This is a genomic window from Enterobacter sp. WCHEn090032, from assembly GCF_003986875.1.
In the GTDB taxonomy this organism is placed as follows: domain Bacteria; phylum Pseudomonadota; class Gammaproteobacteria; order Enterobacterales; family Enterobacteriaceae; genus Enterobacter; species Enterobacter sichuanensis.
Window position 1 is genome coordinate 1 of the sequence record NZ_RXRN01000025.1, and the last position, 57671, is coordinate 57671.

At 54.8% G+C, this 57671-nt stretch carries 51 protein-coding genes and 1 tRNA gene (1 of these 52 running past the window's edge); 27 read left to right on the forward strand and 25 right to left on the reverse strand.

The annotated features are described in order from the left end of the window. Together EKN83_RS23420 and mgtE are read left to right on the forward strand one after the other, a co-directional pair. Window positions 1-264, forward strand: a 264-nt coding sequence (locus EKN83_RS23420; protein ID WP_221885393.1) for a hypothetical protein, incomplete at its 5' end; no start/stop codon positions are given. After that, on the forward strand, window positions 185-1621 hold the full coding sequence (gene mgtE, locus EKN83_RS18220) for a magnesium transporter (RefSeq protein WP_025756298.1): 1437 nt from the start codon (window positions 185-187) through the stop codon (window positions 1619-1621). The genes EKN83_RS23420 and mgtE, both read left to right, overlap by 80 nt. Here mgtE and EKN83_RS18225 read toward each other — a convergent pair. Next, window positions 1584-2873, reverse strand: a complete 1290-nt coding sequence (locus EKN83_RS18225; protein WP_126801414.1) for a SulP family inorganic anion transporter — start codon at window positions 2871-2873, stop codon at window positions 1584-1586. The genes mgtE and EKN83_RS18225 overlap by 38 nt on opposite strands. Before the next feature lie 187 nt (window positions 2874-3060). Here EKN83_RS18225 and mqo point away from each other — a divergent pair, with 187 nt between their 5' ends. After that, the gene (gene mqo / locus EKN83_RS18230; RefSeq protein WP_025756297.1) at window positions 3061-4713 is read left to right on the forward strand and encodes a malate dehydrogenase (quinone); all 1653 of its coding nucleotides are present in this window, start codon (window positions 3061-3063) and stop codon (window positions 4711-4713) included. Between the two features lie 103 nt (window positions 4714-4816). On the opposite strand, the gene eco is transcribed toward mqo, so the two are convergent. After that, window positions 4817-5320, reverse strand: coding sequence for a serine protease inhibitor ecotin (gene eco / locus EKN83_RS18235; RefSeq protein WP_025756296.1), 504 nt, complete (start codon window positions 5318-5320; stop codon window positions 4817-4819). Window positions 5321-5528: 208 nt separating this feature from the next. On the opposite strand from eco, the gene EKN83_RS18240 reads away from it, so the two are divergent. After that, window positions 5529-5789, forward strand: coding sequence for a DUF2534 family protein (locus tag EKN83_RS18240; RefSeq protein ID WP_126801415.1), 261 nt, complete (start codon window positions 5529-5531; stop codon window positions 5787-5789). Between the two features lie 125 nt (window positions 5790-5914). Then, the gene (locus EKN83_RS18245) at window positions 5915-7102 is read left to right on the forward strand and encodes an MFS transporter (protein ID WP_126801416.1); all 1188 of its coding nucleotides are present in this window, start codon (window positions 5915-5917) and stop codon (window positions 7100-7102) included. Between the two features lie 37 nt (window positions 7103-7139). On the opposite strand, the gene EKN83_RS18250 is transcribed toward EKN83_RS18245, so the two are convergent. The 3 genes from EKN83_RS18250 to EKN83_RS18260 form a co-directional block, all read right to left on the reverse strand. Beyond that, window positions 7140-7216, reverse strand: a tRNA-Pro gene (locus tag EKN83_RS18250). A gap of 72 nt (window positions 7217-7288) precedes the next feature. Then, entirely contained in the window at window positions 7289-9049 is a 1761-nt protein-coding gene (gene yejM, locus EKN83_RS18255; RefSeq protein ID WP_126801417.1) for an LPS biosynthesis-modulating metalloenzyme YejM, read from the reverse strand. A 19-nt stretch (window positions 9050-9068) separates the two neighbouring features. Beyond that, window positions 9069-9296 (reverse strand): YejL family protein, encoded by a 228-nt coding sequence (locus EKN83_RS18260; RefSeq protein WP_014884596.1) that lies wholly within the window; start codon window positions 9294-9296, stop codon window positions 9069-9071. A gap of 134 nt (window positions 9297-9430) precedes the next feature. Between EKN83_RS18260 and yejK the strand changes: the two genes are divergently transcribed. Further along, entirely contained in the window at window positions 9431-10438 is a 1008-nt protein-coding gene (gene yejK / locus EKN83_RS18265; RefSeq protein ID WP_126801418.1) for a nucleoid-associated protein YejK, read from the forward strand. 51 nt (window positions 10439-10489) lie between these two features. Here the strand turns inward: yejK and rplY are convergent, their stop codons facing one another. Together rplY and EKN83_RS18275 are read right to left on the reverse strand one after the other, a co-directional pair. Continuing rightward, a complete protein-coding gene (gene rplY / locus EKN83_RS18270; protein ID WP_025756288.1) occupies window positions 10490-10774 on the reverse strand; it encodes a 50S ribosomal protein L25 in 285 nt (94 codons plus the stop codon). A gap of 125 nt (window positions 10775-10899) precedes the next feature. Beyond that, on the reverse strand, window positions 10900-12660 hold the full coding sequence (locus tag EKN83_RS18275; protein ID WP_126801419.1) for a DEAD/DEAH box helicase: 1761 nt from the start codon (window positions 12658-12660) through the stop codon (window positions 10900-10902). 280 nt (window positions 12661-12940) lie between these two features. Here EKN83_RS18275 and rsuA point away from each other — a divergent pair, with 280 nt between their 5' ends. The 3 genes from rsuA to EKN83_RS18290 all read left to right on the forward strand — a co-directional run bounded on the left by rsuA (window position 12941) and on the right by EKN83_RS18290 (window position 15483). Continuing rightward, window positions 12941-13648 (forward strand): 16S rRNA pseudouridine(516) synthase RsuA, encoded by a 708-nt coding sequence (gene rsuA, locus EKN83_RS18280; protein ID WP_047959126.1) that lies wholly within the window; start codon window positions 12941-12943, stop codon window positions 13646-13648. 15 nt (window positions 13649-13663) lie between these two features. After that, window positions 13664-14860, forward strand: coding sequence for a Bcr/CflA family multidrug efflux MFS transporter (locus EKN83_RS18285; RefSeq protein ID WP_045285143.1), 1197 nt, complete (start codon window positions 13664-13666; stop codon window positions 14858-14860). Between the two features lie 278 nt (window positions 14861-15138). Then, window positions 15139-15483 carry a YejG family protein gene (locus tag EKN83_RS18290; RefSeq protein ID WP_008500952.1) on the forward strand — a complete coding sequence of 115 codons (345 nt, stop codon included), beginning with the start codon at window positions 15139-15141 and terminating at the stop codon, window positions 15481-15483. A gap of 3 nt (window positions 15484-15486) precedes the next feature. Here the strand turns inward: EKN83_RS18290 and yejF are convergent, their stop codons facing one another. The 9 genes from yejF to EKN83_RS18335 form a co-directional block, all read right to left on the reverse strand. Further along, on the reverse strand, window positions 15487-17076 hold the full coding sequence (yejF, locus tag EKN83_RS18295; RefSeq protein ID WP_126801420.1) for a microcin C ABC transporter ATP-binding protein YejF: 1590 nt from the start codon (window positions 17074-17076) through the stop codon (window positions 15487-15489). A 1-nt stretch (window position 17077) separates the two neighbouring features. Further along, window positions 17078-18103, reverse strand: coding sequence for an ABC transporter permease (locus EKN83_RS18300; protein WP_126801421.1), 1026 nt, complete (start codon window positions 18101-18103; stop codon window positions 17078-17080). Beyond that, the gene (locus EKN83_RS18305) at window positions 18103-19197 is read right to left on the reverse strand and encodes a microcin C ABC transporter permease YejB (RefSeq protein WP_059385226.1); all 1095 of its coding nucleotides are present in this window, start codon (window positions 19195-19197) and stop codon (window positions 18103-18105) included. The genes EKN83_RS18300 and EKN83_RS18305 overlap by 1 nt, the downstream gene beginning before the upstream one ends. 9 nt (window positions 19198-19206) lie before the next feature. Continuing rightward, window positions 19207-21012, reverse strand: a complete 1806-nt coding sequence (locus tag EKN83_RS18310; protein ID WP_126801422.1) for an extracellular solute-binding protein — start codon at window positions 21010-21012, stop codon at window positions 19207-19209. Window positions 21013-21086: 74 nt separating this feature from the next. Further along, on the reverse strand, window positions 21087-22643 hold the full coding sequence (locus EKN83_RS18315) for a cyclic di-GMP phosphodiesterase (protein WP_025756280.1): 1557 nt from the start codon (window positions 22641-22643) through the stop codon (window positions 21087-21089). A gap of 127 nt (window positions 22644-22770) precedes the next feature. Next, a complete protein-coding gene (gene mepS, locus EKN83_RS18320; RefSeq protein ID WP_008500946.1) occupies window positions 22771-23340 on the reverse strand; it encodes a bifunctional murein DD-endopeptidase/murein LD-carboxypeptidase in 570 nt (189 codons plus the stop codon). Window positions 23341-23767: 427 nt separating this feature from the next. Next, window positions 23768-24469 (reverse strand): phosphatase PAP2 family protein, encoded by a 702-nt coding sequence (locus EKN83_RS18325; RefSeq protein ID WP_164881271.1) that lies wholly within the window; start codon window positions 24467-24469, stop codon window positions 23768-23770. Window positions 24470-24502: 33 nt separating this feature from the next. Beyond that, window positions 24503-25489 (reverse strand): CobW family GTP-binding protein, encoded by a 987-nt coding sequence (locus EKN83_RS18330; protein ID WP_025756279.1) that lies wholly within the window; start codon window positions 25487-25489, stop codon window positions 24503-24505. 123 nt (window positions 25490-25612) lie between these two features. Beyond that, window positions 25613-27079 carry a mannitol dehydrogenase family protein gene (locus EKN83_RS18335; protein ID WP_126801423.1) on the reverse strand — a complete coding sequence of 489 codons (1467 nt, stop codon included), beginning with the start codon at window positions 27077-27079 and terminating at the stop codon, window positions 25613-25615. 204 nt (window positions 27080-27283) lie between these two features. Between EKN83_RS18335 and uxuA the strand changes: the two genes are divergently transcribed. Then, window positions 27284-28474 carry a mannonate dehydratase gene (uxuA, locus tag EKN83_RS18340; RefSeq protein WP_025756277.1) on the forward strand — a complete coding sequence of 397 codons (1191 nt, stop codon included), beginning with the start codon at window positions 27284-27286 and terminating at the stop codon, window positions 28472-28474. Between the two features lie 116 nt (window positions 28475-28590). On the opposite strand, the gene yeiP is transcribed toward uxuA, so the two are convergent. Further along, the gene (gene yeiP / locus EKN83_RS18345; RefSeq protein ID WP_008500940.1) at window positions 28591-29163 is read right to left on the reverse strand and encodes an elongation factor P-like protein YeiP; all 573 of its coding nucleotides are present in this window, start codon (window positions 29161-29163) and stop codon (window positions 28591-28593) included. Window positions 29164-29326: 163 nt separating this feature from the next. Here yeiP and EKN83_RS18350 point away from each other — a divergent pair, with 163 nt between their 5' ends. Then, complete coding sequence (locus tag EKN83_RS18350; RefSeq protein WP_025756276.1) at window positions 29327-29581, forward strand: YkgJ family cysteine cluster protein; 255 nt, start codon at window positions 29327-29329, stop codon at window positions 29579-29581. Here the strand turns inward: EKN83_RS18350 and setB are convergent. Beyond that, a complete protein-coding gene (gene setB / locus EKN83_RS18355; protein ID WP_045285152.1) occupies window positions 29578-30759 on the reverse strand; it encodes a sugar efflux transporter SetB in 1182 nt (393 codons plus the stop codon). The two genes, EKN83_RS18350 and setB, sit on opposite strands and share 4 nt — an antisense overlap. A gap of 362 nt (window positions 30760-31121) precedes the next feature. On the opposite strand from setB, the gene fruB reads away from it, so the two are divergent. The 6 genes from fruB to EKN83_RS18385 all read left to right on the forward strand — a co-directional run bounded on the left by fruB (window position 31122) and on the right by EKN83_RS18385 (window position 38378). After that, window positions 31122-32252, forward strand: coding sequence for a fused PTS fructose transporter subunit IIA/HPr protein (gene fruB / locus EKN83_RS18360; protein ID WP_126801424.1), 1131 nt, complete (start codon window positions 31122-31124; stop codon window positions 32250-32252). After that, entirely contained in the window at window positions 32252-33190 is a 939-nt protein-coding gene (gene fruK / locus EKN83_RS18365) for a 1-phosphofructokinase (protein ID WP_014170919.1), read from the forward strand. The genes fruB and fruK overlap by 1 nt, the downstream gene beginning before the upstream one ends. Before the next feature lie 16 nt (window positions 33191-33206). Next, window positions 33207-34892 (forward strand): PTS fructose transporter subunit IIBC, encoded by a 1686-nt coding sequence (gene fruA, locus EKN83_RS18370; RefSeq protein WP_045285155.1) that lies wholly within the window; start codon window positions 33207-33209, stop codon window positions 34890-34892. 277 nt (window positions 34893-35169) lie between these two features. Then, the gene (locus EKN83_RS18375; protein ID WP_126801425.1) at window positions 35170-36111 is read left to right on the forward strand and encodes a pseudouridine kinase; all 942 of its coding nucleotides are present in this window, start codon (window positions 35170-35172) and stop codon (window positions 36109-36111) included. After that, on the forward strand, window positions 36099-37037 hold the full coding sequence (locus EKN83_RS18380) for a pseudouridine-5'-phosphate glycosidase (protein ID WP_025756272.1): 939 nt from the start codon (window positions 36099-36101) through the stop codon (window positions 37035-37037). Before EKN83_RS18375 ends, EKN83_RS18380 begins: the two co-directional genes overlap by 13 nt. Before the next feature lie 93 nt (window positions 37038-37130). After that, window positions 37131-38378: a NupC/NupG family nucleoside CNT transporter gene (locus EKN83_RS18385; RefSeq protein WP_126801426.1), complete on the forward strand. Its 1248-nt coding sequence runs from the start codon at window positions 37131-37133 to the stop codon at window positions 38376-38378. A 15-nt stretch (window positions 38379-38393) separates the two neighbouring features. Here EKN83_RS18385 and EKN83_RS18390 read toward each other — a convergent pair whose 3' ends face one another. From EKN83_RS18390 to EKN83_RS18410, 5 genes are all read right to left on the reverse strand, one after another. Further along, window positions 38394-39488 carry a sugar kinase gene (locus EKN83_RS18390; protein WP_126801427.1) on the reverse strand — a complete coding sequence of 365 codons (1095 nt, stop codon included), beginning with the start codon at window positions 39486-39488 and terminating at the stop codon, window positions 38394-38396. Window positions 39489-39490: 2 nt separating this feature from the next. Next, the gene (nfo, locus tag EKN83_RS18395; RefSeq protein ID WP_126801428.1) at window positions 39491-40348 is read right to left on the reverse strand and encodes a deoxyribonuclease IV; all 858 of its coding nucleotides are present in this window, start codon (window positions 40346-40348) and stop codon (window positions 39491-39493) included. 65 nt (window positions 40349-40413) lie between these two features. Next, a complete protein-coding gene (locus EKN83_RS18400; RefSeq protein ID WP_126801429.1) occupies window positions 40414-40995 on the reverse strand; it encodes a hypothetical protein in 582 nt (193 codons plus the stop codon). Next, window positions 40985-41332: a hypothetical protein gene (locus EKN83_RS18405; protein WP_126801430.1), complete on the reverse strand. Its 348-nt coding sequence runs from the start codon at window positions 41330-41332 to the stop codon at window positions 40985-40987. The genes EKN83_RS18400 and EKN83_RS18405 overlap by 11 nt, the downstream gene beginning before the upstream one ends. Before the next feature lie 118 nt (window positions 41333-41450). Beyond that, entirely contained in the window at window positions 41451-42497 is a 1047-nt protein-coding gene (locus tag EKN83_RS18410) for a YeiH family protein (protein WP_047959108.1), read from the reverse strand. Between the two features lie 97 nt (window positions 42498-42594). On the opposite strand from EKN83_RS18410, the gene yieE reads away from it, so the two are divergent. The 3 genes from yieE (at window position 42595) to cirA (ending at window position 47281) form a co-directional block, all read left to right on the forward strand. Continuing rightward, entirely contained in the window at window positions 42595-43461 is an 867-nt protein-coding gene (yieE, locus tag EKN83_RS18415) for a DNA-binding transcriptional regulator YeiE (RefSeq protein WP_025756268.1), read from the forward strand. A 158-nt stretch (window positions 43462-43619) separates the two neighbouring features. Further along, window positions 43620-45089, forward strand: coding sequence for an amino acid permease (locus EKN83_RS18420; RefSeq protein WP_025756267.1), 1470 nt, complete (start codon window positions 43620-43622; stop codon window positions 45087-45089). A 221-nt stretch (window positions 45090-45310) separates the two neighbouring features. Further along, window positions 45311-47281 carry a catecholate siderophore receptor CirA gene (cirA, locus tag EKN83_RS18430; protein ID WP_126801431.1) on the forward strand — a complete coding sequence of 657 codons (1971 nt, stop codon included), beginning with the start codon at window positions 45311-45313 and terminating at the stop codon, window positions 47279-47281. A 103-nt stretch (window positions 47282-47384) separates the two neighbouring features. Here the strand turns inward: cirA and fghA are convergent, their stop codons facing one another. Beyond that, a complete protein-coding gene (gene fghA, locus EKN83_RS18435) occupies window positions 47385-48212 on the reverse strand; it encodes an S-formylglutathione hydrolase (protein WP_126801432.1) in 828 nt (275 codons plus the stop codon). 138 nt (window positions 48213-48350) lie between these two features. Here fghA and EKN83_RS18440 point away from each other — a divergent pair, with 138 nt between their 5' ends. The 7 genes from EKN83_RS18440 to mglC all read left to right on the forward strand — a co-directional run bounded on the left by EKN83_RS18440 (window position 48351) and on the right by mglC (window position 56545). Then, entirely contained in the window at window positions 48351-49499 is a 1149-nt protein-coding gene (locus EKN83_RS18440; RefSeq protein ID WP_126801433.1) for a YbfB/YjiJ family MFS transporter, read from the forward strand. Between the two features lie 102 nt (window positions 49500-49601). Further along, entirely contained in the window at window positions 49602-50270 is a 669-nt protein-coding gene (gene folE / locus EKN83_RS18445) for a GTP cyclohydrolase I FolE (protein ID WP_025756263.1), read from the forward strand. Window positions 50271-50289: 19 nt separating this feature from the next. Then, on the forward strand, window positions 50290-51447 hold the full coding sequence (yeiB, locus tag EKN83_RS18450; RefSeq protein ID WP_025756262.1) for a DUF418 domain-containing protein YeiB: 1158 nt from the start codon (window positions 50290-50292) through the stop codon (window positions 51445-51447). A 155-nt stretch (window positions 51448-51602) separates the two neighbouring features. Beyond that, window positions 51603-52625, forward strand: a complete 1023-nt coding sequence (gene galS, locus EKN83_RS18455; RefSeq protein WP_047959102.1) for an HTH-type transcriptional regulator GalS — start codon at window positions 51603-51605, stop codon at window positions 52623-52625. A gap of 295 nt (window positions 52626-52920) precedes the next feature. Then, window positions 52921-53919, forward strand: coding sequence for a galactose/glucose ABC transporter substrate-binding protein MglB (gene mglB / locus EKN83_RS18460; RefSeq protein WP_008500923.1), 999 nt, complete (start codon window positions 52921-52923; stop codon window positions 53917-53919). Between the two features lie 79 nt (window positions 53920-53998). Continuing rightward, on the forward strand, window positions 53999-55519 hold the full coding sequence (mglA, locus tag EKN83_RS18465; protein ID WP_025756261.1) for a galactose/methyl galactoside ABC transporter ATP-binding protein MglA: 1521 nt from the start codon (window positions 53999-54001) through the stop codon (window positions 55517-55519). Between the two features lie 15 nt (window positions 55520-55534). Continuing rightward, window positions 55535-56545 (forward strand): galactose/methyl galactoside ABC transporter permease MglC, encoded by a 1011-nt coding sequence (gene mglC / locus EKN83_RS18470; RefSeq protein ID WP_045285165.1) that lies wholly within the window; start codon window positions 55535-55537, stop codon window positions 56543-56545. A gap of 49 nt (window positions 56546-56594) precedes the next feature. Here mglC and EKN83_RS18475 read toward each other — a convergent pair whose 3' ends face one another. Beyond that, window positions 56595-57671 carry the 3' portion of a glutamine synthetase family protein gene (locus EKN83_RS18475; protein WP_126801436.1) on the reverse strand. 312 nt of this gene lie beyond the right edge of the window, so 1077 of the gene's 1389 nt are visible here — the last part of the coding sequence; its start codon lies off the right edge, out of view — the gene reads right to left on this strand; the stop codon is at window positions 56595-56597.

The window sequence follows — 57671 nt, forward strand, 5'->3', positions numbered from 1 at the left end:
ATTTTGCTGAAGCAACGTTCATCGCTTCAGGTAAAAAATTACTGGGGATCCCTCAGCCCACAGGGAGAGGGGATAGATCGTGGCCGTAATGCCGATTTTTTCTCCATCCCGACCCGTTGTTTATTCTTATTTACATATCCCCGCGCTATGCTTAATACCAACTTATTTCATGGATTTATGATTGATGTCGGTATTAAAGAAAAACAGCGCCAGACAGCGCGACCAGGAACGCGCGCGCCTTATCTGGCTTCTCACGACCGATAAAGCGGTCACGTCTACGTTATTAGGCAAACTCACCCTGGCTGAGCAATATGATGTCGGCACGTTAGCCGACGATATTGCTGAGGTAGGGGCGCTGGTTGCGCATTTACCCCCTCCTGACCTGGCGGATACCCTGGAAGCGCTTCCCTCGGAAGAGCGTCACGCTCTGTGGCGGCTGGTACAGGACCACGAGCGCGGGCAGGTGCTGCTTGAGGCCTCGGAAAACGTCTGGGATGACCTCATTGATGAAATGAGCGACCGGGACATCCTCGACGCCCTGCAAACGCTGGATATCGACGAGCAGATTTACCTGGTCCAACACCTGCCGCGAAACCTGACCGGTCGCCTGCTGGCTTCCCTGCCTGCCGATGAACGGGCGCGGGTGCGTCAGGTGATGCATTATGAGAAAAACAGCGTCGGCGCGATTATGGAGTTCGGGGTTATCACCGTTCGTCCTGACGTCACGCTCGGTACCGTCCAGCGCTACCTGCGTCGCCTGGGCAGGATGCCGGACAACACCGATAAACTGTTTGTCACCTCGCGGGATAAAACCCTGCTCGGCGAGCTGGAGCTGAAAACCATCCTGCTTAACAGCACCCAGCGGAAGGTGAGCGAGGTGATGGAAAACGAGCCGATGGTCTTCTCCCCGGAAGACGATGCGGAAAAAGCGGCGCGTACCTTCGAACGTGACGACCTCGTGAGCGCGGCGGTTGTCGACTCCGTCGGCAAACTGATGGGGCGTCTGACCATCGATGAGATCGTTGACGTCGTTTATGAAGAAACGGATAACGACCTGCGCGCCCTTGGGGGGATCAGCGCTGAAGACGATGTCCATGCCTCCGTCGGCAAGGCGGTCAAAACCCGCTGGGCCTGGCTTGCCATAAATTTATGTACCGCGTTCATCGCCTCCCGCGTGATTGATGGCTTTGAACATACCATTTCGCAACTGGTGGCTTTAGCCTCGCTGATGCCGATTGTGGCCGGGATTGGCGGTAACACCGGCAACCAGACCATTACCATGATCGTCCGCGCGCTGGCGCTGGAGAACATTCAGCCGGGTAACTTCGCCTTTCTGATTTTCAGAGAGATGGGCGTGGCGCTGATTAACGGCCTGGTATGGGGCGGCATTATGGGCGGCATCACCTGGTGGCTGTATGACGATATGGCGTTAGGTGGGGTCATGATGCTGGCGATGGTGTTGAATCTGCTGGTGGCATCGATGATGGGAGTTATTATTCCGTTAACGATGACCAAACTGGGGCGCGACCCCGCGGTGGGGTCGAGCGTGATGATCACCGCCATCACCGATACCGGCGGTTTCTTTATTTTTCTTGGCCTGGCGACGATTTTTCTGCTTTAGGCCGACGCTTAACGCGGGCGGGAAGCAGCGCCATGACGATGATCCCGCCCAGTACGCCAATCGCCAGGTTGCCCGTTGATACCGTGGCGGCCACGGTGACCAGCATGACCACCGTTTCCGCAATCGGGGCATTTTTTACGGTTGCAGGCTGGAGGCTGTGCCAGCTGAAGGTTTTAATGGCGACAATCGCCATGATCCCGGCCAGCACGGCCATCGGGATTTTGGCCATTACGTCACTGAGCGCCGTCACCAGAACCAGCAGCACGATGCCCGCCGCAAGGGTTGAAATGCGGCTTCGTCCTTTCCCCATCTCGACGTTGACGATGGTTTGTCCGATCATCGCGCAGCCCGCAATGCCACCGTAAAAACCGGACAGAATATTCCCCACGCCCAGCCCGATGCTCTCACGGCGCTTGCTCGACGGCGTTGCGGTCAGCTCATCCACCAGCTTTGCCGTAAGCAGGGATTCCAGCAGGCCGACGAAGGCGATACTCAGCGCGCACGGCCAGATAATGCTCAGCGTCTGTAAATTCAGCGGTACCCGCAGTTCGGTAAGCCCCGGTAAACCGCCGCTTATCGCGCCTTCATCACCCACGGTCGGCAGGATTTGACCGGTGCTCACGGTATACAGCGTCAACACCACAATGGCGATCAGCGGCGAGGGGACACTTTTGATGTAGCGTGGTACCCACAGCACAATCAGCACCGTCAGCACGAACAGGCCTACAATCAGCGGGCTTCGGCTCCAGAAGTGGGGAACCTGGGCGAAGAAAATCAATATACCGAGCGCGTTAACAAACCCGGTCATGACGGCCTGCGGGATAAAGCGCATCAGCCGCGCCATGCCCGATACCCCGAACAGGATCTGAATCACGCCAGCCATCAGCACCGCTGGCAGAATGTACTGCACGCCATGCTGATGCACCATTGGGCCAATGACCAGCGCGACGGAACCGGCCGCTGCCGTGACCATCGCCGGACGACCACCCAGCACGGACAGGGCGAGACACAGCACTACAGAGGCAAAAAGGCTGACCTTTGGGTCAACGCCCGCAACCACGGAAAATGAAATCACTTCGGGGATCAGCGCCAGAGCGGTAATCACACCCGCCAGCGTTTCACGCATCAGACGTTTGGGTGAGCTGAGGACCGTGCTGACGTGGCCTTCACGGGGTAAAGCAGGTTGGGGTAAGGACATAACACTTCGCTGGTTAGGGCAGGCTTCCGTGCGCGCGATCACAAAGTGCAGGATAGTAGCCAGAAAATGCGCCTATTGCCAGCCGCCAGCGTAATCCCCCACAAACAATCCATCATTAAATTTCACAATTACAATAATTTCGTAACCTTTAAACAATATTTAAAAGTTGTTACCGTGCCCCCGCAGCTTTTTTCACCTGCAATTTCCACGCATCAAGCACTTTTACACTAAGGCATAAATTATGAAAAAAATGACTGCCATGCTCTTTTCTCTGGCCGTGGGGCTTAACACCGTCTCTATGGCGGCGAAAGCTGACGCACCAAAAGAGCAGGAAACGGACGTCCTTTTAATTGGTGGCGGTATCATGAGCGCCACGCTGGGAACCTATCTGCAGGAACTGCAGCCGGACTGGTCAATGACCATGGTCGAGCGCCTCGATGGCGTGGCGCAGGAGAGTTCGAACGGCTGGAATAACGCCGGTACCGGACATTCGGCACTCATGGAACTGAACTATACGCCACAGAAAAAGGACGGTTCCATTAGTATCGAGAAGGCGGTAGAGATCAACGAAGCATTCCAGATTTCTCGCCAGTTCTGGTCTCACCAGGTCAACAACGGCGTGCTGCACGATCCGCACTCCTTCATCAACACCGTACCGCATATGAGCTTTGTGTGGGGCGAGCAGAACGTCAACTTCCTGCGCGCGCGCTACGCTGCTCTGCAGCAGAGCACGCTGTTCCGCGGCATGAAATACTCTGAAGATCACGCGCAGATCAAAGAATGGGCTCCGCTGGTCATGGAAGGTCGTGATCCGAACCAGAAAGTGGCGGCGACCCGCACTGAGATTGGTACCGACGTCAACTACGGTGAAATCACCCGTCAGCTGGTAGCCTCTCTGAAGAAGAAAGAGAACTTCAACCTGCAGCTCAGCACCGAAGTGCGTGGCTTCAAGCGCAACGCGGACAACAGCTGGAGCGTGACCGTTGCCGATCTGAAAAATAACGAAGCTGAGCACGTCATCAAGGCGAAGTTTGTCTTTATTGGTGCGGGTGGTGCCGCGCTGAAACTGCTGCAGGAGTCCGGTATTCCGGAAGCTGACGACTATGCGGGCTTCCCGGTGGGCGGTCAGTTCCTGGTGTCCGATAATCCGGAAGTGGTGAATCGCCATCTGGCAAAAGTGTACGGCCAGGCTTCCGTAGGCGCACCTCCGATGTCCGTGCCGCACATCGACACCCGCATGCTTGACGGCAAACGCGTGGTGCTGTTTGGACCGTTCGCAACCTTCTCCACCAAGTTCCTGAAAAATGGCTCCCTGTGGGATCTGCTGAGCGCCACGACCACGTCTAACGTCAAGCCGATGATGGATGTCGGTCTGGATAACTTCGACCTGGTGAAATACCTGATTAGCCAGGTGATGCTCTCAGACGAAGAACGCTTTGAAGCGCTGAAAGAGTACTATCCGCAAGCGAAAAAAGAAGACTGGCGTTTGTGGCAGGCGGGTCAGCGCGTACAGATCATCAAACGCGATCCGAAAGAAGGTGGCGTGCTGCGTCTGGGTACCGAAGTGGTAAGCGATAAGGACGGCACCATTGCCGCGCTGCTGGGGGCGTCCCCGGGGGCATCTACTGCTGCGCCAATCATGCTGCACCTGATGGAAAAAGTGTTTAAAGATAAAGTTTCCAGCCCGGAATGGCAGGCGAAGCTGAAAACGATTATTCCATCCTACGGCACGAAGCTGAACGGTAACGTGGACGCGACGGAGCAGGAGCTGGAATACACCAGCCGCGTACTGCAACTGCAATACGTCAAACCGCAGGCTGCTGCAGATGCCGCACCAAAAGCGGAGCTGAAGGCTCAGCCGGAAAACAAACCGGTTGCGGATATCGCGCTGTAAGGTAAAAGCAAAACGGCAACATACGTTGCCGTTTTTCGTGTTTTCTCCCTCTCCCGGTGGGAGAGGGTTGCGGTGAGGGCGCCAGAGCGCACCCGACCTGGTTTTAACGTACTACCGCCTGGCCGACATTCTCTTCAGCCTTCCACACGCGGTATTTCACTTCCACGTTTTCAGGCGTATAGACCACAATCGGCAGCTTGCTGTTGTAGCGGATCAGGCTGTTATCACCCAGATACGCCGTCACAAATTTCTTCTCTTTCTTGCCATCCGGGCAGGCCATCATGGTGGAGACCGGAGAGGTCACTTTATCAAAGACGTAATAGTCATAACCCCAGCCTTCCAGCGTTTTGCTTTCAAGCTGGCCACCCAGACGGTGCTGGTTGCAATCCACTTCCAGCGTCTTGCCAATTAACAGTTCCACTTTGAAATTGGCTTCATCCTGCTGAACCGGCAGTTGAATCACCTGACGCTTCATCCCTTTCTCTGCTTTCGGATACGGGGCGACTTTTTCCAGCGGCTGTTCTTTTGGGGTTTCGCTGGCAAAAGCACTGGCGCTGGCACACGCGGCGGCGATCAGAGCGATGGCAAATTTAGGTGCGTTTTTCATTGTCATTCCTTTATGTCAAAACGAGCAGAACCAGATTAGCATAACAATTCTGAATGATTAGCTTCATTTACTTACATTTTCAATGTGAGTAGCGTAATAAACTACGATTTTGCCAGTGAATTGGTTTTTTATGCTGGAATGGAATCGGGCGGCAGATCGTGTTATTTTATTCCTTACTTAATGTTATTCATCTGTGAAGGGAAGAGAGATGGTTCGTGCAAAACTGAAAACACCTGAAGGCCGTAAATTCCTCCTGGCGCTGCTGGTGGTCTTTATGATTGCTGCCGCGTGCGTGGGGCGGGCAACCATTGTGGGTGTGATCGAACAGTACAATATCCCCCTCTCAGCCTGGACAGCCAGCATGTACGTGCTGCAATCGGCAATGATCTTCGTCTACAGCCTGGTGTTCACCGTTCTGCTGGCCATACCGCTGGGTATTTTTTTCCTGGGCGGACGCGAGAAGCACTAAGTACCGATTCACGATAACTAAGCCATCCTGCGGGGTGGCTTTTTTTATGCCTGACGATATTTTACCTGCGCTTCCAGGATATTCTGTTTTGAGCAAAATGTTCTACATACAGCAGGAGATGCGTAATGTTATCCCGGTTTGCAACGCTCAGCCGGATCCCGAAAGGCGTCTGGGTTGTCGGCGGGGTCAGTATGTTGATGGATATCTCCTCGGAGATCATTCACAGCCTGCTCCCGCTGTTTATGGTGACGACGCTCGGAGCCAGCGTGATTTTCATCGGTTTGATTGAAGGGCTGGCCGAAGCCACTGCGCTGTTTATCAAAGTGTTTTCCGGGGCAATTAGCGACTATCTGGGTAAACGTAAAGGGCTGGCGGTACTGGGATATGGTCTTGGCGCGCTAAGTAAACCGTTGTTTGCTATTGCGTCTTCGTCCGGCATGATTCTGGGGGCACGCTTAATCGACCGGGTAGGGAAGGGGATACGCGGTGCACCGCGCGATGCGCTGGTCGCTGACGTCACGCCGCCGGAACTTCGCGGTGCGGCCTTTGGTCTGCGTCAGTCGATGGACACCATCGGCGCATTTCTCGGCCCGCTGCTGGCCGTAGGCCTGATGCTGCTGTGGAATGATGATTTTCGAACTATTTTCTGGATTGCGGTTATCCCCGGGGTACTTGCCGTTGCCCTGCTTTTCTTCGGGCTGCATGAGCCGAAAACGCCTGTTGAACATAAACGCACGAATCCCATCAAAAAAGAGAACCTCAGGCGCCTGGGTAAAGGCTGCTGGTGGGTGATTGGGTTAGGCGCTGTCTTCACACTCGCCCGTTTCAGTGAGGCATTTCTGGTCCTTCGTGCCCAGCAGTCCGGGGTGCCGCTGGCGCTCATTCCGCTGGTGATGGTGGCCATGAATCTGCTCTATTTCCTCTCAGCCTATCCGTTTGGCAAGTTATCCGACGTCATGAGCCACATCCGGTTACTGCAGTGGGGACTGGTAGTGCTGATAGGGGCGGACATTGTGCTGGCGCTGAGCACCCACTGGGCGGGCATTATTTTAGGGGTTGCGCTTTGGGGCGTGCATATGGGGATGACGCAAGGATTGCTGGCGGCAATGATTGCGAAAACAGCGCCAGCGGATTTGCGCGGCACCGCTTTCGGTATTTTTAGCCTGGTCAGCGGTGTTGGGTTGTTAATCGCCAGCGTGCTAGCCGGTGTTATTTGGGAAACGTTTGGTGCGGAATATACATTTTATGCCGGAGCGGTGATTTGCCTGGTTACGCTGGTGTATCTGCGCAAAACGCCGGACGAGGCGCAATAAAAAACCAGCCATAAGAGGCTGGTTTTCAATGTATTTTTGGTCGGCACGAGAGGATTTGAACCTCCGACCCCCGACACCCCATGACGGTGCGCTACCAGGCTGCGCTACGTGCCGACGCATAGAAAGCATACTACTCGATTCCGTTTCGAATGCAAGGGAATCTGTCGCTAACTGGTTTATAATTAATCAGTTAGCGATAAAGCGCTTCTCATCCGTCAGGACCTGCAGCAGCAGACTCAACTGCGGTTTCTGGTCTTTCAACCGCTCCCCATCGAGATTATAGGTCTGATAATTGCCGTTGCTGTTCAGCACCAGCGTCAGCTTCGGTGTGGTCACCACCAGCGTGTCATTCCCGGCAGCTGTGACCCAGTTATGGCGGCGCGCGGCGCTAAAGAGATCCTGCCCCTGCGAATACTCGTTTGCAGGCGTGCTGACGTGCAGCAGACGTTGCATCAGGGTGGTCATGACATCTTTATGCTCGGTGAGCATGTTGATGCGCTGAGCCGGAGTGCCCGGCCAGTGGATCACCAGCGGAACCTGCAGGTTCGGACGTGACCAGTTCATACTCTTCGTTTCGTCACCCAGCGGGACGCCATGACCCGCGGTCACGATCACCACGGTGTTCTCCAGCTTGCCCGACTCACGCAGCGCGTCAAGTACGCGAGCTATCTGCGCATCAACATTGCCCGCCGCGCGGCTATAGCGGCGCGTAAAGTCATTTTTATTGCTGTTGGCGAGCGTGGTGCCGTTAAAGGCAACCCATGAGAACCAACGGTTATCTTCCTGAGCGTAGCGCTGCAGCCAGTTTATCCACTGGCTGGCGGTCTGCGCATCGGACTGGTCCTGCGCTGGCGGCAGTGAGAAATCTGACAGCAGCGCCTGGCGGTAGAGCGGGCTGTTAAAGCCATCTGATGAGAACAGCCCCAGTTGATAACCTTGCTGATTCAGCCCGGTGATCAGCGCCGCAGGTATGCGGCTCGACAGCACGCCATCCATATATCCGGCTGAAATACCATAGAAGAGGCCAAAGATGCCCGCATCGGTTGAGTTACCGGAACTCATATGCTGAGTAAACGTGACGTTTTGACTGGCGAATTCAGCCAGCGCAGGCATCTGCTTCTCGTAACGGGAGTAGTTCAGGCCATCGACGGTGATCAGCAGGACGTTTTGCCCGCGACCCATATCACGATAACGCAGATCGCTCAGGGGATACTGAACGCTGACGGCTTCCGGATTCCCCTGTTCGACCAGACGGCGCTGGTACTCCTGAGCATCAAGCAGACCGTGTTTTTCGAGGAAGCGGCGGGCCGTCATTGGATAGGAGAGCGGCAGGTTGGCGCGCTGCATCGTAATAGGGCGATAGAAGTTCGCATCCGCCCAGATATACATGATGTGCGAACTGATAAACGAGACGAAAAAGAGCGTGGCGACAGGCTTCGCGTAATGGCGTCGCCGGGTCAGACTGCGAAGTTTTTGCCAGCTCCAGGTGGCAAACAGCATCTCAATCAACAGGATCACCGGGACGCTGATAAACATCAGCTGCCAGTCACGGGCCGTTTCGTTCTGGTCGGGGTTAATCACCAGTTCCCAGACGATGGGGTTAAGATGCAGGTGGAAGCGGGTAAACACTTCACTGTCGATAAGCAGCAGCGTTATCCCCACCGTCGCAAGGATGGCGGACAAGAACCGCATGAGACGCTGCGACATGACGATAAACGTCAGGGGGAACAGGATCAGCAGATAGGTGGCGAAAACCAAAAAGCTAAAGTGACCGACAACGCTCATCCAGGAGTAGATCCGCCCGGTTAGCGTTGTGGGCCAGTCTGCGACAAACAGATAACGACAGCCAATCACCGTCGCCAGCAGAATGTTGAACAGGGCAAACCAGTGCCCCCAGCTGACCATCTGGGAGACTTTTTCACGGTAGCGCTGACGATTCGTCACCATAAACTGTTGTTCGTATCCCTTAATGGGCCTGGTCGTTGCTGACGGATGACTGTAAAGCCTGGGCGAAAGATTTTGCGATCGCCTGACGCTGAGCCGGAGCAACGCTGGTGTTAATAAGGTTGGTGACCATATTTCCCAAAACCATCAGGGAGAGATCGGTCGGTGTTTTATGTTTTTCCAGTACGTTGACAAGCTCACTGAGCAGTTGTTCAACGTGTTCATCACTGTAGCGGGAATGTTGTGGCATAAATCAAAATCAGTTTGTTGATGAAAGGGCAACATATTACCGTAGCAACAGCTTTTTTTCCCCTTTTTTATCTGTTGTTGCACACATGCCCTGGTGGTGGTTGAATACCGCCCGGTCTAAAAGGAGAGTTTATCATGAGTCTGGAAATCAACCAGATTGCCTTGCACCAGCTTATCAAGCGTGATGAGCAAACCCTTGAAGTGGTGCTGCGCGATTCGTTACTGGAACCCACGGCGACCGTTGTGGAGATGATGGCAGAGCTGCATCGCGTCTACAGCGCCAAAAATAAAGCCTACGGTCTGTTCAGCGATGAGAGTGAACTGGCTGACAGCCTGCGTCTGCAGCGTCAGGGCGAAGAGGATTTCCTGGCGTTTAGCCGCGCCGCAACCGGGCGTCTGCGCGACGAACTGGCGAAATATCCCTTCGCCGACGGCGGGATCGTGCTGTTCTGCCACTACCGCTACCTGGCGGTTGAGTATCTGCTGGTCACCGTGCTGAATAACTTAAGCAGCATGCGCGTGAACGAGCAGCTGGATATCAGCTCCACCCATTATCTGGACATCAACCATGCGGATATTGTGGCGCGCATTGATTTGACCGAATGGGAAACGAACCCGGAATCGACCCGCTACCTGACTTTCCTGAAAGGGCGTGTGGGCCGCAAAGTGGCGGATTTCTTCATGGACTTCCTCGGTGCCAGCGAAGGTCTTAACGCCAAAGCGCAAAACAAAGGGCTGCTCCAGGCGGTTGACGACTTCACGGCTGAAGCACAGCTTGATAAATCTGAGCGTCAGAACGTACGTCAGCAGGTTTACAGCTACTGCAACGAACAGCTGCAGGCAGGGGAAGAGATTGAGCTGGAGTCGCTGTCCAAAGAGCTGGCAGGCGTGAGTGAAGTCAGCTTCCAGGAATTCACTGCGGATAAAGGCTATGAGCTTGAAGAGAGCTTCCCGGCGGATCGCAGCACGTTGCGTCAGTTAACCAAATTTGCCGGTAGCGGCGGTGGGTTAACCATCAACTTTGACGCGATGCTGCTGGGTGAACGCATTTTCTGGGATCCGGCCACCGACACGCTGACCATCAAAGGGACGCCGCCGAACCTGCGCGATCAGCTTCAGCGCCGCACCTCTGGCGGGAAATAACAGCCATAAAAAAACCCCGCAGAAGCGGGGTTTTTTTCGACAGGTTTGCGATTACGCGCGAACGAAGTCGATGTGAGTCAGTTTTGGCTTGAACGCGTGACGCTGAACAGCCTGAACTTTCACTTTTTCTTCTTTACCGCCAACAACGATGGTCAGAACTTCGCTGTAGAATTCAGCTTTGGTCTGCAGGTTCCACAGTTTGTCGTGATCCAGTTCGATTGCAACTGGAGCAGCTTCGCCACCGTAAACGATAGCCGGGAACTTGTTAGCGGCACGCAGGCGGCGGCTCGCACCCTTACCCTGCACGTTACGTACTTCTGCTTCGATAGTAAACATTGATTTCTCTCTGTATTTAAAACCCTACTACAGGCGACCCAGCAGCAGGTGAGTGTTCTGCCTCACGGATGTGAAGCGGGCGGCATTTTATACTCAAATGCCCCGCACATCAATGAAAAGTCCCCCTAACCGCGCAATTCGTTAGCGCGACGGAAGCGACCTTCATAGTCAAAGAGTTTCTCACGCACCTGCCAGAACTGGCCTTTCTTACGGGCGACCACAAAATCCGGATGGCGCAACAGCTCCTGCTGGCGCACGATATCGGCCACGGTTATCCAGCGCAGGGGGATGCCCGGCGTGCGGGTATGCGGGCGGATAAACAGCTGTTCGAAGGCCGTGCGCTGGGCGGGCGTCTGGACCCGGAAACGCTCACTCACGTCCGCCCCGTCCTCGTCGTAATAGGTGATTTTCAGCCACTCACCTTTTTCATCGGCGCCGGGCTGCAGTGCCATGCCCGAGCAGCGCAGCACCAGGGCATCTTTCAGCTTTAGCGCCGCTTTCAGCATGTCATCCGGGTCAACCAGCACCGTGTCGCATTCCCGACAGCGGCGGGCGGCTATGTCGTTTTCGGCGTTGCACTGCGGGCAGTTTTTGAAGCGGAAACGGAAATCGCACTGCTCGCGGTGCCCCTCTTCATCTTCAAACCAGCCCTGGCAGCGGCGGCCAAAATGTTCGATCAGCGTGCCGTCAGCGGTTGTTTTGCCCCAGAAGGTGTTGGCAAACCCGCAGGCGGGGCAAAAAACCTGTACGGGGACGTTGTCGCTTTTTCCTTTGGGCGCCCCGACTTCAGGGGTATAGATATCGTGCGGGTTGCCGGCATAGTCCAGAATCAGGCAGTCGGTTTTGCCCGGCGCCAGTCGCAGGCCGCGACCCACAATCTGCTGATACAGGCTGACTGATTCGGTCGGGCGCAAAATGGCGATCAGATCGACGTGCGGCGCGTCAAAGCCGGTGGTCAACACCGACACGTTCACCAGATAGCGAAACTGCTGGGCTTTAAAGGCCTCAATCAGCCCGTCACGTTCCGGGCCGGGCGTCTCACCGGTGATGAGGGCCGCGTCGCCAGAGGGCAGTAAGCCGGTGATTTCTCGTGCGTGCTCAACGGTGGCGGCAAAGATCATCACCCCTTTGCGCGTCGCGGCGAACTCCTCAATCTGGCTGATGATGTGCGGCGTAATACGCTTTTGCTTTTTCAGCTCCTGGTTAAGATCCGCTTCGCTGAATAAGCCGTTGCTCTGCGCCTGCAGACGGCTGAAGTCGTACTGCACCACCGGCATATCCAGCCGTTCAGGCGGTGTCAGGTAGCCATGTTTAATCATGTAGCGCAGCGGAAGTTCGTAAATGCAGTCGCTAAACAGGGCCTTGTCATCCCCGCGCACCATGCCGTGATAATGGTAGCGGTAGATCCAGCCTTTACCGAGACGAAACGGGGTTGCCGTCAGGCCCAGCAGGCGTAAGTGAGGGTTCACCTCTTTGAGGTGAGTGAGGATTTGCTGATACTGGCTGTCGTCGTCATCACTGATGCGGTGACACTCGTCGACAATCAGCAGCGAAAATTCGCTGCGAAACAGGTCGAGATTGCGGGCCACTGACTGCACGCTGCCAAAGACCACTTTGCCGTGGCTCTCTTTACGCTTGAGTCCGGCGGCGAAAATGTCGGCGTCCAGTCCCAGTGCGCAATATTTGGCATGGTTCTGCGCAACGAGCTCTTTAACGTGCGCCAGAACCAGCACGCGGCCACGCGCCAGGCGCGCCAGCTCGGCGATCACCAGGCTTTTGCCTGCACCGGTCGGCAGCACAATCGCCGCCGGCTCGCGATGTTTACGGAACCAGGCGAGGGTGGCGTCAACGGCCTCCTGCTGATAGGGTCGAAGTGTAAAAGTCATGGGGTCTCGGTTTCGTTATTCCGCACATATACCCGTCATACTTCAAGTTGCCTGTGCGTTGGCTGCACTCGTTCACCCCGGTCACTTACTTATGTAAGCTCCCGGGGATTCACTCCTTTGCCGCCTTCATGCAACTCGAATTATTTAGGGTATAGATAGTATGCCACGAAACTTTTTCCCTTGAGTGGCGCAACCAGACCATTATACTGAGCCGTTCCAGACTGCATCTTTTTCGGACCTGTTGTCCGACTTCCAGCACCATTAAGGCTAAAAAGATTTCATGCGACTTGATAAGTTTATCGCTCAGCAACTCGGCGTAAGCCGCGCTATTGCCGGGCGCGAAATTCGCGCCAGCCGCGTTACCGTGGATGGCGACATTGTGAGAGACAGCGCGTTCAAACTGCAACCTGACCATCAGGTGGAGTATGACGGCAATCCGCTGACCCAGCAGCACGGCCCGCGTTATTTCATGCTCAATAAGCCAGAAGGCTATGTTTGCTCTACGGACGATCCGGATCACCCGACGGTGCTCTATTTCCTCGACGAACCGGTTGCGCATAAGCTGCATGCCGCCGGGCGACTTGATATCGACACCACGGGGCTGGTGCTGATGACTGACGACGGACAGTGGTCTCACCGCATCACCTCTCCGCGCCACCACTGCGAGAAAACCTATCTGGTGACGCTGGAGTCTCCGGTTGCGGATGGCACGGCAGAGCAATTCGCGAAAGGCGTTCAGCTGCATAATGAAAAAGATCTGACCAAACCCGCCGTGCTCGAGGTGATCACGCCGACCGAAGTCCGCCTGACCATCAGTGAAGGGCGCTATCATCAGGTAAAACGTATGTTTGCCGCGGTGGGGAACCACGTCGTGGGCCTGCATCGTGAACGGATTGGTGCGATTGAACTTGATCCCGACCTGGCGCCAGGCGAATACCGCCCGTTAACGGAAGAAGAGATCGCCAGCGTCGGTCTGCCTTCGCACTAATTTCAGGAGAACTCTGTGACCACCAGGCCACACTCGTCGTTCAAAATTGTTTTCATTCTTGGCCTGCTGGCCATGCTGATGCCGCTGTCTATCGATATGTACCTGCCTGCGCTGCCGGTCATTTCGGCGCAGTTTGGCGTCCCGGCGGGTAGTGCGCAGATGACGCTCAGCACCTATATTCTCGGCTTTGCCCTCGGCCAGCTGTTTTATGGTCCGATGGCGGACAGCCTTGGACGTAAGCCCGTCATTCTGGGCGGGACGCTGGTCTTTGCGGTTGCTGCGGTTGCCTGTGCGCTGGCGCAGACCATCGATCACCTGATTATCATGCGTTTCTTCCACGGTCTGGCGGCGGCGGCAGCAAGCGTGGTGATTAATGCGCTGATGCGCGATATCTACCCGAAAGAAGAGTTCTCCCGCATGATGTCGTTTGTGATGCTGGTGACGACGATTGCGCCGCTGGTGGCCCCGATGGCTGGTGGTGCGGTACTGGTGTGGTTTAGCTGGCATATGATTTTCTGGATCCTGGCCCTGGCCGCGCTGCTGGCCTCGGCGATGATTTTCTTCTTTATTGATGAAACGCTTCCAGTCGAGCGCCGTCAGAAATTCCATATTCGCACTACAATCGGCAACTTTGCTTCGCTGTTTCGTCACAAGCGCGTGCTGAGCTATATGCTGGCGAGCGGGTTCAGCTTCGCCGGTATGTTCTCCTTCCTGAGCGCCGGACCGTTTGTTTACATTGAACTGAACCACGTCTCACCGCAGCACTTTGGCTATTACTTTGCGCTCAATATCGTCTTCCTGTTTATCATGACCATCATCAACAGCCGTTTTGTCCGGCGGGTGGGGGCGCTGAACATGTTCCGCGCCGGTCTGTGGATCCAGTTTGTGATGGCCGTCTGGCTGGTCGTGAGCGCGTTTCTGGGCGTGGGCTTTTGGGCGCTGGTCGTTGGCGTGGCGGCCTTTGTCGGCTGCGTGGCGATGGTGTCATCGAATGCGATGGCGGTGATCCTGGATGAGTTCCCGCACATGGCAGGCACCGCGTCATCCCTGGCGGGGACGTTCCGCTTCGGTATCGGCGCGATCGTCGGGGCGTTACTGGCTATGGCCACCTTCAGTACGGCATGGCCAATGCTGTGGGCGATGGCTTTTTGCGCAACCAGCTCAATCCTTTTCTATCTTTACGCCAGTCGACCGCGAAAAGCGGCTCACTGATTTACAGAGAAGGCCCGGCAGGGCCTTTTTTGTTGATACATATCAACCAAACCCGTGTTCGTTTACCCCGTGTTTGTTTATTTTATGTAAAATCTATTTGTGTAAAAAGTCACATCATTGTATTCAAAAAGGTTGAGTTAGATCGCAGAAACGGGTACATATAGCGCCGACGCGAGCCTGGAAACGAATAAAAAGCGCTGAATAGTGCAGGCTGGCGATGATGTGTTACTATAAATGTAAATAAATTGTGAAGTGAATTTTACTTCCGGGGAACGAACGTGAATACATTACAACTCTCCATTGTCCATCGCTTGCCTCAGAGCTATCGCTGGTCGGCGGGTTTTGCAGGTTCGAAAGTTGAACCGATTCCGCAAAACGTCGCGGGCTGCGAGAATTGCCTGGTGGCGCTCAAACTGCTGAGCCCGAGCGACGAAAATGCATGGCGGGTGATGGAACGTCTGAGCCAGGCCCTGACCGATATCGAAGTGGACAGCTCCGTGCTGGAGTGCGAAGGCGAGCCGTGCCTGTTTGTGAAAAGCCAGGACGAGTTTGCAGCCACCTGCCGTCTGAAGAATTTTGGCGTTGCTATTGCTGAGCCTTTCTCTGGACAGTACCCCTTCTGAGCGCTAGTCTGCCGACAACAGCTGGCGCGTGTAGCGCTGCGTTGGCGCGGTGAATACGCGCTGGCACTCACCCTGCTCGACCACTTCTCCCTGTCGCAACACAATCACCTGATGGCACAGCGCCCTCACCACCTGTAGATCATGGCTGATAAAGATATAGGCCAGCCGGTGTTTTTCCTGTAACCCTTTGAGCAGCGCCAGGATCTGCGCCTGTACGGTCCTGTCCAGAGAGGACGTTGGTTCGTCCAGAATAATCAGCTCTGGTTTCAGGATCAGCGCGCGGGCAATCGCGATACGCTGGCGCTGCCCGCCGGAGAATTCAGCCGGGTAGCGGTGACGCGTCTCGGGATCTAAACCCACTTCAACCATTACCCGTATGACCTCCTGCTCGCGCTGCTGAGCACTCAGGGCGGGCTGATGCACGCGCAGGCCCTCTTCGACAATCTGTAACACGCTGAGCCGCGGGTTAAGCGAGGAGTTGGGATCCTGAAAAACCACCTGCATGCGGGGACGAACGGGCAGCATCTGCCGCCGGTTCCAGCGGTGCAGCGGCATGCCGTCAAAGAGGATCTCACCCTGCGATGCAATTAAGCGCAGCAGCGCCAGACCGGTGGTGCTTTTACCCGAACCGGATTCGCCCACAAGCCCCAGGGATTCGCCAGGACGCAGCGAGAAGCGGAGGTTTTTCAGCACCGGGTTTCGATCGACAATGCGCCGCAAAATACCTTTGCGGATCGGGAACGAGACGGACAGATCCTCAACGCGCAGCAGCGGCGCGCTGTCCGCATCGAGAGGAACCGGATCGCCTGCGGGTTCGCTGTCGAGCAGGCGCTGCGTATAAGGATGCTGTGGCGCGTTCAGCAGCGTGGAGGCAATATTCTGTTCCACGCATCGCCCGTTTTGCATTACCGCGACGCTGTCGGCCAGCTTTTTCACAATGCTCAGGTTGTGCGTGATAAACAGCAGGCTCATATTGAGTTCGTCACGCAGCTCCCGCAACAGCGTTAATATTTGCGCCTGTACCGTCACGTCGAGCGCCGTTGTGGGCTCGTCGGCTATCAGCAGTTCCGGGCGCGTGAGCAGGGCCATGGCAATCATCACGCGCTGGCGTTCGCCGCCGGAGAGCTGGTGCGGAAAATCATTGAGCCGTTTGGCCGCATTGCGTATGCCTGTTCGCTCAAGACAATCCAGAATTTCTCCCCGCGCCGCCTCTTTGCGCATCCCCCGGTGCAGGGAGAGCACTTCATAGAGCTGTTTTTCCAGGCTGTGCAGCGGGTTGAGCGAAACCATCGGCTCCTGGAAGATCATGGCGATTTTATTGCCGCGAATGCCGCGCAGAGTGTGTTCGTCGGCATGCAGCAGTGAACTGCCGTGGAACAGAATATCCCCTTGCGGGTAGCTCACCGGCGGAGACGGCAGCAGGCGCAGGATGGAAAGGGCAGATACGCTCTTGCCGGACCCCGATTCCCCCACCAGGGCCAGCGTTTCACCGCGCTGGATCTGCAGCGACAGATCGGTGACCACGGTGCGCGTCTCGCCCTGCGTTGAAAAAGCAATCGACAGGTTATCAATACTGAGAAGAGGCTGGGTCATCTTATACCGCCTTGTTAGGGTCGAAGGCATCGCGCACGGCTTCGCCAATAAAAATCAGCAGTGAAAGCAGCACGGCCACGGAGAGAAAAGCGGCGATGCCTAACCACGGCGCCTGCAGGTTGTTCTTACCCTGCAGCAGCAGTTCGCCGAGCGACGGCGAACCCAGCGGGAGACCAAAGCCCAGGAAATCGAGTGAGGTGAGGGTGGTGATGGAGCTGCACAGAATAAACGGCAGGAAGGTGAGCGTGGCCACCACGGCATTCGGTAGCATATGGCGGAAGATGATCCCGCGATCGCTGACCCCAAGCGCCTGCGCGGCACGAATATAGTCGAAATTGCGGGTACGCAGGAATTCCGCGCGCACGACGCCCACCAGTGCCATCCAGCCGAACAGGACGGTGATGCCTAACAGCCACCAGAAACCGGGCTGCACCACGCTGGAGAGCAGAATGATGAGAAACAGCGTTGGCATGCCTGACCAGACTTCAATCACCCGCTGGCCCCAGAGGTCGATTTTTCCCCCGTAATAGCCCTGAACGGCACCCGCCACGACGCCCAGCACGCTGGAGAATAGGGTCAGCATCAGCCCAAAGAGAAGCGAAATACGGGTGCCATACAGGATGCGCGCCAGCACGTCGCCACCGTTGGCATCCGTTCCCAGCCAGTTTTGCGCGGAGGGCGGAGAAGGGAAGGGGGTCGTCGTGGCGAAGTTAATGCTGTTTGCGCCAAAGCGCACCGGAGCCCAGAGCGCCCAGCCGTGTTGCTCAATCTGCTGGCGAAGCCACGGATCCTGATACTCCGCCGGCGTGGCAAATGGGCCGCCAAAGTCGCTTTCGTTGTAACTGACCAGAACAGGCACGTACCAGCGGTCGTTAAAATGCACCAGCAACGGTTTATCGTTGGCGATCAGTTCCGAAAACATGCTCAACACAAACAGCACGGCAAAGATCCACAGCGACCAGTAGCCGCGGCGGTTGTGGCGAAAGCGGGCCCAGCGGGCCTGGTTGACGGGGCTTAAACGCGGCATCAGCGGCCCTCAAAATCGATTCGGGGATCGACCAGCGTATAGCTGATATCGCTGACAATATTCAGCAGCAGGCCAATCAGGGTGAAAATATAGAGCGTGCCAAACATCACCGGATAATCACGCGACACGGTGGCCTCATAGCCCAGCAGGCCCAGACCGTTGAGCGAGAACATCACCTCTATCAGCAGTGAGCCGGTAAAAAACATACTGATGAACGTGGCTGGAAATCCGGCGATCACCAGCAGCATGGCGTTGCGGAACACGTGTTTCCACATGATCTGCTTTTCACTCACGCCCTTGGCACGGGCGGTGACGACATACTGTTTACGAATTTCATCGAGAAAGGCGTTTTTGGTCAACATGGTCAGGGCGGCAAAGCCGCCTATGACGGTGGCCAGAACCGGCAGGGTGATATGCCAGAGATAGTCGGTTATTTTCTGATACCAGGGCAACGTGCTGAAATCGGCGGAGACGAGCCCTCGCAGTGGGAAGAGATCGAAATAACTTCCCCCGGCAAAAAAGACGATCAGCAGAACGGCAAAAAGAAACGCCGGAATGGCATAGCCGATGATGATGAACGTGCTGCTCCAGATATCAAAGCGGCTGCCGTTATAAACCGCTTTGCGGATCCCGAGCGGAATCGAGACCAGATAGATGATCAGTGTTCCCCATAGCCCCAGCGTTATCGACACCGGCAGGCTTTGCTTAATCAACGTTAACACTGACGCGCTGCGAAACAGACTGTCGCCGAAATCAAAGCGGATGTAATCCCAGAGCATTTTGAAATAGCGCTCGTGAATCGGTTTGTCAAAACCGTAGCGATGAGTGATCTCGGCGATCACCTCCGGATCCAGACCGCGTCCGCCGCGATAATGGCTTTCGCTGATATTCCCCACGCCGGTTCGCGCATGGCTCGCGCCCATGCCTTCACCGCCCCCGCCGGGCATGCCGCCGCTGTTGCCAAATTCAATGGCGGCAATCGCCTGATCGACCGGCCCTCCGGGGGCGATTTGCACGATAAAAAAGTTAATCGTGATGATGGCCCACAGGGTGGGGATGACCAGCAGCAGACGGCGGAGAAGATACGCGCCCATGATGATTCCTTATCGCCGCTCAGCGGGAAGTCTGGCGGCTTTGTTGACGTCATACCACCAGGTATCAAAGCCGAGGGAATAGACCGGGCGCACGGCAGGCACGGAGAACTTGTCCCAGCGCGCGAGGCGGTCTTCGCCCATGTACCACATCGGCAGCATGTAGTAATTCCAGGTTAACACTCTGTCGAGGGCGCGCCCAAGCGGCACGAGCTTTTCTTTATCTCCCTGCGCCGCCACAATTTTCGCAATCAGCGCATCAATCGCCGGGCTTTTTACGCCCGGAGCATTGTACGAGGAGTCGATGTAGCGGGAGGCCCAGGAGATTTGCAGGTCCGAGCTGGGCCACGGTTGCGCGGGCCACAGGCGCTGCATCATGTCGTAATCCCGGCTGCGCATGCGGCTGGTGATCTGGGCGTTATCGACCTGGCGAATGTTCATGGTTACGCCCAGACGCTCAAGATTATGCTTAAACGGCAGTACCCATTGATCGTTGCCCCCGGACGAGAGCAGCAGTTCAAAGCTGAGAGGCTGACCCGTTTTGGCATTAACCCGTTTTTGATTCTTCAGGTGCCAGCCTGCATCATCCAGCAGCTTGCTGGCTTTCAGCAGGTTGTCGCGATCGTAACCGTCACCGTTTGACGCGGGTGGCTGAAAGACACGGGTGAACACCTGCGGGGGGAGCTCGGCTTTCAGCGGCGTCAGAAGGGCCAGTTCGTCCGCTTTCGGATAATCACGCGCGGCATACTCGGTATTCTGGAAATAGCTGTTAGCGCGGCTGTAGGCGCCGTAAAACAGCGCTTTGTTCATCCATTCAAAATCAAAGGCCAGGGTAATGGCTTCCCGCACCCGGCGGTCAGTAAATACCGGACGCTGAATATTAAACGCCAGCCAGCGCGTGTCCTGGGCAGATGCATTTTGGTGTTCGTCCTTAACGATATAGCCTTTGGCGAAATTTTTCCCGATATAGCGGGTCGCCCAGTTTTTGGCGCTGCTCTCTACGCGTAAATCGAAGGCACCGGCTTTGAAAGCTTCAAACGCCACGTTATCGTCAAGGTAGTAGTCATAGCGAAGGGTGTCGAAGTTCCAGCGCCCGCGGTTTACCGGCAGGTCAGCCGCCCAGTAGTCTTTAACGCGGGAGTAGACCACATACTGCCCCATGCGCCAGTCGGTGATGCGATAGGGACCGCCTGCCAGCGGTGGCGTCGAGAGCGGGTCGCTTAGCTTATGATTCTTCCAGAACGATTCCGGCATCACGGGCAGCGAGAACAGACTGAGCATATTCTCTTTGTTCGGTTCGCTCAGCTCAATGCGTACGGTCAGCGGCGCAATGGCGCTGACTGACGCCCCCTTATAGACAATGCGGAACTGGGGAACGCCTTCGGTCATAAATTTATGAAAGGTGAAGGCAACGTCGCTGGCCTTAACCGGTGTGCCATCGTGAAAACGTGCCCGGGGGTTAAGGGTGATTTCCGCCCAGGCGAAGTTATCAGCATAACGCACATTCCCGGCAATCAGCGGATAGTAGCTGCCGGGCTCATCATCAGACGTGACAAAGAGCGTATCGTAAAGCGATTCCGTTCGCGCCGCCGCCACCCCACGCAGGGCGAAGCGGTTGAAGTTGTCGAACGTTCCCGTGGCGGAAAGCGTGACCTTTCCGCCTTTCGGCGCGTCAGGGTTAACGTAATCGAAGTGGGTAAAATTGACGGCGTATTTCGGCTCGCCAATCACCGCGAAGGCGATATTTTCTTTGATGGCTTGCGCCTGGCTGGACAGGCTCGTGAATGCCAACATCAGCAACATAACGCGCATAAGCATTTCGCGGCGGCTCCCTCTTTTACAGACCGGCTCGGTTAAGCTGAATAATAAGTGACGCCGCAGGCAATGTGAAATTATTCACCGTCGGGTGACACGTCCGGTCGCCATTCACGGAACTGTGCCAGCGGCATCGGGCGGCTAATCCAGTATCCCTGCAGGAAATTGACGCCATGTTCACGCAGCCAGGCGGCCTGTTCCGGCGTTTCCACCCCTTCGGCGACGGTCGACATATTCAGTCGCCTTGCCAGCGTGAGCACGGCATCCAGCACCGGCGAGGTCACGGTCTCGGTACCAATGGCATTCACGAAACCGCGGTCGATTTTGAGATAGTCCATGGTGAAATGCTCAAGATAAATTAGCGCACTGTGGCCCGTACCAAAATCATCAATGGCTATCTCAAAGCCTTCATTATGCAGCCACTCGAAAAGGCTGTTGGCTTCCCGATGGTTAAGCATGTCGCGCTCGGTAATTTCCAGCACGATCTGGAAGTAATCCGGCGGCAGTAGCGCTTTGAAGGTGCGCATATCGTCTTTGAAGCTTTCCGCATGCAGATGTCCGGGCGCAATGTTGATCCCCACTTTTGCGCCCGGGGGAAGAAGGGTCTGTAACACGGGGGCATCGTGAATAATCAGATCAAAGAGATGCAGCGTCAGCGGGACAATCAGCTTCTGCGCTTCAGCGAAATTGATAAATGCATCTGGCGGAATTTCTCCCATTGTCGGATGTTTCCAGCGCATCAGCACTTCAAGCCCGGTCATCCGGAGCGATTTGGCATCAACGACGGGCTGATAAACCACATAAAACTGACCGCGCTTAATGGCGCTTAAAATCTCTTTACCCGGATTGAGCCGAATGCTGAGGATGTAGTAATTGAGCGATCCGGCAGCAATACCGCATACCAGCCCGAAGAACAGGGCATAGAGAATTTCATCGCTGGTCCACGCGTCCGCATACAGTTTTATGGTCAGGGGGACCTCTTTCAGCGTCGCGGTACGGGCAGGAATATCATGTAAATCATGTGCTTTGACTAGCCTGCTGGAACGCGTTGACAACGCATTATCACCGATAATGATGGCAATGCCCGCAAACTCGTCCTGACGCGCGGTATAGAGCAGGTAAGGCGTCAGATTGATATTCACCGAGGTGAACACACCGCCATCCTTCACTAACGGGTTACGGTACCAGATGGCAATCGCGGGTTTATTGGGCAACATCGGGGTGCCCGGTAGCAACGCCATATCAATCGGTTTACCGATGTGCAGCTCAGGTATCAGCTCCTCCATCGGGACATTCATCGGGCCGGTGGCCGATGAGCAAAATGCCATTTTGTCTCTTACCAGCAGGAAGGCGCGAACATTAATGCTAAAGGCGGCGCGCGAGGTGAGCTCCTGATTGACCTCCTGGCAGGTGTTCAACGTGAGCGGCTGGAGAATATCGACAGCGTTTTTTAACTCATCGAAATAGCTCTCCATATAGATGGAGATATCGTGAATCAGGGTGTCGAATTTGGTTTCCCGCTTGTGGTAGCTCCAGAAAAACTGCAATGACCCGAGGAGCAGGGCGGCGATAAGACCCGTGATAATGCTGATGAACAGAATCTTGCGATTGCTGGAAAAGTAGCGGGTGAACATAGACGTCGTGATTCCTGAAATGCCGCTGGATGTATTCAGTGTAACGGGCAAAAAAAAACACTGCCGAAGCAGTGCTTTTTTTCATCGTATCGCCAGCCAAGGGATAACCAACGATACAATTGTCATCTTAACTGCGGGTCAGAACACGGCGCGCTTCGTTGTAACGCTTCTTCCAGTACGGTTCGTTCATGCTGGAAATGGTCACACCGCTGCTGGTGGAGGCATGTACAAACTGGTCATTACCAATGTAGATACCAACATGACGACCTGTAGAACCTGCACGGAACAGAACTAAATCACCGGTGCGCAGTTTCGTACGTGAAATCGACTTGCCCATCTCCTGCTGTTCATACGTTGAACGCGGAAGGTCTAACCCAAACTGCTCACGGAACGTACGCTGTACAAAACCGGAACAATCAATACCTGTTTTTGTGCTGCCGCCAAGACGATAACGCACGCCTTTCCAGTCAGCATACTGGTCCATAATGCGGGACTTCACGTCCAGATTACGTACCATATTTTCAAATTCATCCTGAGAGGCTTGCAGTGACGAGGAATCTTCCATTCCCACAACACGCGTCTCAGGATGCATATTCTTTGCGGTGTTCGATGTACTACATGCAGACAACAGTACCGCGACTGCTATCGCCGGGATCCCCCGTAAGATATATCTCAGAAACGGTTGAGATTTGACCATTTTGTTTATTTTCCCTTGAAGTCCTTAACGACAAATATCGTTATAAAAATGCCAAACGTGACGAGACTAATTATCTGTTCACATTGAGACAATTCTTTCTGATCACATTTGTGGCACAGCGCACAAAATTATTCACCAGCGAAATCATTATCTCTATGGGGCAAAACGAGTTCGAGATTAACCGATTGCCCAGGGTATTGCGAGTAAAAAAAGCCTTTTTTTTATAAGAAATTGTGATACAGAAAGTAAAAATTCGTAATTGCTTAAAATACGGTCAGATCCGACGCGTTATCGCGCAATTGCTTCATTTTTATCATGAAACTGATGACAGGAATATGACAGCGCGAAACGATCGTGGCGGGAAGGCTATCAGGGATCATGTCGATCCCTGATGATTAACGTTAATTTGAGTTAGATGTTTGTTTAATTATTGTTGCTTTTTGCCCGGAAGATAGCGATCGAACAGTCCTATTATTCTGTCACTCAGTGGCGTCATCAGACACCACGGCAACGCAATCAGCGCAACGGAGAGCGAACCGACGGCAATATCGCTGAACCAGTGGGCGCCAATCATTACGCGCGGGAAGGCAAAAACCACAAAAATAATCAGGGCTATTGCAAAGGCTTTTCTGCCGAAATAGCGAAGCATTATTGCGGAAAAAATAAGCAACATCATCCCGTGATCGCCGGGGAAACTGTCCTTCGACGCGTCTTTTGTCGGAATATGCAGCAGCTCGCTGACGCGATAAATATCGGTGAAGAATAGCGTTGGGCTTGAACGTTTAACCGGAATAATCGCGGTAGCCAGCTGGTTAATGATGACCGCGAACAGCAGCATCACCAGACCGATAATCAGAATGCGTCGACGTCCCGCGTTATCGGCTTTCAGCCAGAATGAGAGCATCAGGCAGCCCATGGCCAGCAGAGAGAAGCCGTCGAAGGCGCGGTTGTTGGTGAGAGCCACCAGCCACAGGAAGGCGTTGCTCTTAACCAGCTCCTGGTTGAAGAAGTGAAAAATGGTCGAATCCAGCGGGAACCAGAAACCATGATTCGCCGGGATATACCAGGAGAAGAAAAGCGCCAGACCGGCGACATTAAGCAGTAATATCAGGGGAAATCGCGTTGTCATAACATTCAGCATAGAGTGAAAACTGGGGCAACGTTAGCCGCCCGAACTTAAACGAATCTTCAACAGGCTGGACTGCAGGGCATTCCAGTCGGTGTTAACCGCACTAATTAACTCTATACGGCTGTCCGGCGGCGCCACGTTTTGCGTTTCAATGAAGAAATCGTCGCCCTGGCGGTTAATCCGTACCAGTCCGTCCGGCGTGCGCATAATCCCTTTCACGCGATCGACGGGGGCAAGTCTGGCCCACTCCAGGATCCCTATGGTGTCGAAGACCGTTTCAGCATCAAAGATCCATCCGCAGGCCTGATATCCCTGACCGCTATTCAGATTGCGGCGCCAGCGCTGATGCTCCGGCAGACTGAGGGCAGCCAGACCCTGCTTAACCGGATGACTGTGCGCGTGCTCCGCGCTGGCGGGCAGTTCGGTGAGGTTCAGACGAGGAAGATCAAGCAGGGCGCTGTCTATTTTCCCCTGGGTGGTCTGTACCCGCGTACGATTGCCGCCGAAATGCTGCCACCACGCCTCCAGTGCCGCCTGACTTTCAGCCGTGGCGCGATCTTCTTTATTGGCGACGATAATGTCAGCCGAGGCGAGCTGGTCGCGGAAGTTCTCATTGGCGACGGCTTTTTCATCCAGCAACTGGCGTGGATCGAGCAGACACAGGGTGGCGCGCAGATCGATCCACGGCTCGTAAACCGGGGCGGTCAGTAGATCGAGGATCTGCTTCGGGTGGCCCAGTCCGGTGGGTTCAATCAGCAGGCGGTCGGGTTTGCCCTGACGCAGCAGCGTGTTGAGTCCCACCTGCATTGGCAGGCCATTGACGCAGCACATGCATCCGCCGGGGATCTCTTTAATCAGCGCGCCGCTGGATGACAGCAGTGCGCCATCAATGCCTACCTCGCCAAATTCATTGACCAGCACGGCCCATTTCTCGGCCGGATCTTTAGTTGCCAGCAGGTGAAGAATGGAGGTGGTTTTTCCGCTGCCGAGAAAACCGGTGATGAGGTTGGTTTTGGTCACGTGCGCTCCGGGAGAGAAGGGTGATGCGATAACACTGTTCTCTTATCCTGACGAAAAACGTGACCAATGAGAAGGGGAAGGGCGAACGGAGACCCTTTCCGTTCGTGTTAAGCGCAATAATCGTTAAATATTTAACGTTTCAATAACAGCCTGACGCGCGCCGTGGCGGCTGATACGCTGGTAGGCCTGCTTAACCGCCTCAACAAAAACGTGGTTTTGCGCCAGATCGTGGCCAAAGACTTCACTCAGCCCCAGCAGCGCGTTGACGCGATCGGCCTCGTTGCTGGCATCAACAACCGCACGGATTTTATCGCTGAGGGGATCGCGAACATCAATCGCGTTGCCACGGTCGTCGGTGCCGCTGACGTAGCGTATCCAGCCGGCCACGCCGAGCGCCAGCAGTGGCCACGGCGTTTTTCGCTCAAGATGGATGCGGATCCCGTCCAGCATGCGCTGGGGCAGTTTCTGGCTACCGTCCATCGCGATTTGCCAGGTACGGTGCTGGAGTGCCGGGTTCGCAAAGCGTTCGAGCAGGCTATCGGCGTAGGCGGTGAGGTCGACATCCTGAATACGTAATGTGGGCGCCTGCTCGTCGAGCATGAGCCGACGGGCGGCATTACGGAAAGAGGGATCCTCCATACATTCATTAATGTGCGCATAGCCCGCGAGATACCCGAGATACGCCAGGAAAGAGTGGCTGCCGTTGAGCATGCGTAATTTCATCTGCTCCCACGGCAGTACATCCTGCACCATCTGGACACCCGCCACTTCCCACTCGGGACGGCCCGCGACAAAGTTATCTTCCACCACCCACTGAATAAACGGTTCGCAACTGATGGCGCACGGATCTTCAACGCCGAGCGCTTCGGTGATTTCCGCAAGCGAGGCGTCAGTCGCGGCGGGGACAATCCTGTCGACCATCGTGCCCGGAAAACTGACGTGGCTTTCGATCCACTCCGCCAGCGCAGCGGAACGTTTTTGCGCCATGCCCAGCACCGCATTTTTCACTACGTGTCCGTTATCCGGGATATTGTCGCAGGAGAGCACGGTAAAGGCGGGCAGGCCACGCTCGTGGCGGCGATGGAGCGCTTCGACCAGAATCCCCGGGGCAGAATGCGGTTCAGTCGGATTTTCAAGGTCGTGGACGATCCGCGCGTTGTGCAGATCCAGTTTACCGGTCGCAGGATCGATGCAATAGCCTTTCTCGGTGATGGTGAGCGACACAATCGCGACCTGCGGCTCACAAAATTTCTCAATAATGGCGGACAGGGAGTCCAGCTTTGCGTTCAGGCATTCATGGACGGCGCCGACGATAATCGGCTGATTGCCGTCTGCACCTTTCTCCAGCACGGTAAACAGATGATCCTGCGCGCGCAGCTGGCTCATCAGCACATCACCGCTGAAGAGGCTGATCTCACAGATCCCCCAGTCGCCGCCTTTTTCATTCAGCACCCGGTTTGTTAACAAGGCCTGATGCGCGCGGTGAAAGGCACCAAAGCCAAAATGAACGATGCGGGAGCGTAACTGCGCGCGATCGTAGCGAGGTTGCTGAACGTGAGCAGGCAGCGAGGTGGAGGCAATTGTCTTCATGAAATACACACCTGATTAACCATTAATTAACAATGTCAGTGTAAAGTTATATGACAACAAATAAAATTGGTGAGCCGTAAATATCCCGGTTCTGTGAGTTTGATCAATCAATGTGTGGCGATGTATTGACCCTTTACGGCAAACATGTATGGTAGTCGTCATCGCATTAACACATATTGGTATAACAACTTGAGGGGTGGGGTAATGGAACAAACCTGGCGTTGGTACGGGCCGAACGATCCGGTTTCTCTTGATGATGTGCGTCAGGCTGGCGCAACGGGTGTTGTCACGGCGCTGCATCACATTCCTAACGGTCAGGTCTGGCCGGTGGAGGAAATTAAACAGCGCCAGGCCCTGCTGGCGGAGAAGGGATTAACCTGGTCTGTCGTGGAAAGTATTCCGGTTCATGAGGATATCAAAACCCATACCGGGGAGTATCAGACCTGGATTGCGAACTATCAGCAGAGCATTCGTAACCTTGCGGCCTGCGGCATTGATACCGTCTGCTATAACTTCATGCCGATCCTGGACTGGACGCGCACTGACCTTGAATATCAGATGCCGGACGGTTCAAAAGCGCTGCGTTTCGATCAGATTGCCTTTGCGGCATTCGAACTGCACATTCTGAAGCGCCCGGGCGCCGAAGCGGACTATACCGCGGAAGAGCAGCAGCAGGCGCTGGCGTGGTTTAACGCGGCAAGCGACGCGGACATTGAAAAGCTGACCCGCAATATTATTGCTGGCCTGCCGGGTGCGGAAGAGGGGTACACGCTGGATCAGTTCCGCGCGCGTCTGGCGGAGTACGGCGATATTGATAAGCACCAGCTGCGTGAAAATATGGCGTACTTCCTGCGCGCCATTGTTCCTGTGGCGGAAGAGGTTGGGGTTCGCCTGGCCGTACACCCGGACGATCCACCGCGTCCGATCCTCGGCCTGCCGCGTATCGTCTCCACGATTGAAGATATGCAGTGGCTGAAGGAGACGGTTAACAGCATCTACAACGGTTTTACCATGTGTACCGGCTCCTACGGCGTGCGTGCGGATAACGATCTGGTGCGGATGATTGAAACCTTTGGCGATCGTATCCACTTCACGCATCTCCGTGCGACCTGCCGTGAAGAGAACCCAAAAACCTTCCACGAAGCCGCGCACCTGGGCGGTGATGTGAATATGGTTGCGGTAGTGGACGCCATTCTGGCGGAAGAGGCGCGTCGTAAGCAGGCGGGCGATGTACGTCCTATTCCATTCCGTCCCGATCACGGCCACCAGATGCTCGACGATCTGCGTAAGAAAACCAACCCTGGCTATTCGGCAATTGGCCGTCTGAAAGGGATGGCGGAAGTGCGCGGCGTGGAGCTGGCGCTGAAGATGACGAAGTATCCGGAGCTTCTGTAAGCGACATTGCCGGGTGGCGGCTACGCCTTACCCGGCCTACAAAAACACAAAAACCGGCTTCAGGGCCGGTTTTTCGTAGGCCCGGTAAGCGTAACGCCACCGGGCAAAAGCCGCAATCAGTCAGCACGACCCATATAGCGTTTTTCTTCGATATGGATGCGGATTTTCTCGCCCGCTGAGAGGTATTCCGGTACCTGCACAACCAGACCGGTTGTCAGGGTAGCCGGTTTGTTGCGGGCGCTCGCAGATGCGCCTTTGATGCCTGGTGCCGTTTCAACGATTTCCAGATCGACAGTCTGAGGCAGTTCCAGCGCCAGCAGCACGCCATCCCAGGTCAGAACCTGCATGTCAGGCATGCCGCCTTCAGGAATGAACAGCAGCTCTTCTTCAATCTGATCTTTGGTGAAGATGTACGGGGTGTAATCCTCTTTGTCCATGAATACATATTCGTTGCCGTCGATGTAGGAGAAATCAACGTAGCGACGGGTCAGGGTCACGGTATCAACGATATCGTCACCTTTAAAGCGCTCTTCCACTTTCAGGCCAGTACGGACATCGGCGAAACGCATTTTGTACAGCGTTGCTGCGCCACGGGCGCTCGGGGCCTGAATGTCGATATCTTTCACAATCAGCAATTTGCCGTTGTAATTCAGTACCATACCTTTCTTAATTTCGTTCGCTCTTGGCATTGCAGTAATCCTGTTTACGGGAGGTAAAAAATATCGCGCCAAATTACTCGTGCGCGGCCTTTCAGGCAAGAGGAATTCGTGGCTTTTGCTATCAATACACAAAAGGTGTTACTGTGCGCGCGATGCCCGACTGAGCGGGCGTTCGTCAGCGAAGAGAGCATTTATGGATTGCCGTCCAGATTGTGGCGCGTGCTGTACTGCACCGTCCATTTCAAGTCCCATTCCAGGAATGCCCGAAGGCAAGCCTGCCAATACCCGCTGCGTTCAGCTCTCAGAGACTAACCTGTGTATGATCTTTGGCTCACCGTTGCGCCCGAAGGTCTGTTCCGGGCTTCAGCCCTCAGCCGAAATGTGCGGCACCACGCGCGAGCAGGCGATGACGTACCTGCTTGAGCTGGAAGCGCTCACCGCGCCTTAAACGTCTTTAATCTTCGCCAGACAGCCAAGCGTCAGCGTGCACATCACCAGCGCAATCCAGAACACGGTGTGATAGTTCCAGATCTCAGCCACGACGCCGGCCATTGAACCGGCGATAATCCAGCCCACGCGGGTGGTATTGGTATACAGGGTCGTGGCGGAGCCTGCCTGGCCCGGCATCAGATCCTGGAAGTAGAGCATGCCTATCCCGGCGAGAATGCCGATATAAATGGCGTTCAGCAGCTGTAAAGCCAGCAACAGCCCCGGCGTGTGAACCGTCAACATACCAATATAGAACAGCAGGCCAGCGACGGCGGCTATGCGCATTAAAAAACGCTTTCCGAAACGCTTCGCGTAGTAACCCGCGATGAGCATGGTCGGGATCTCAAGCCCGGCGGCGGTGCCCATCATAATGCCCGCCAGCTTTTCCGGCAGATGCAGTTCATCAATAATAAACAGCGGCATGTTGATGATATACAGGCTATTGGTGCCCCACATCAGCGTGCAGATAATAAAGAGAAGCAGGGCATCGCGGCGGTTACGGCGCGGGGCTTCCAGCACACCCGTTGCCACTTTGGGCTCTTTGCGCATTGACGGCAGAAAGAACCACACCAGCGCGCCGCAGACGACAAACGCAACGGCCGCACTCAGGTACATCACCGTAAAGCCAAAACCCATCGCCAGCGCGTAAGCCAGCGGCGGCCCTATCACCCATGCCAGCGACACCTGAGCACGCATAACAGAGCTGAACATCACCGCTTCGCGTCCGGTATGGTCGGCGTGCTCGCGGGCAAGGGCGAACATCTGTGGGTTTGCCGTCGAGCCAAAGCTGCTCAGGAACACGCCGATGAACAGCAGAATGAAATAGTTACGGTTCCAGGCAAACAGAACGCAGGCCAGTACACCGAGCAGGCAGCAGAAAACGATCAGGCTTTTACGATCGCCTTTTCTGTCGGAGCGCCCTGCCAGAAACTGACTGACGAGGATGCCGATGATGGCGCTTCCGGTAAAAAAGAAGCCGACCATTGCCGGACGAACATGAACCTCATTGGTCAGAAATAAACTCAGCGTCGGCGTCTGTAACGCACCGGCAATACCCGTGAAGAAGGCAACAATCAGGAAGGCTGCTGAGGTCAAATCAAAGGGCTTCGGTGAGGCAGCCGCAGGGGTGTTATGCATGTTTTATAATTAGCGAGTAGCAGAGAGGGAGCGGAGTTTACGCCGTCAGCTAAAAAATAAACAGTGGGTGCGGTCAATGATGCCACGAAAAATCAAAATGGCATTTCATCTTGCATCCTCCCCGGCTGACCTTAGCTGAAACTGACTTGCTGAACTTCAGCAATATTCAGCTGAAGGAATAAGAAATGTGCTGTATCTCTAAATTCTGACATCAGAAAGACGAGTTTACTTGCAAGGCATTGCAGAAAGCGCAAGACTTTTTGAAACGTTTCAGCGCTATCTTGTTTTAACAAACGGAGCAGGCTAGCGCATTTTTTCTCATTTAAGCTGAAACGATTCAAGTTCAGCAGGAGAGGAGAACCATGTTCCAGTTATCTGTTCAGGATATCCACCCGGGCGCTCAGGCCGGGGATAAAGAAGAGGCTATTCGCCAGGTTGCCGCTGCACTTGTGCAAGCGGGTAACGTCGCGGACGGCTACGTAAACGGCATGCTGGCGCGCGAACAGCAGACCTCAACCTTCCTCGGCAACGGCATTGCCATTCCGCACGGCACGACGGACACCCGCGATCAGGTGCTGAAAACCGGCGTTAAGGTTTATCAGTTCCCGCAGGGCGTGCTCTGGGGCGAGGGGCAGGTGGCCTATGTGGCTATCGGTATCGCGGCCAGCAGCGACGAACACTTAGGCCTGCTGCGTCAGCTGACGCACGTCCTGAGTGATGACGCGGTGGCTGAACAGCTCAAATCCGCCACGACAGCGGAAGAGCTGCGCGCCTTGCTGATGGGCGAAAAACAGAGTGAAGCGCTGAAACTGGATAATGAAACGCTGACGCTGGACGTGGTTGCCTCCGACCTGGTGACGCTGCAGGCGCTAAACGCGGGTCGCCTGAAGGAAGCCGGCGCGGCGGATGCCACCTTCGTAACGCACGTGATCAACGATAAGCCGTTGAATCTGGGGCAGGGTATCTGGCTGAACGACAGTGCTGAAGGCAACCTGCGCAGTGCTATCGCCGTGAGCCGCGCGGCCAGCGCGTTTGACGTAGACGGCGAACGTGCGGCCATGCTGGTGACCGTGGCGATGAACGATGAACAGCCGGTTTCCGTGCTGAAACGTCTGGGCGATCTGCTGTTGAACAACAAAGCTGAAAAACTGCTGAACGCTGATGCCTCCACCGTGCTGGCACTGCTGACCAGTGATGATGCGCTGACGGATGACGTGCTGACCGCAGAGTTCGTGGTGCGTAACGAACACGGCCTGCATGCCCGTCCCGGCACCATGCTGGTGAATACCATTAAACAATTCGAAAGTGAGATCACCGTGGCGAATCTTGATGGCACGGGCAAACCGGCCAACGGCCGTAGTCTGATGAAAGTTGTCGCGCTGGGCGTGAAGAAAGGTCACCGTCTGCGCTTCACCGCGCAGGGTGCGGATGCTGAACAGGCGTTGAAAGCGATTGGCGATGCCATCGCCGCGGGTCTGGGGGAGGGCGCATAATGAGCAGACGTGTTGCGACTATTACGCTGAACCCGGCTTATGACCTGGTGGGGTTTTGCCCGGAAATTGAGCGCGGCGAAGTAAACCTCGTGCGTACCACTGGCCTGCATGCTGCGGGTAAAGGGATTAACGTCGCGAAAGTGCTCAAGGATCTCGGTATCGATGTCACCGTGGGGGGATTCCTCGGTAAAGATAACCAGGATGGTTTCCAGCAGCTGTTCAGCGAGCTGGGCATTGCTAACCGTTTTCAGGTTGTTCAGGGCCGTACCCGTATCAACGTTAAGCTGACGGAGAAAGACGGTGAAGTAACCGATCTGAACTTCTCCGGCTTTGAGGTGACACCGTCCGACTGGGAGCGTTTTGTGAACGATTCCCTGACCTGGCTGGGCCAGTTCGACATGGTGTGCGTCAGCGGCAGTCTGCCGTCCGGCGTGAGCCCGGAAGCGTTCACCGACTGGATGACGCGCCTGCGCAGCCAGTGCCCATGCATTATTTTTGACAGCAGCCGCGACGCGCTGGTTGCGGGTCTGAAAGCCTCTCCGTGGCTGGTGAAGCCAAATCGCCGTGAACTGGAGATCTGGGCCGGTCGTAAGCTGCCAGAATTAAAAGATGTGATTGACGCTGCCCATGCGCTGCGCGAGCAGGGTATCGCTCATGTGGTGATTTCGCTTGGTGCAGAAGGGGCGTTGTGGGTTAACGCGTCCGGCGAATGGATCGCCAAACCGCCATCGGTTGACGTTGTCAGCACCGTTGGTGCAGGGGATTCCATGGTTGGCGGCCTGATTTATGGTCTGCTAATGCGTGAATCCAGTGAACATACTTTACGTCTTGCCACCGCCGTTGCAGCCCTGGCCGTCAGCCAGAGCAATGTCGGTATTACCGATCGTACCCAGTTAGCCGCGATGATGGCGCGCGTTGACTTAAAACCTTTTAACTAACAGCAGGAGAGGAATAATGAAAACGCTGCTGATCATTGACTCCGGTCTCGGACAGGCTCGCGCCTATATGGCGAAGACCCTGCTGGGCGCGGCGGCACAAAAAGCGCATCTGGAGATTATCGATAATCCAGGTGATGCCGAACTGGCTATTGTCCTGGGCGATAAAATCCCGGCTGACAGTGCGCTGAATGGCAAAAAAGTGTGGCTGGGCGATATTAATCGTGCGGTGGCCCACCCGGAACTGTTCCTGAGTGAAGCGAAAGGTCATGCGACTGTTTACAGCGCGCCTGTCGCCACGGCACCGGTTGCTGCAGCAGGACCGAAACGCATTGTCGCGGTGACGGCCTGTCCGACGGGGGTGGCTCACACCTTCATGGCGGCTGAAGCCATTGAAACCGAAGCGAAAAAACGCGGCTGGTGGGTAAAAGTTGAAACGCGTGGCTCTGTGGGCGCGGGCAACGCTATCACCCCTGAAGAAGTGGCGGAAGCCGATCTGGTGATTGTGGCGGCGGATATCGAAGTGGATCTGGCGAAATTTGCCGGTAAGCCGATGTACCGTACCTCAACCGGCCTGGCGCTGAAAAAAACCGCGCAGGAGTTTGATAAAGCGCTGGTGGAAGCGAAGCCGTATCAGGCTACTGGTACCGCACAGACCGCGACGGAAGGGAAGAAAGAGTCAGCAGGTGCCTATCGTCACTTGCTGACCGGTGTCTCTTACATGCTGCCAATGGTGGTCGCGGGTGGTTTGTGTATTGCGCTGTCATTCGCATTTGGTATTACCGCCTTTAAAGAACAAGGGACGCTGGCTGCAGCATTGATGCAGATCGGTGGTGGTTCTGCTTTCGCGCTGATGGTACCTGTTCTGGCGGGCTTTATTGCCTTCTCCATCGCTGACCGTCCTGGCCTGACGCCGGGACTTATCGGCGGTATGCTGGCCGTCAGCACCGGCTCCGGTTTTATCGGCGGTATTATTGCCGGTTTCCTGGCGGGTTACGTCGCGAAGCTTATCAGCGCGAAGCTGAAGCTGCCGCAGAGTATGGAAGCGCTGAAACCGATCCTGATTATCCCGCTGATTTCCAGTCTGGTGGTTGGGCTGGCGATGATTTACCTGATTGGTAAGCCGGTTGCAGGCATCCTCGCGGGCCTGACTCACTGGCTGCAAACCATGGGTACTGCGAATGCGGTACTGCTGGGTGCGATCCTCGGGGGCATGATGTGTACCGACATGGGTGGCCCGGTGAACAAAGCAGCGTACGCTTTCGGTGTTGGCCTGCTGAGTACCCAGACCTACGCACCGATGGCTGCCATTATGGCCGCAGGTATGGTGCCTCCGCTGGCACTGGGTCTGGCCACGATTATCGCGCGTCGTAAATTCGACAAAGCGCAGCAGGAAGGGGGTAAAGCGGCGCTGGTACTGGGTCTGTGCTTTATCACCGAAGGGGCGATTCCATTCGCCGCCCGTGATCCAATGCGTGTTCTGCCGTGCTGTATCGTTGGCGGCGCGGTGACCGGCGCTATCTCCATGGCGATTGGCGCAAAACTGATGGCACCACACGGCGGTCTGTTTGTCCTGTTGATCCCTGGCGCCATCACACCGGTACTGGGTTACCTGCTGGCGATTGTTGCGGGTACGCTGGTAGCTGGTCTCTCTTACGCGGTGCTCAAACGTCCTGAAGCGGACGTGGTGGCGAAAGCGGCGTGATATAAATCCCCTCTCCCAGGGCAGAGAATTCTCTGCCCTTTTTTATTTCTGCATTTTGTGCCCTGTCTCTCAGGTTTTCCTGCCTTCCCGAATTATATCCGCTAAAAAATGTGATTCTGTTCATAACTACTCGCTTTAGCGCTTGCAGCCAGATTCCGTTTGATCAAAACATGCGCAACACAAACAGATGTTTGTTTGCAAACATAAGCTCTAATAGATTTTGATGTCGTTAATCGCGACATCATTACTATGGCAATGCTTTGCCGGAGGGTGTGCTATGCGCAAAAAGGAATACATAGTAACAATCGGTTCAGCCAATATGGATGTGGCCGGATATTCACATGATTCACTCAATTATGCTGACTCTAATCCAGGGCGGATAAAATTTTCTCCCGGCGGCGTGGGACGAAATATTGCCCATAATCTTTCATTGCTGGGTAAAGCATCATGGCTACTCACTGCCGTAGGCCAGGATTTTTATGGTGAAATGTTATTAACACAAACCCGCCAGAGTGGTGTCCACGTAGAAAAAAGTCTGTGTGTGCCCGTTGAAAATACATCCTGTTATTTATCACTGCTCGATAATACGGGTGAAATGTTAGTGGCTATCAATGATATGGGCATTTCTGAGCATATTTCTGCCCGTTTTTTAGCACAACATGCGGATTTTATTCATCACGCATCAGCAGTTGTTGCCGACTGTAATATCAGTGAGGAGGCACTGGTCTGGATACTCGAAAATGCCGGCGGCGTACCGGTATTTGTAGACCCGGTATCCGCCTGGAAATGTATCAAAATTCGCAATCATCTCGACAAAATCCACACGCTGAAACCCAACCGACTGGAAGCCGAAACCCTCAGTGGGATTGCGCTTTCCGGACGTGACGACGTTGCGGATGTTGCCGCCTGGTTCCATGCGCATGGGCTAACGCGGCTGGTACTCAGCATGGGGGGGGATGGCGTTTACTACAGTCACGCCAACGGGGAGCATGGGTGGGCATTACCTGTTAAAACGCAGGTCATTAATGTGACCGGTGCAGGCGACGCCATGATGGCCGGGCTGGTCTCCTGCTGGGTAGATGGTTTGTCATTTATTGATTCCGTACGTTTCGCGCAGGGGTGCTCATCCATGGCGCTTGCCTGTGAATATACCAACAACCCTGATTTATCTGTTGAAAACGTTATTTCCTTACTGGAGAAATCCGCATGTCTGAATTAACACTGAATGCTGAATTACTGCAAATCTCACCAGAGGTACAGGACGCGCTTAAAAATAAAAAGCCGGTCGTCGCGCTCGAATCCACCATTATTTCTCATGGGATGCCTTTCCCACAAAATGCACAAACGGCAATTGAGGTCGAACAAACCATTCGTCAGCATGGCGCTGTTCCGGCAACTATTGCCATTATTGGCGGAATAATGAAGGTGGGATTGAGTAAAGATGAAATTGAGTTATTGGGGCGCGAAGGGCACAGCGTCACAAAAGTCAGTCGCCGGGATTTACCGTTTGTCGTAGCAGCCAAAAAAAATGGTGCCACAACGGTTGCCTCCACCATGATTATTGCGGCGCTGGCCGGAATTAAAGTTTTTGCAACCGGGGGAATCGGTGGTGTTCATCGTGGTGCTGAACGCACGTTTGATATTTCTGCCGATCTTCAGGAGCTGGCACATACCAATGTCACGGTGGTGTGTGCGGGCGCGAAATCTATTCTCGATCTGGGGCTCACCACCGAATATTTAGAAACTTTCGGTGTCCCGTTAATTGGCTACCAGACAACCTCTCTTCCGGCTTTTTTCTGTCGTACCAGTCCATTTGACGTGAGCATTCGTCTCGATACCGCAGAAGAGATTGCCCGCGCCATGCTCGTGAAGTGGCAGACGGGTCTGAACGGCGGACTGGTGGTGGCCAATCCGATTCCTGAATCGTTCGCTATGGCAGAAGGCAAAATTAACGCAGCCATCGATCAGGCGGTACGAGAAGCTGAAGAGCAGGGCATCGTGGGCAAAGAAAGCACGCCTTTCCTGCTGGCCCGGGTGGCCGATCTGACCGGTGGCGACAGCCTGAAGTCTAATATACAGCTGGTCTTCAACAACGCCGTGCTGGCCTGCGAGATAGCGAAAGCCTATCAACGTCTCGCCTGCTAAAACCGTTCAGTCAGCATGCTGTCGACCACCAGGGGCAAACACAACTGAGGCCCGGCGACAACGCCGGGTTTACTGGCATGAAGGGAATTCGTTATGGATATCATGAGAAGTGTTGTGGGGATGATAATTTTACTGGCAATTGCGTTCCTGTTGTCAGTCAATAAAAAGCGTATCAGCCTGCGTACCGTGGGGGCTGCGCTGGTTCTGCAGATCGCCATCGGTGGGATTATGCTCTATTTTCCTCCCGGTAAATGGCTTGTTGAGCAGGCCGCGCTGGGCGTACATAAAGTCATGTCCTACAGTGATGCAGGGAGCGCCTTTATCTTTGGCTCGCTGGTAGGGCCGAAAATGGATGTTCTGTTTGATGGGGCGGGGTTCATCTTCGCGTTTCGTGTGTTACCTGCCATTATTTTTGTCACCGCCCTGATCAGCCTGCTCTATTACATCGGCGTGATGGGGCTGCTTATCCGGTTTCTTGGCGGTATTTTCCAGAAAGCACTGCACATCAGTAAGATCGAATCCTTTGTTGCCGTGACCACCATCTTTCTCGGGCAAAACGAGATCCCGGCAATTGTGAAGCCGTTTATTGAGCGTCTTAACCGCAATGAACTGTTCACCGCGATCTGTAGCGGTATGGCATCGATTGCTGGCTCGATGATGATTGGTTATGCCGGAATGGGCGTGCCGATTGATTATCTGCTCGCCGCATCGCTGATGGCCATTCCGGGTGGGATCCTGTTTGCGCGTATACTCAGCCCGGCGACGGAAGCGTCAAACGTCACTTTTGATAACCTGTCATTCACTGAAACTCCACCGAAAAGCATTATTGAAGCTGCCGCGAGCGGGGCGATGACCGGGCTAAAAATTGCTGCGGGTGTTGCAACGGTAGTGATGGCGTTTGTCGCTATCATTGCGCTGATCAACGGCATGATTGGCGGCATTGGTGGCTGGTTTGGTTACGAACACGCCACGCTTGAAGGGATTTTTGGTTATGTTCTGGCTCCGCTGGCCTGGATTATGGGGGTTGACTGGCATGAAGCAACGCTTGCCGGAAGCCTGATCGGTCAGAAGCTGGCAATCAATGAGTTTGTGGCCTACCTCAATTTCTCACCGTATCTGCAAACGGCAGGCTCTCTGGATGTAAAAACCATCGCCATTATCTCTTTCGCCCTCTGCGGTTTCGCCAATTTTGGATCCATTGGCGTTGTCGTCGGCGCATTTTCCGCCATTGCGCCACAGCGGGCGCCCGAAATAGCGCAGTTGGGAATGCGGGCCCTGGCAGCAGCTACGCTTTCCAATCTCATGAGCGCGACGATTGCGGGTTTCTTCATCAGTTTATAAAGAATGACCCAGGCATTATGCCTGGGTTGTATTGAGCAGATAGAGGGCGTTATTAGCTGAAAGGGCAGGATTATTGAGGCTGACGCTGGCGCGTGATAAGGCAGCACACGCCATCGCGAAATTCGCACCGTCACGAAAATCGCTCCCTTCCAGAAAACTATAGAGAAGGCCCGCCATAAAACCGTCATCCGCGCCAAAACCGTCCACGACAGGATGCGCAGGCGGGAAGAGACGAAATTGTTCGCCATTCTTCTGGCTACAAAAAACCGATTCATCCTTCATGTAAACATAAACATGCTGAACCCCTTGCTGATGCAGAAAATCCGCTGCGCGGGCCAGGTCAGCATCGGTAATGACGGGATTGCCCCAGAGGATCTCCAGTTCCTTTTGGGTCGGCTTTAGGGTATGGATCCGTGAATACCAGGTCTTAATTTTTTCCGCTTTGAATTCAGAAACGGTATCAATAAAGACCGGAATATCATCCGCTATGGTGAAGACCCACTCCATCGCTTCCGGGGTGAGGTTGCAATCGGCAAGTATCACCCCGGCGTGACGGAGCAGATCCCGCGAGTTGTCCAGCAGTTGCGGCGTCAGCTTTTGCAGAATCTGTGTATCGTTTATCGCCAGCACCGTTTCATCTTGCTGGTTTGCGACGGAGAGGTAGGTTGACGTGTTATGTCCGTGTAAGCGGATACAGCTGGAGACATTTACCCCCGCCTGACGCGTTTGCTCCAGCAGTGTTTCGCCGTAAAAATCACTGCCTACCGCTGAAATTAAATGGACGTCTCTTCCCAGCAAGGCAAGATTATGCGCGATATTACGGCCCACGCCGCCAGCGGAACAGTGAATGTTGCCCGGATGAGAGGCCGATTGCGGATAGGGGATTTCCGCCGTGCCGCGAATATCCATATTGATGGCGCCGACCACCACGCAATACTCCCGTTCGGTGAGGATATATCCTTTACCTTTGATCATCCCCTTGCGCATCAGATCCATAATATGTGCCGCGACACGCGAACGGCTGATCTGCAAAATATCGGCGATTTCGTTTTGCTGAATAAGGGGATTACGCCGCAGGATCTTGAGTATCTGCTTCTCTCTTTCGTTCATTCTTACGCAACCACCTGCTCTGTCTGCTGTGCTTTCAGCCAGGCAATCTCTTCCGCCCAGATATCCGGGTTAATGGTTTCCAGCACCATGGGGATCCCATCGAAACGGGCATCCTGCATGATAAAGCGGAACGCATCATGGCCGATATTACCTTCGCCCAGGCTGTGGTGGCGGTCAACGCGGCTGCCAAAGGCGCTTTTCGCATCGTTCAGGTGCATACCGCGCAGATACTTAAAGCCAACAATGCGCCCGAACTCGTCGAAGGTGTTTTTCGTGGCCTCGGTGGTGCGCAGGTCATAACCGGCGGCAAAGGCGTGGCAGGTATCAATGCACACGCCCACGCGGGATTTATCTTCCACCCCGTCAATAATGGCCGCCAGATGTTCAAACTTAAAGCCGAGGTTGCTGCCCTGACCGGCGGTATTCTCAATCACCGCCGTCACGCCTTTAGTTTTATCCAGGGTGATGTTGATGGATTCGGCAATGCGCGCCAGACAGGCATCTTCGTCGATCTGCATCAGATGGCTACCCGGATGGAAGTTCAGCAGCGTCAGCCCCAGCTGTTCGCAGCGCTGTACTTCATCGAGAAACGCTTCGCGGGACTTCTCCAGCGCGTCCTGTACCGGATGTCCGAGGTTGATCAGGTAGCTGTCATGGGGGAGGATCTGACCCGGCCCGTAGCGGTATTTCTCACAGGCGGCTTTGAAATCATCAATCACATCCGTGGTGAGCGGCGCGGCGCGCCACTGGCGCTGGTTTTTGGTGAACAGGGCGAAAGCGGTCGCCTCAATTTCGGCGGCGCGAATGGCAGCATTGGCAAGGCCACCTGCAGCGCTGACGTGCGCTCCAACATATTTCATAAAGGGACTCCTGTTAAACCCACCATCGAAAAGGGCAATAATAGCGGATCTAAAAGGGGTTTACGTTATTGAATGTGCAGTCCGTTGATGATGAGACCTTTAATATATGGCGTTCGCTGGAAGGTCCGCTGGACAGTTTGGTCCAGTAGCCATTCTTGATCGGGTATAATGGCGTCCACCGCTGAACCAGCGTTAAACGGCATGTAAAATGCCGGAAGTTGCGACAGTCTATTGAGTTGTTTATTGTATTCGGTTTCAGGAAAGGGAAGTTGGATATCCCTTTTTAGCCCTGGGTCATCATAGAACGATATCCAGTCATCCAGCAGTGTTCTATCGCCCGTTATAGCAGTGTATTTGATAAGCGCTATTGAGTAGGCGTCACGCTCTGCACCGTAGCATCGTTCGTTGGCTTGCAGATGTAAATTCCAAAGTACCTTTCTTCTTACTTCAATGGGTTGTGACTGGAGCCATAGATCAAACCATTCTGATGGGTTTATTTCACGCTTTTCAAACTGTCGGCAAAACCGAAGACGATGCTCAAGCACTGCTTTGGCTTGAAGTTGTGTCTGCATTGACGTATCGCCTGACCCGGCGAAAGCCGGAAATTGCAAAATGATGATTAATGGCAGGAGAGATTTATAGTGCATGATCCATGCACCTCCAGAACTTAAGGTCTTCACCAGTAGAGGATGTTTCTGCGTCAATCACAATTTCTAGCAGTTTTCTTCGTTGTATATCCTGAATACTGCGAAAAGCTAACTGCAATTTTTCCCAGTCATAAGTTGCAATGTTATAAGCACTGACGCTTGATCCTAACCCAATGTAGTCACCACGCCCGGCAAAGATCTGAAACAGTGGAACGCCTGCCAGGAGAGTGGTCAGGATACTGGCTGACCTTGATATATCTTCCATCTTTCGCAGGGCTTCAACTGTACGCTGGCTGGGTATAAAGCCCGTGATATTGCAAAATCCTCCCATCGCCATCCTCTTCCTTAAAATGACACAAAGACAAACAGTTCAGCAGAGATTATTCATCTCCACTGAGCTGTTGATGGCAATTAGGAATTTTTCAGATTTTATTAATATTTTTGGAATCAATGCATTAACGCATCACGCTGTGCACCAGCAGGTTAATCGCGCCGCCACCGACAATCAGCCAGATGAAAAGCACCAGCGCCATCAGCAGCGGTTTCGCACCGGCTTTTTTCAGCGCACTGACGTGGGTGGTCACCCCCAGCGCCGCCATGGCCATCGCCAGCAGCACGGTATCCAGCGTCACCAGCATATCGACCACGGCTTTCGGCAGCAGGTGGAAGGAGTTGAAAATCGCCACCACGATAAACAGGATCGCAAACCACGGAATGGTGATTTTACTTTTCTCGCTGCCGCCCGCCGGAGCCAGCTGTTTAACCCGCGCGGCCAGGAAAATCAGGAACGGCGCAAGCATCATCACGCGCAGCATTTTGGCAATCACCGCCGCGTTTTCAGCTTCCGGGTTAATCGCGTGACCTGCTGCGACCACCTGAGCCACTTCGTGCATGGTTGAGCCAATATAGATGCCATAGGTTTCCGGGCTGAACCAGTGGGCCACCAGCGGATACATCGCCGGGTAGAGGAAAATCGCCACCGTACCGAAGATTACTACCGTCGCCACCGCCACGGTCACTTTGCTGGCTTCGGCCTTCACGACAGGTTCCGTTGCCAGTACCGCCGCAGCGCCGCAAATACTGCTGCCTGCGCCGATTAACCAGCTGGTTTGCTTATCCAGACCAAAGACTTTCTGGCCGATAAAGCAGGCCAGTAAAAAGGTACTGGTCAGCGTCAGGACATCGATGGCGATCCCGCTGACGCCAACGTCGGCAATCTGCGAAAAAGTGAGACGAAAGCCGTAGAGAATGATTCCGAGACGCAGCAGGTGCTGTTTGGCGAAGATCACGCCGCCGTCACAGGATTTCCAGATATGTGGGTAAACGGTGTTACCCACGACCATGCCGAGCAATATCGCCAGCGTTAAGGCGCTAAAACCTGCACCGGCAACGGCGGGAATGCTTCCGCCCCATAACGCCACGCCGGTCACCGCGGCGCTGAGCGCAAGACCCGGCACGAAGTGCCACAATGTACGATGATGCTGTAAGGTGAGTTCTGACATAACCTTCTCCTTTGTCTGGCTAAAGGTTACGGCGCTCTGGCTTAAAAATAAAATTGATTATATACTTATAATCAATCTATATAAGTGGTAAGCAACCATGCACATTACATTGCGCCAGCTGGAAGTCTTTGCCGAAGTGCTGAAAAGCGGGTCGACGACGCAGGCATCGCAGATGCTGGCGCTCTCGCAATCTGCGGTCAGCGCAGCCCTGACCGACCTCGAAGGTCAGCTGGGCGTTCAGCTTTTCGACAGGGTAGGGAAGCGCCTGGTGGTCAACGAGCACGGGCGCCTTCTCTACCCGCGCGCGCTGGCCTTGCTGGAGCAGGCTATCGAAATCGAACAGCTGTTCCGCGAAGACAACGGGGCGATCCGCGTCTATGCCAGCAGCACCATCGGGAATTACATCCTGCCGGAAGTGATTGCCCGCTACCGTCGGGATTTTCCCACCCTGCCGCTGGAAATGAGCGTCGGTAATAGCCAGGACGTCATCAACGCGGTGATCGATTTCCGCGTGGATATCGGTCTCATCGAAGGTCCCTGCCATAACGTCGATATCATTGCCGAGCCCTGGCTGGAGGATGAGCTGGTGGTCTTTGCGTCCCCGGCCTCGTCTTTATTACAGGGCGAAGTGACGCTGGAGCGGCTGGCACAGGCGCAGTGGATCCTGCGTGAGCAGGGCTCCGGCACGCGGGAAATTGTCGATTACCTGCTGCTGTCCCATCTGCCGCATTTCCAGCTGGGGATGGAGCTGGGGAACTCAGAGGCGATTAAGCACGCGGTGCGTCATGGCCTGGGCATCAGCTGTCTTTCACGGCGGGTCATTGCTGAACAGCTTGAGACGGGGTCGCTGGTGGAAATTCCCGTTCCGCTCCCGAAACTGGTGCGCACGCTGTGGCGCATTCACCATCGTCAGAAACACCTCTCCAGCTCGCTGCAGCGTTTTCTGCGCTATTGCGAAATCTAAACGCGTCCCTCACCCCAATGGGGAGAGGGAAAAATTATGCTTTACTTATAATCCTGGCCGCGTCATGAAGCTCTCTTATAACTGAGTATTTCTGCCGGAAGGAATCCGGATCGTCTGCTACAATCGCGCCTCATTTATTAAATGGACAGCATTTTCATATGGTTTCAGAAATTAAAACCACAGAAGCGCCCACGCTCCGTCGTGAACTCAAGGCGCGTCACCTGACGATGATCGCCATTGGCGGTTCAATCGGTACAGGTCTTTTCGTTGCCTCTGGCGCAACGATTTCGGCAGCAGGCCCGGGTGGGGCGCTTTTCTCTTATATCCTGATTGGCCTGATGGTGTACTTCCTGATGACCAGTCTGGGCGAACTGGCCGCGTACATGCCGGTGTCAGGTTCGTTTTCGACCTACGGTCAAAAATACGTTGAAGAAGGTTTCGGCTTCGCGCTGGGCTGGAACTACTGGTACAACTGGGCGGTCACCATCGCCGTTGACCTCGTCGCTGCACAGCTGGTGATGAACTGGTGGTTCCCGGATACGCCGGGCTGGATCTGGAGCGCACTGTTCCTGACCGTCATCTTCCTGCTGAACTACATCTCCGTACGCGGTTTCGGCGAAGCGGAATACTGGTTCTCTTTGATCAAAGTGGCAACCGTCATCATCTTTATCGTCGTCGGTGTGGCGATGATCGTTGGTATTTTCAAAGGTGCTGAACCTGCGGGCTGGAGCAACTGGACAACAGGCGATGCGCCGTTTGCCGGTGGTCTTTCGGCAATGATTGGCGTGGCAATGATTGTCGGCTTCTCCTTCCAGGGGACTGAACTGATTGGTATCGCTGCCGGTGAGTCTGAGAACCCGGAAAAAAATATTCCGCGTGCGGTTCGTCAGGTCTTCTGGCGTATCCTGCTGTTCTACGTGTTCGCGATCCTGATTATCAGCCTGATCATTCCATACACCGATCCAAGCCTGCTGCGCAATGACGTCAAAGACATTAGCGTCAGCCCGTTCACGCTGGTCTTCCAGCACGCCGGTCTGCTGTCTGCGGCGGCAGTGATGAACGCCGTGATCCTGACCGCCGTGCTTTCTGCCGGTAACTCCGGGATGTACGCATCCACCCGTATGCTCTACACCCTGGCCTGCGACGGTAAAGCCCCGCGTATCTTCGCGAAACTGTCCCGCGGCGGCGTTCCACGTAACGCGCTGTACGCAACAACGGTAATCGCCGGTCTGTGCTTCCTGACCTCCATGTTTGGCAACCAGACGGTATACCTGTGGCTGCTGAACACCTCGGGGATGACGGGCTTTATTGCCTGGCTGGGGATTGCCATTAGCCACTACCGTTTCCGCCGTGGCTATGTCAAACAGGGCTATGACATTAACTCGCTGCCGTATCGTTCCGGCTTCTTCCCGCTGGGGCCTATTTTCGCCTTCATTCTGTGTCTGATTATTACGCTGGGACAGAACTATGAAGCGTTCCTGGCGGATACCATTGACTGGGGCGCCGTCACGGCAACCTACATTGGTATTCCGCTGTTCCTCGTCATCTGGTTTGGTTACAAACTGACGAAAGGAACACACTTCGTTCGCTACAGTGAAATGGAATTCCCGGAACGATTTAAACAATAACCGCACTCCCTCTCTTTTAACCCGCTCATTCGAGCGGGTTTTTTTATCCTTGTACGCTGAAACAAAGATATATTTTTTAACAATTTAATTGATAATAATTATCGTTTGCTTTATCGTTATCAAAAATAAGCGTGTCACCGACCCACCGCAGATGTGGGCGGCCAGGAAGACGCTGTGAGTGATGATTTGATGTAGTTGTATTTACCTCATGGAGATATGGAATGTTTAGGTTGAATCCCTTCGTCAGGGGAGGACTTTGTGCGTCCGCAATGTCCCTGGCCCTGCCTGTTATCGCAGCAGAATCCGGCGACACTATGGTTGTAACGGCCTCCGCGACCGAGCAAAACCTGAAAGATGCGCCAGCCAGCATCAGCGTGATTACGCAGGAAGATTTGCAGCGCAAACCCGTTCAGAACCTGAAAGATGTGTTACGGGATGTGCCGGGCGTACAACTCACGAGCGAAGGGGACAACCGTAAAGGGGTAAGTATTCGCGGTCTGGACAGCAGCTATACGCTGATCCTGGTCGACGGCAAGCGCGTTAACTCCCGCAACGCGGTGTTCCGCCATAATGATTTTGACCTCAGTTGGGTGCCGGTTGACGCCATCGAACGAATCGAAGTGGTGCGCGGGCCGATGTCCTCGCTTTATGGCTCCGACGCGCTGGGCGGCGTGGTGAACATTATCACCAAAAAAATCGGTCAGAAGTGGACGGGCACCCTGAGCGCCGATTCCACGATTCAGGAACATCGCGACCGTGGAGACACTTACAACGGTCAGTTTTACACCAGCGGTCCGCTGGTGGACGGTCTGCTGGGGCTGAAAGCCTACGGTAGCCTCGCGAAGCGTGAGAAAGACGGCCAGCAGAAATCCTCTACCACGGCGAGCGGTGAAACGCCGCGCATCGAAGGCTTCACGAGCCGCGATGCTAATGTCGAATTCGCCTGGACGCCGTCTGAAAATCACGACTTTACGGCGGGCTATGGTTTCGACCGTCAGGATCGCGACTCGGATTCCCTCGACAAAAACCGCCTTGAGCGTCAGAACTACTCCCTCAGTCACAACGGTCGCTGGGGCATCGGCAACAGCGAGCTGAAGGTATACGGCGAGAAGGTTGACAACAAAAACCCGGGCAACAGCAACCCTATCACCTCCGAGAGTAACGCAGTGGACGGGAAATACGTGCTGCCGCTGGGCGAAATCAACCAGTTCCTGACCTTCGGCGGTGAATGGCGTCACGATAAGCTGAAAGATCCGGTCAACCTGACTGGCGGTTCCAGCAGCAGTACCTCGACAAGCCAGTATGCTCTGTTCCTGGAGGATGAGTGGCGTATCTTTGAACCTCTGGCGCTGACCACCGGTATCCGTATGGATGACCATGACACCTATGGCGATCACTGGAGTCCGCGGGCGTATCTGGTGTATAACGCGACCGATACCGTAACGGTGAAAGGGGGCTGGGCTACCGCGTTTAAAGCGCCGTCACTGCTGCAGCTGAGCCCGGACTGGGTCAGCGGCTCATGCCGTGGTGCCTGTGAAATTGTCGGTAACCCGGACCTGAAACCGGAAACCAGTGAGAGCTTCGAATTCGGTCTCTACTACAGCGGGGAAGAGGGCTGGTTAGAGGGCGTGCAGGCCAGCATTACCACCTTCCAGAATAATGTGGATGACCGCATCAGCATTAGCCGTACGGCCAATGTGAAGCAGGCCCAGAGCTACCCTAACTACGTTGGCCTGAATGCGGACGGTGAACCGATTTTCCGCTATTACAACGTTAACAAGGCGCGTATCCGCGGGGTGGAGACGGAGCTGAAATTCCCGCTGGCGGAAGAGTGGAAAGTGACGCTGAACTACACCTATAACGATGGTCGTGATATCAGTAACGGCGGCAACAAACCGCTGTCCGATCTGCCATTCCACACGGCCAACGGTACCGTTGACTGGCAGGCGACCCAGGACTGGTCGTTCTACGTTCAGGGCAACTACACCGGCGAGAAACGCGCGTTGACCAGCAGTGCCCCTACGCCGGGTGGCTATGTCATCTGGAATACCGGTGCGGCGTGGCAGGCAACGAAAAGCGTTAAGCTGCGCGCGGGCGTGCAGAACCTGCTGGATAAAGACCTGAGCCGTGATGATTACAGCTATACAGAAGATGGCCGTCGTTACTTCGTGGGTGTGGATTACAGGTTCTGATCCAGTCAGGTGCCGGGTGGCGGCTGCGCCTTACCCGGCCTACAAAAAGGCACAAGCTTGCAGGCCCGGTAAGCGAAGCGCCACCGGGCAAAAAAGGCCGCACTTACCCGAACAAATGCTCTGCATGGAAGCGGAGATGATCCTCAATAAAGGATGCGATGAAGTAATAGCTGTGATCGTATCCCGGTTGAATACGCAGCGTCAGCGGCCAGTCTTTCTGGCGTGCCGCTTCTGCCAGCACCGCGGGCTGTAGCTGCCCGGCAAGGAACTGATCCGCATCTCCCTGATCGATAAGGATAGGAAGGGCATCTTCCGGTTTGCTGTTCAGCATCAGCGCACAGCTGTCCCATGCCAGCCATTTTTCCGTATCGTCACCCAGATAGTGGGTAAAGGCTTTTTGCCCCCATGGCACCTGGGTGGGGTTCACGATAGGCGCAAATGCCGACACGCTGACGTATTTTCCTGGGTTTTTCAGCGCCAAGATCAGCGCCCCGTGACCGCCCATCGAGTGGCCGCTGATCGCGCAGCGCTGGCTGACCGCAAACTGAGACTGCACGAGGGCAGGAAGTTCATCGCGAATGTAATCATACATACGGTAGTGGCGCGCCCAGGGCAGTTCGGTAGCATTCAGATAAAAGCCGGCGCCTTTGCCCAGGTCGTATTCCGTATCGTCGGCCACATCATCGCCACGTGGGCTGGTGTCAGGCATGACCAGCGCAATACCCAGTTCGGCAGCAATACGCTGCGCGCCCGCTTTGGTGGTGAAGTTTTCATCGTTGCAGGTCAGGCCGGAAAGCCAGAACAGAACCGGCGGGTTTTCCGTCGCGGGCAGGAAAATGCTGAACGTCATCGCACAGTTCAGAACGGTGGAGTCGTGCCGCCAGCGCTGCTGTCGACCTTCAAAACAACGGTGCTCTTCGAGCAGTTCCATGCTGGGCTCCTTAATGAGAATGTGCAGTCATAAAACCCATAATACAGCGTTTTCATTAACCTGTGAGCAACTTTCACTTTCGTCAGACGACGAGATGCTGCATCATAAATTTACTTTTCTTTAACATTTGGAGCGTTCATGGCGCTGCGTATTGCGCTCAGTGGGTTCGTCGTTCTGGTGGTGGCAATGGGAATCGGGCGCTTTGCCTTTACCCCTCAGGTGCCGCTGATGATAGCTGCCGGGCAGCTTACGCTGACCAGCGCGGGTCTGGTGGCGGCGATGAACTATCTGGGCTATCTGGTGGGCGCGTGGGATGCGATGCGCGCCCACCGCTTTGTTGAAATGCGTCTCTGGCTGGGCATCGCGGGGGCGGTGGCGTTGACGCTGCTCTCCGCCGCGGCGGATAACGCCGTTGTACATGGCCTGCTGCGCTTTGTGATTGGCTGCATGAGCGGCTGGTCTATGGTGCTGATTGCTGCCTGGACCAACGAACGACTGGGCCAGCTGGGCAAACCGGGCCTGAGCGCCGCTGTGTTTGCCGGGCCCGGAGCAGGCATTGCCCTGAGCGGGCTGCTCGCCGTCTATATTCAGGCGAAATCCCTTTCGGCCGGTGCGGCATGGCAAATTTACGGCGTGCTGGCGCTGGTGTTGATTGCGCTGGTGGCACGCTACCTGCCGCGAGCCGGACAACTTCATCGACCCGGCACCGCACCGGAGCCGCTGGTACTGACGGCAGATTTAAAACGCCTGGTCTGGAGCTACAGCCTGGCCGGGTTTGGGTACATTCTGCCGGCGACCTTTTTATCGCAAATGGCGGCCGTACGTTTTCCCGGCAGCCTGTTTGCCCAGTTCGTCTGGCCGATTTTTGGTCTCGCCGCCGTGGTGGGCATTGCGCTCAGCATTCTTTTGCGCCATACCTCAACGGCTAACCGCCGGCTGGCTATCGTGCTGTGGCTTCAGGGGGCCGGCGTGCTGGCGGCCTGGCTGCTGGCCGGAATTGGCGGATTGCTGACAGGCGGGCTACTGGTGGGCGGCGGGTTCCTCTGCGCCGTTCAGCTCTCGCTGCTGTACGGCCGCGAACTGGCTCCGGAGCACACGCGGTATATGGCCGGTTTGCTCACGACCGGGTATGCCATAGGCCAGCTGGTAGGGCCGGTAACCTCAGCGTTATCGACCTGGCTTACCCACCGGCTGGAGCCTGCGCTGGGCCTGGCGGGCGTTGCGCTGTTCGTCGGCGGTGCCCTGGTGTGGAATCGTCACGCTGAAAGGCAACAGCAATTGCAATAATTATCGTCGTGAATACTGGATTATGTGCGCGGCCTCACGCACAATGAGCGCATACTTTTGCCACAACGAGGGCAAAAGACGCCACACCTGCAGGAGAACAAAATGTCATCACTCAGTAAAGAAGCTGCCCTGGTCCATGAAGCCCTGGTTGCGCGCGGTCTTGAAACGCCACTGCGTCCGCCCGTTCAGGATATGGACAATGAAACCCGCAAGCGTCTGATTGCCGGTCATATGACCGATATCATGGAGCTGCTGAATCTCGATCTGAGTGACGACAGTCTGATGGAGACGCCGCACCGCATCGCGAAAATGTACGTCGACGAAATTTTCTCTGGCCTGGATTACGCCAACTTCCCGAAAATTACCGTCATCGAAAATAAGATGAAAGTGGATGAGATGGTGACGGTGCGTGATATCACGCTGACCAGCACCTGCGAACACCATTTCGTCACTATCGACGGTAAAGCGACCGTGGCGTATATCCCCAAAGATACGGTGATTGGCCTGTCGAAGATCAACCGCATTGTGCAGTTCTTTGCGCAGCGTCCACAGGTGCAGGAGCGTCTGACGCAGCAGATCCTGACCGCGCTGCAAACGTTGCTCGGCACCAATAACGTGGCCGTCTCAATCGACGCGGTTCACTACTGCGTGAAAGCGCGCGGCGTGCGTGATGCCACCAGTGCGACTACCACTACCTCGCTGGGTGGGCTGTTTAAATCGAGCCAGAATACCCGCCAGGAGTTCCTGCGCGCCGTTCGTCACCACAACTAAGTCTTACAGGGCAGGGACCATGGAGCGAAACGTCACGCTCGATTTTGTTCGCGGCGTCGCCATTCTCGGTATCCTGCTGCTCAATATCAGCGCCTTCGGTCTGCCGAAGGCGGCCTATCTTAACCCTGCGTGGTATGGCGACATCACGCGCAGTGATGCCTGGACATGGGCGATCCTCGATCTCTTCGCGCAGGTCAAATTTCTTACGCTCTTTGCCCTGCTGTTTGGCGCAGGCCTGCAGCTCCTCCTCAGGCGCGGCACGCGCTGGATCCAGTCGCGTCTGACGCTGCTGGTTATTCTCGGGTTTATCCACGGGCTGTTCTTCTGGGATGGCGATATTCTCCTCGCGTATGGCTTAGTCGGGCTCATCTGCTGGCGTCTCATTCGCGATGCGCACAGCGTAAAAAGCCTCTTTAACACCGGCGTAATGCTCTATGTTATGGGGCTGGCTGTGCTGCTGCTGTTGGGGATGATCTCGGGCGAGGCGACAAACCGTTCCTGGATCCCGGATGCCGCAAACCTGCAGTACGAGCAATACTGGAAGCTGAAGGGCGGTACGGAAGCAATAAGCAACCGTGCGGATATGCTGGGCGATAGCCTCCTTGCGCTGGGCGCGCAATACGGCTGGCAGCTGGCGGGAATGATGCTGATGGGCGCGTCACTGATGCGCACCGGCTGGCTGAAAGGCGAATTCAGCCTGCGCCACTATCGCCGCACCGGCACCGGGCTGGTGCTGCTCGGCGTGCTGATTAACCTTCCGGCGGTGATGGCGCAGTGGCACCTTCACTGGGATTACCGCTGGTGCGCTTTCCTGCTCCAGGTACCGCGTGAGCTGAGCGCACCGTTCCAGACCATCGGCTATGCGGCGCTGATCTATGGCTTCTGGCCGACGCTTTCTCGCCTGTGGATGGTCAGCGCTATCGCCTGCGTGGGGCGCATGGCGTTAAGCAATTACCTCCTGCAAACGCTTATCTGCACCACGCTTTTCTATCGCTTTGGTCTGTTTATGAAATTCGACCGCCTCGAACTGCTGGCGTTTGTTATCCCGGTCTGGGCGGTAAACCTGGCGTTTTCTGTTCTCTGGCTACGCTATTTCCGCCAGGGGCCACTGGAGTGGGTGTGGCGTCAGTTAACCGCACGTGCTTCAGGGATATCATTGAAAAATACATCCAGATAACGATCTGGATCACAATCATTAACAAAACGGATGTAAGCGTTTTCATGAGTGTGAGCTTCTTCACGTAGTCCCCTTTCTCTCACTGCCAAAATAGCCACCTTGCTAAACACAGGGGGTGTCTGTGAGTTGCTGCAATCCTTTGAAGGATGGTGAATATGATCACCATTCGTGACGTCGCCCGTCAGGCGGGCGTTTCTGTGGCTACCGTCTCGCGTGTCCTGAACAACAGCGCGCTGGTTAGCCCTGAAACCCGTGAAACCGTAATGAAAGCCGTGACTCAGCTTGGGTACCGGCCAAATGCCAATGCCCAGGCGCTTGCAACGCAGGTCAGCGACACCATCGGCGTGGTGGTGATGGATGTATCGGACGCCTTTTTTGGTGCGCTGGTGAAAGCGGTCGATGTGGTCGCCCAGCAGCATCAGAAATATGTCCTGATCGGCAATAGCTATCATGAGGCGGAAAAAGAGCGCTATGCCATCGAAGTGCTGATCCGTCAGCGCTGTAACGCCCTGATCGTTCACTCTAAGGCCCTGAGCGACGAAGAGTTAATCGGGTTTATGGATCAGATCCCGGGCATGGTGCTGATTAACCGCATCGTTCCGGGCTATGCCCACCGCTGCGTCGGGCTGGATAACGTCAGCGGCGCGATGATGGCCACCAAAATGCTCATCAACAACGGCCATCAGCGGATCGGTTATCTGGCCTCCAGCCACCAGATTGAAGATGATGAACTGCGGCGCGAGGGGTGGCAGAACGCCCTGAAAGAGCATGGCATTACGCCATCCGAGAGCTGGGTTGGGACCGGTACGCCGGATATGCAGGGCGGTGAGGCGGCAATGGTGGAGCTGCTGGGCCGCAATCTTCAGCTTTCAGCGGTGTTTGCCTATAACGACAGCATGGCGGCCGGGGCCCTGACGGCGCTGAAAGATAACGGTATTGCGGTGCCACAGCATTTATCACTCATTGGTTTTGACGATATCCCGATTGCCCGTTACACCGACCCGCAGCTGACAACGGTGCGTTACCCTATAGCCTCTATGGCGAAACTGGCGACTGAACTGGCGTTACAGGGGGCAGCAGGGCTACTGGATCCGGGGGCAACACATTGTTTCATGCCGACTTTAGTACGTCGTCACTCCGTTGCGGCCCGGCAAATTGTGGTTCCGATCACTAACTGATTACATGGGGTGATGTAACCGTTTTCAATCTGTGAGTAAATTCACAGTATCTTAACAAGGCGCTGACTATGATGTCAGCGTTTTAGGGGCTGAAACGCTATGTAACAGTGATTATTCACTTTCACTATAGCCAACGTGCCGCAAACAACGAATAAAACGCATTTCTGGAGCGTTACCGAACACGGAAGATAGAAATTTTATAAGTGAACTTCGGCTGTCAGTAACGTTTTATTAACACCTGCCCGCCGATCGTTATTCACAAGAACTACCCTGCATAAAAAAAACCGGAGATACCATGAATAAGAAGGTGTTGACTCTGTCTGCTGTAATGGCAAGCATGCTTTTTGGTGCAGCAGCGCACGCTGCGGATACCCGTATTGGTGTGACCATCTATAAATACGACGACAACTTCATGTCTGTTGTGCGTAAAGCAATTGAGAAAGATGCTAAAGCAGCGCCAGACGTTCAGCTGCTGATGAATGACTCCCAGAACGACCAGTCCAAACAGAATGACCAGATCGACGTTCTGCTGGCGAAAGGCGTGAAAGCCCTGGCCATCAACCTGGTTGACCCGGCGGCAGCAGGCACGGTGATTGAAAAAGCGCGCGGCCAGAACGTGCCGATCGTCTTCTTCAACAAAGAACCTTCCCGTAAGGCGCTGGACAGCTACGACAAAGCGTATTACGTCGGTACCGACTCCAAAGAGTCCGGCATTATTCAGGGCGATCTGATCGCGAAACACTGGGCGGCAAACCCGAACTGGGACCTGAATAAAGACGGTCAGATTCAGTTTGTGCTGCTGAAAGGCGAACCTGGCCATCCGGATGCGGAAGCCCGTACCACTTACGTTATCAAAGAGCTGAACGACAAGGGTCTGAAAACCCAGCAGCTGGCGTTAGATACCGCGATGTGGGACACCGCTCAGGCGAAAGATAAGATGGACGCGTGGCTGTCCGGTCCTAACGCCAACAAAATTGAAGTTGTTATCGCCAACAACGATGCGATGGCAATGGGTGCGGTAGAAGCGCTGAAAGCTCACAATAAATCCTCCATCCCGGTATTCGGCGTGGATGCGCTGCCAGAAGCGCTGGCGCTGGTTAAATCCGGTGCGATGGCCGGTACCGTGCTGAACGATGCCAACAACCAGGCGAAAGCGACCTTCGATCTGGCGAAAAATCTGGCCGATGGCAAAGGTGCGGCAGACGGCACCAACTGGAAGATTGATAATAAAATCGTTCGCGTACCTTACGTGGGCGTAGACCAGTCCAACCTGGCTGAGTTTATCGGTAAATAAGAGCATTAAATTGTCTTCACTGGGCGCAATTCGTTGCGCCCTTTTATAACGCGATATGCGAGGCCAACAAGGTATAATTATGGTCAGCACAACTACTCCGTCATCCGGTGAATACCTGTTGGAAATGAACGGTATCAACAAGTCATTTCCCGGCGTTAAGGCACTCGATAACGTTAATTTAAAAGTTCGTCCTCACTCTATTCATGCTTTAATGGGGGAGAACGGTGCGGGTAAATCAACATTATTAAAATGCCTTTTTGGGATCTATCAAAAAGATTCTGGCAGCATTCTTTTTCAGGGGAAAGAGATCGATTTCCATTCAGCGAAAGAAGCACTGGAAAACGGTATCTCGATGGTTCACCAGGAATTAAACCTGGTACTGCAGCGTTCAGTTATGGATAACATGTGGTTGGGACGTTATCCCACCAAAGGTGTTTTTGTCGATCAGGACAAAATGTATCGGGACACCAAAGCGATTTTCGATGAGCTGGATATTGATATCGATCCGCGCGCCCGCGTGGGAACATTATCCGTATCCCAGATGCAGATGATCGAAATTGCTAAAGCCTTCTCCTATGATGCGAAAATCGTCATCATGGACGAACCGACATCGTCACTGACGGAAAAAGAGGTTAATCACCTTTTTACTATTATCCGTAAGCTTAAAGACCGCGGCTGCGGCATTGTGTATATCTCCCACAAAATGGAAGAGATCTTCCAGCTGTGTGATGAGATAACCATTTTGCGCGACGGTCAGTGGATTGCCACGCAGCCGCTCGAAGGGCTGGACATGGACAAGATCATCGCCATGATGGTTGGCCGTTCCCTGAACCAGCGCTTCCCGGACAAAGAAAACAAACCGGGTGAAGTGATCCTCGAAGTCCGCAACCTGACTTCGCTGCGTCAGCCCTCTATCCGCGATGTCTCCTTCGACCTGCACAAGGGTGAAATCCTGGGCATTGCCGGTCTGGTGGGGGCAAAGCGTACCGACATCGTGGAAACCCTGTTTGGCATTCGTGAGAAAGCCGAAGGCACGATTACGCTGCACGGCAAAAAGATTAACAACCACAACGCCAACGAAGCCATTAATAATGGTTTTGCGCTGGTGACGGAAGAGCGTCGTTCGACCGGTATTTATGCGTATCTGGATATTAACTTTAACTCGTTAATTTCTAATATTCGGAATTATAAAAACAAAGTCGGGCTGCTGGATAACTCCCGCATGAAGAGCGATACCCAATGGGTTATTGACTCCATGCGCGTGAAAACGCCAGGGCACCGCACTCAGATCGGTTCGCTTTCGGGCGGTAACCAGCAGAAAGTCATTATCGGCCGCTGGTTATTAACCCAGCCGGAGATTCTGATGCTGGATGAGCCTACCCGCGGTATTGACGTCGGCGCGAAGTTTGAAATTTATCAACTGATTGCCGAGCTGGCGAAAAAGAATAAAGGGATCATTATTATTTCTTCCGAAATGCCGGAATTGTTAGGGATCACAGATCGTATTCTGGTTATGAGCAATGGTCTCGTTGCCGGTATTGTTGACACCAAAACGACAACGCAAAACGAAATTTTGCGTCTTGCGTCTTTGCACCTTTAAGATCAGGGGCTCCTCATGAGTGCGTTAAATAAAAAAAGTTTTCTCACTTACCTGAAAGAAGGCGGTATTTACGTTGTTCTTTTAGTACTGCTGGCCATTATCATTTTCCAGGACCCTACGTTCTTAAGCCTGTTGAACCTGAGTAACATTCTGACCCAGTCCTCCGTGCGTATTATCATTGCGCTGGGCGTAGCGGGCCTGATCGTCACCCAGGGGACAGACCTTTCTGCCGGTCGCCAGGTCGGCCTGGCGGCGGTTATCGCGGCAACCCTGCTGCAGTCGATGGAAAACGCCAACAAGGTCTTCCCGGAAATGGCCACCATGCCCATTTTCGTGGTGATCCTGATTGTCTGCGCCATTGGTGCGGTGATTGGTCTGATCAACGGTATTATCATCGCCTACCTGAACGTGACGCCATTTATCACCACGCTGGGTACGATGATCATCGTTTACGGTATCAACTCCCTGTACTACGACTTTGTCGGTGCGTCTCCTATTTCGGGCTTTGACAGCGGCTTCTCAAGCTTTACGCAAGGGTTTATCGCGCTGGGCAGCTTCCGCCTGTCGTATATCACCTTCTATGCCCTGATTGCGGTGGCCTTCGTCTGGATCCTGTGGAACAAAACGCGCTTTGGTAAAAACATTTTCGCTATCGGGGGTAACCCGGAAGCGGCGAAAGTCTCCGGCGTAAACGTTGCCCTGAACCTGCTCATCATCTATGCCCTGTCCGGGGTGTTCTACGCCTTCGGCGGGATGCTGGAAGCGGGCCGTATCGGCTCAGCAACCAACAACCTTGGCTTCATGTATGAGCTGGATGCGATCGCAGCCTGCGTGGTGGGCGGCGTCTCCTTCAGCGGTGGTGTGGGTACCGTACTCGGCGTGGTGACCGGTGTGATCATCTTCACCGTCATCAACTACGGGCTGACCTATATCGGCGTAAACCCGTACTGGCAGTACATCATCAAGGGCGCCATCATCATCTTCGCGGTCGCGCTGGATTCACTGAAATACGCGCGTAAGAAGTAAGCCTCACTCCTCTCCTGCGGCCCGCTCAACGAGCGGGCTTTTTTATGCCCTACGCCAGATTAGACTCCTCCCGGGTTACAATGCGCTCAAACCAGTCGAGTTCTGAGAGCTTGCAGGCAACCCACTGTTCAGAAAAGGCCTCACCCAGGCTGTCAGTGAGATATTGACAGCGGGCGAAGGTCTCAATCGCTTCCTGCTGAAACAGCGGCAGGTCGGGTTGGTCCTGCTGCGGTTCAGCCAACGCCTCCTCGTCGATATTTTCCAGCCCGTACAGCATGCCGGTCAGGAGGGTTGCAACCACCAGATAGGGATTGGCATCAGCCCCGGCCAGACGGTACTCAATGCGACGGTTGCTGTCATCCGAGCAGGGGATCCGCAGGGCGGCGGTACGGGTGTTATAACCCCAGGAGTGAAAGAGGGGTTCCGTCAGGTTTTTACGCAAACGACGAAACGCGTTGACGCCCGGGGCAAGAATGGCGACGGAGGCGGGCATCAGCGCCAGCTGGCCCGCGATACATAAACGCATCATGCTGTTAAGCGCATTCACCGGTGAGGCAAAGAGGTTGTTGCCGCGGCTGTCGTTGAGGCTGAAGTGGACGTGAAAACCGCTGCCCGAGAGCTGGCTGAAAGGCTTGGCCATAAAGTTGGCCTGCAGGCCGTGTTTTTCCGCCGCGTATCGGGCCAGGCGGCGTAGCGCCAGCACGTTATCACAGACCTCAACAACGTGATGGCTATGCTTCAGGTTTAATTCGTACTGACCGGACTCGGCTTCCGCCACGATCCCGGTGAGCGGAATGCGCTGAAGGTGTGCCAGTTGTTCCAGTTCGTCAAACAGCGCCGCGTGCGCGCTCGGGGTATCCATATGAAAGCAGCCCTGATTTTGCGCATCCTGTCGCCACTGTTCCGTCAGGTAGAACTCGATTTCCGGGGCAATAACCGGGAAGAGCCCGTGCTGGTGGAAGCGGGAAAGTACAGTTTGCAGGATCACACGCGGCTCAAGCGGGCAGGGTTTCTCGTCGCTGTCTTTCATCGTCAGCAGGATCTGCGCGTTGTGCTGTGGATCGTGTGGACAGGGACGCAGGGAGCCGGCGACGGGGACGCAAAGGCGGTCGGGTTCATCAGGCAG

What these genes read in the sequence shown, in the direction of transcription:
- mgtE (WP_025756298.1), top strand. Translation starts at nt 185, where the DNA reads ATGTCGGTATTAAAGAAAAACAGCGCCAGACAGCGCGACCAGGAACGC.
- mqo (WP_025756297.1), top strand. Translation starts at nt 3,061, where the DNA reads ATGAAAAAAATGACTGCCATGCTCTTTTCTCTGGCCGTGGGGCTTAAC.
- eco (WP_025756296.1), bottom strand. Translation starts at nt 5,320, where the DNA reads ATGAAAAACGCACCTAAATTTGCCATCGCTCTGATCGCCGCCGCGTGT.
- EKN83_RS18240 (WP_126801415.1), top strand. Translation starts at nt 5,529, where the DNA reads ATGGTTCGTGCAAAACTGAAAACACCTGAAGGCCGTAAATTCCTCCTG.
- EKN83_RS18245 (WP_126801416.1), top strand. Translation starts at nt 5,915, where the DNA reads ATGTTATCCCGGTTTGCAACGCTCAGCCGGATCCCGAAAGGCGTCTGG.
- yejM (WP_126801417.1), bottom strand. Translation starts at nt 9,049, where the DNA reads ATGGTGACGAATCGTCAGCGCTACCGTGAAAAAGTCTCCCAGATGGTC.
- EKN83_RS18260 (WP_014884596.1), bottom strand. Translation starts at nt 9,296, where the DNA reads ATGCCACAACATTCCCGCTACAGTGATGAACACGTTGAACAACTGCTC.
- yejK (WP_126801418.1), top strand. Translation starts at nt 9,431, where the DNA reads ATGAGTCTGGAAATCAACCAGATTGCCTTGCACCAGCTTATCAAGCGT.
- rplY (WP_025756288.1), bottom strand. Translation starts at nt 10,774, where the DNA reads ATGTTTACTATCGAAGCAGAAGTACGTAACGTGCAGGGTAAGGGTGCG.
- EKN83_RS18275 (WP_126801419.1), bottom strand. Translation starts at nt 12,660, where the DNA reads ATGACTTTTACACTTCGACCCTATCAGCAGGAGGCCGTTGACGCCACC.
- rsuA (WP_047959126.1), top strand. Translation starts at nt 12,941, where the DNA reads ATGCGACTTGATAAGTTTATCGCTCAGCAACTCGGCGTAAGCCGCGCT.
- yejF (WP_126801420.1), bottom strand. Translation starts at nt 17,076, where the DNA reads ATGACCCAGCCTCTTCTCAGTATTGATAACCTGTCGATTGCTTTTTCA.
- EKN83_RS18300 (WP_126801421.1), bottom strand. Translation starts at nt 18,103, where the DNA reads ATGCCGCGTTTAAGCCCCGTCAACCAGGCCCGCTGGGCCCGCTTTCGC.
- EKN83_RS18305 (WP_059385226.1), bottom strand. Translation starts at nt 19,197, where the DNA reads ATGGGCGCGTATCTTCTCCGCCGTCTGCTGCTGGTCATCCCCACCCTG.
- EKN83_RS18310 (WP_126801422.1), bottom strand. Translation starts at nt 21,012, where the DNA reads ATGCTTATGCGCGTTATGTTGCTGATGTTGGCATTCACGAGCCTGTCC.
- EKN83_RS18315 (WP_025756280.1), bottom strand. Translation starts at nt 22,643, where the DNA reads ATGTTCACCCGCTACTTTTCCAGCAATCGCAAGATTCTGTTCATCAGC.
- mepS (WP_008500946.1), bottom strand. Translation starts at nt 23,340, where the DNA reads ATGGTCAAATCTCAACCGTTTCTGAGATATATCTTACGGGGGATCCCG.
- EKN83_RS18325 (WP_164881271.1), bottom strand. Translation starts at nt 24,469, where the DNA reads ATGACAACGCGATTTCCCCTGATATTACTGCTTAATGTCGCCGGTCTG.
- EKN83_RS18335 (WP_126801423.1), bottom strand. Translation starts at nt 27,079, where the DNA reads ATGAAGACAATTGCCTCCACCTCGCTGCCTGCTCACGTTCAGCAACCT.
- uxuA (WP_025756277.1), top strand. Translation starts at nt 27,284, where the DNA reads ATGGAACAAACCTGGCGTTGGTACGGGCCGAACGATCCGGTTTCTCTT.
- yeiP (WP_008500940.1), bottom strand. Translation starts at nt 29,163, where the DNA reads ATGCCAAGAGCGAACGAAATTAAGAAAGGTATGGTACTGAATTACAAC.
- EKN83_RS18350 (WP_025756276.1), top strand. Translation starts at nt 29,327, where the DNA reads ATGGATTGCCGTCCAGATTGTGGCGCGTGCTGTACTGCACCGTCCATT.
- setB (WP_045285152.1), bottom strand. Translation starts at nt 30,759, where the DNA reads ATGCATAACACCCCTGCGGCTGCCTCACCGAAGCCCTTTGATTTGACC.
- fruB (WP_126801424.1), top strand. Translation starts at nt 31,122, where the DNA reads ATGTTCCAGTTATCTGTTCAGGATATCCACCCGGGCGCTCAGGCCGGG.
- fruK (WP_014170919.1), top strand. Translation starts at nt 32,252, where the DNA reads ATGAGCAGACGTGTTGCGACTATTACGCTGAACCCGGCTTATGACCTG.
- fruA (WP_045285155.1), top strand. Translation starts at nt 33,207, where the DNA reads ATGAAAACGCTGCTGATCATTGACTCCGGTCTCGGACAGGCTCGCGCC.
- EKN83_RS18375 (WP_126801425.1), top strand. Translation starts at nt 35,170, where the DNA reads ATGCGCAAAAAGGAATACATAGTAACAATCGGTTCAGCCAATATGGAT.
- EKN83_RS18380 (WP_025756272.1), top strand. Translation starts at nt 36,099, where the DNA reads ATGTCTGAATTAACACTGAATGCTGAATTACTGCAAATCTCACCAGAG.
- EKN83_RS18385 (WP_126801426.1), top strand. Translation starts at nt 37,131, where the DNA reads ATGGATATCATGAGAAGTGTTGTGGGGATGATAATTTTACTGGCAATT.
- EKN83_RS18390 (WP_126801427.1), bottom strand. Translation starts at nt 39,488, where the DNA reads ATGAACGAAAGAGAGAAGCAGATACTCAAGATCCTGCGGCGTAATCCC.
- nfo (WP_126801428.1), bottom strand. Translation starts at nt 40,348, where the DNA reads ATGAAATATGTTGGAGCGCACGTCAGCGCTGCAGGTGGCCTTGCCAAT.
- EKN83_RS18400 (WP_126801429.1), bottom strand. Translation starts at nt 40,995, where the DNA reads ATGCACTATAAATCTCTCCTGCCATTAATCATCATTTTGCAATTTCCG.
- EKN83_RS18405 (WP_126801430.1), bottom strand. Translation starts at nt 41,332, where the DNA reads ATGGCGATGGGAGGATTTTGCAATATCACGGGCTTTATACCCAGCCAG.
- EKN83_RS18410 (WP_047959108.1), bottom strand. Translation starts at nt 42,497, where the DNA reads ATGTCAGAACTCACCTTACAGCATCATCGTACATTGTGGCACTTCGTG.
- yieE (WP_025756268.1), top strand. Translation starts at nt 42,595, where the DNA reads ATGCACATTACATTGCGCCAGCTGGAAGTCTTTGCCGAAGTGCTGAAA.
- EKN83_RS18420 (WP_025756267.1), top strand. Translation starts at nt 43,620, where the DNA reads ATGGTTTCAGAAATTAAAACCACAGAAGCGCCCACGCTCCGTCGTGAA.
- cirA (WP_126801431.1), top strand. Translation starts at nt 45,311, where the DNA reads ATGTTTAGGTTGAATCCCTTCGTCAGGGGAGGACTTTGTGCGTCCGCA.
- fghA (WP_126801432.1), bottom strand. Translation starts at nt 48,212, where the DNA reads ATGGAACTGCTCGAAGAGCACCGTTGTTTTGAAGGTCGACAGCAGCGC.
- EKN83_RS18440 (WP_126801433.1), top strand. Translation starts at nt 48,351, where the DNA reads ATGGCGCTGCGTATTGCGCTCAGTGGGTTCGTCGTTCTGGTGGTGGCA.
- folE (WP_025756263.1), top strand. Translation starts at nt 49,602, where the DNA reads ATGTCATCACTCAGTAAAGAAGCTGCCCTGGTCCATGAAGCCCTGGTT.
- yeiB (WP_025756262.1), top strand. Translation starts at nt 50,290, where the DNA reads ATGGAGCGAAACGTCACGCTCGATTTTGTTCGCGGCGTCGCCATTCTC.
- galS (WP_047959102.1), top strand. Translation starts at nt 51,603, where the DNA reads ATGATCACCATTCGTGACGTCGCCCGTCAGGCGGGCGTTTCTGTGGCT.
- mglB (WP_008500923.1), top strand. Translation starts at nt 52,921, where the DNA reads ATGAATAAGAAGGTGTTGACTCTGTCTGCTGTAATGGCAAGCATGCTT.
- mglA (WP_025756261.1), top strand. Translation starts at nt 53,999, where the DNA reads ATGGTCAGCACAACTACTCCGTCATCCGGTGAATACCTGTTGGAAATG.
- mglC (WP_045285165.1), top strand. Translation starts at nt 55,535, where the DNA reads ATGAGTGCGTTAAATAAAAAAAGTTTTCTCACTTACCTGAAAGAAGGC.